The organism is Plantactinospora sp. GCM10030261, assembly GCF_042666615.1.
Taxonomy (GTDB): domain Bacteria; phylum Actinomycetota; class Actinomycetes; order Mycobacteriales; family Micromonosporaceae; genus KBS50.
Map to the genome: position 1 here is coordinate 1 of NZ_JBHTDD010000034.1, position 55,969 is coordinate 55,969.

54 protein-coding genes, 1 tRNA gene and 1 other RNA gene (1 of these 56 cut by a window edge) are annotated in these 55,969 nt (G+C 70.6%); 35 read left to right on the forward strand and 21 right to left on the reverse strand.

From position 1 onward, the window contains the following. Positions 1-202: 202 nt before the first annotated feature. The 7 genes from ACFQUZ_RS28150 (at position 203) to ACFQUZ_RS28180 (ending at position 5,431) form a co-directional block, all read left to right on the forward strand. Positions 203-718 (forward strand): PadR family transcriptional regulator, encoded by a 516-nt coding sequence (locus ACFQUZ_RS28150; RefSeq protein ID WP_377447566.1) that lies wholly within the window; start codon positions 203-205, stop codon positions 716-718. A 52-nt stretch (positions 719-770) separates the two neighbouring features. After that, complete coding sequence (gene prfB, locus ACFQUZ_RS28155) at positions 771-1,892, forward strand: peptide chain release factor 2 (RefSeq protein WP_377447568.1); 1,122 nt, start codon at positions 771-773, stop codon at positions 1,890-1,892. Between the two features lie 118 nt (positions 1,893-2,010). Further along, positions 2,011-2,691, forward strand: coding sequence for a cell division ATP-binding protein FtsE (gene ftsE / locus ACFQUZ_RS28160; RefSeq protein ID WP_377447570.1), 681 nt, complete (start codon positions 2,011-2,013; stop codon positions 2,689-2,691). Positions 2,692-2,751: 60 nt separating this feature from the next. Next, a complete protein-coding gene (gene ftsX / locus ACFQUZ_RS28165) occupies positions 2,752-3,627 on the forward strand; it encodes a permease-like cell division protein FtsX (protein ID WP_377447571.1) in 876 nt (291 codons plus the stop codon). 200 nt (positions 3,628-3,827) lie between these two features. Further along, positions 3,828-4,310 (forward strand): SsrA-binding protein SmpB, encoded by a 483-nt coding sequence (gene smpB / locus ACFQUZ_RS28170; RefSeq protein ID WP_377447574.1) that lies wholly within the window; start codon positions 3,828-3,830, stop codon positions 4,308-4,310. 117 nt (positions 4,311-4,427) lie between these two features. Further along, positions 4,428-4,803: a transfer-messenger RNA gene (gene ssrA / locus ACFQUZ_RS28175) on the forward strand. Positions 4,804-4,951: 148 nt separating this feature from the next. Beyond that, on the forward strand, positions 4,952-5,431 hold the full coding sequence (locus ACFQUZ_RS28180; protein ID WP_377447576.1) for a hypothetical protein: 480 nt from the start codon (positions 4,952-4,954) through the stop codon (positions 5,429-5,431). Between the two features lie 8 nt (positions 5,432-5,439). Here ACFQUZ_RS28180 and mdlC read toward each other — a convergent pair whose 3' ends face one another. Both mdlC and ACFQUZ_RS28190 read right to left on the reverse strand, forming a co-directional pair. Continuing rightward, the gene (gene mdlC, locus ACFQUZ_RS28185) at positions 5,440-7,035 is read right to left on the reverse strand and encodes a benzoylformate decarboxylase (RefSeq protein WP_377447578.1); all 1,596 of its coding nucleotides are present in this window, start codon (positions 7,033-7,035) and stop codon (positions 5,440-5,442) included. A 75-nt stretch (positions 7,036-7,110) separates the two neighbouring features. Beyond that, complete coding sequence (locus tag ACFQUZ_RS28190; RefSeq protein WP_377447580.1) at positions 7,111-7,914, reverse strand: S-methyl-5'-thioadenosine phosphorylase; 804 nt, start codon at positions 7,912-7,914, stop codon at positions 7,111-7,113. Positions 7,915-8,141: 227 nt separating this feature from the next. Here ACFQUZ_RS28190 and ACFQUZ_RS28195 point away from each other — a divergent pair, with 227 nt between their 5' ends. Then, positions 8,142-8,732, forward strand: coding sequence for a YqgE/AlgH family protein (locus ACFQUZ_RS28195; RefSeq protein WP_377447582.1), 591 nt, complete (start codon positions 8,142-8,144; stop codon positions 8,730-8,732). A 102-nt stretch (positions 8,733-8,834) separates the two neighbouring features. After that, positions 8,835-8,907: transfer RNA gene (locus ACFQUZ_RS28200), tRNA-Ala, on the forward strand. A 599-nt stretch (positions 8,908-9,506) separates the two neighbouring features. Here the strand turns inward: ACFQUZ_RS28200 and ACFQUZ_RS28205 are convergent. Beyond that, complete coding sequence (locus tag ACFQUZ_RS28205) at positions 9,507-9,815, reverse strand: lipopolysaccharide assembly LapA domain-containing protein (protein WP_377447584.1); 309 nt, start codon at positions 9,813-9,815, stop codon at positions 9,507-9,509. A 576-nt stretch (positions 9,816-10,391) separates the two neighbouring features. On the opposite strand from ACFQUZ_RS28205, the gene ACFQUZ_RS28210 reads away from it, so the two are divergent. The 13 genes from ACFQUZ_RS28210 (at position 10,392) to ACFQUZ_RS28270 (ending at position 24,741) form a co-directional block, all read left to right on the forward strand. Continuing rightward, positions 10,392-11,120 carry a GAF and ANTAR domain-containing protein gene (locus tag ACFQUZ_RS28210; RefSeq protein ID WP_377447586.1) on the forward strand — a complete coding sequence of 243 codons (729 nt, stop codon included), beginning with the start codon at positions 10,392-10,394 and terminating at the stop codon, positions 11,118-11,120. A gap of 81 nt (positions 11,121-11,201) precedes the next feature. After that, on the forward strand, positions 11,202-11,933 hold the full coding sequence (locus ACFQUZ_RS28215) for a GAF and ANTAR domain-containing protein (RefSeq protein WP_377447588.1): 732 nt from the start codon (positions 11,202-11,204) through the stop codon (positions 11,931-11,933). A gap of 218 nt (positions 11,934-12,151) precedes the next feature. Then, positions 12,152-12,874: a SigB/SigF/SigG family RNA polymerase sigma factor gene (locus ACFQUZ_RS28220; protein ID WP_377447590.1), complete on the forward strand. Its 723-nt coding sequence runs from the start codon at positions 12,152-12,154 to the stop codon at positions 12,872-12,874. 550 nt (positions 12,875-13,424) lie between these two features. Next, positions 13,425-14,462: a fatty acid desaturase family protein gene (locus ACFQUZ_RS28225; protein WP_377447592.1), complete on the forward strand. Its 1,038-nt coding sequence runs from the start codon at positions 13,425-13,427 to the stop codon at positions 14,460-14,462. A gap of 180 nt (positions 14,463-14,642) precedes the next feature. Next, positions 14,643-15,044: a lipopolysaccharide assembly protein LapA domain-containing protein gene (locus ACFQUZ_RS28230; RefSeq protein ID WP_377447594.1), complete on the forward strand. Its 402-nt coding sequence runs from the start codon at positions 14,643-14,645 to the stop codon at positions 15,042-15,044. Positions 15,045-15,112: 68 nt separating this feature from the next. Further along, positions 15,113-15,601: a DUF5994 family protein gene (locus ACFQUZ_RS28235; RefSeq protein WP_377447596.1), complete on the forward strand. Its 489-nt coding sequence runs from the start codon at positions 15,113-15,115 to the stop codon at positions 15,599-15,601. A gap of 129 nt (positions 15,602-15,730) precedes the next feature. After that, a complete protein-coding gene (locus tag ACFQUZ_RS28240; RefSeq protein ID WP_377447598.1) occupies positions 15,731-16,231 on the forward strand; it encodes an inorganic diphosphatase in 501 nt (166 codons plus the stop codon). A 35-nt stretch (positions 16,232-16,266) separates the two neighbouring features. Further along, complete coding sequence (locus ACFQUZ_RS28245; RefSeq protein WP_170863486.1) at positions 16,267-16,440, forward strand: hypothetical protein; 174 nt, start codon at positions 16,267-16,269, stop codon at positions 16,438-16,440. Beyond that, entirely contained in the window at positions 16,437-17,450 is a 1,014-nt protein-coding gene (locus ACFQUZ_RS28250; RefSeq protein ID WP_377447601.1) for a glycosyltransferase family 4 protein, read from the forward strand. The genes ACFQUZ_RS28245 and ACFQUZ_RS28250 overlap by 4 nt, the downstream gene beginning before the upstream one ends. Before the next feature lie 121 nt (positions 17,451-17,571). After that, entirely contained in the window at positions 17,572-18,708 is a 1,137-nt protein-coding gene (locus tag ACFQUZ_RS28255) for a glycosyltransferase (protein WP_377447603.1), read from the forward strand. After that, positions 18,705-19,757: a glycosyltransferase gene (locus tag ACFQUZ_RS28260; RefSeq protein ID WP_377447605.1), complete on the forward strand. Its 1,053-nt coding sequence runs from the start codon at positions 18,705-18,707 to the stop codon at positions 19,755-19,757. Before ACFQUZ_RS28255 ends, ACFQUZ_RS28260 begins: the two co-directional genes overlap by 4 nt. 269 nt (positions 19,758-20,026) lie before the next feature. Further along, positions 20,027-23,161, forward strand: a complete 3,135-nt coding sequence (locus ACFQUZ_RS28265) for an ice-binding family protein (protein ID WP_377447606.1) — start codon at positions 20,027-20,029, stop codon at positions 23,159-23,161. A gap of 797 nt (positions 23,162-23,958) precedes the next feature. Beyond that, a complete protein-coding gene (locus ACFQUZ_RS28270) occupies positions 23,959-24,741 on the forward strand; it encodes a ParA family protein (protein WP_377447608.1) in 783 nt (260 codons plus the stop codon). A gap of 43 nt (positions 24,742-24,784) precedes the next feature. On the opposite strand, the gene ACFQUZ_RS28275 is transcribed toward ACFQUZ_RS28270, so the two are convergent. From ACFQUZ_RS28275 to ACFQUZ_RS28345, 15 genes are all read right to left on the reverse strand, one after another. Continuing rightward, on the reverse strand, positions 24,785-26,062 hold the full coding sequence (locus ACFQUZ_RS28275) for a 7-cyano-7-deazaguanine synthase (protein ID WP_377447609.1): 1,278 nt from the start codon (positions 26,060-26,062) through the stop codon (positions 24,785-24,787). After that, a complete protein-coding gene (locus ACFQUZ_RS28280; protein WP_377447611.1) occupies positions 26,014-26,847 on the reverse strand; it encodes a hypothetical protein in 834 nt (277 codons plus the stop codon). Before ACFQUZ_RS28280 ends, ACFQUZ_RS28275 begins: the two co-directional genes overlap by 49 nt. 780 nt (positions 26,848-27,627) lie before the next feature. After that, positions 27,628-28,068: a VOC family protein gene (locus ACFQUZ_RS28285; protein WP_377447613.1), complete on the reverse strand. Its 441-nt coding sequence runs from the start codon at positions 28,066-28,068 to the stop codon at positions 27,628-27,630. Between the two features lie 211 nt (positions 28,069-28,279). Beyond that, positions 28,280-29,791: a glycosyltransferase family 39 protein gene (locus tag ACFQUZ_RS28290; RefSeq protein WP_377447615.1), complete on the reverse strand. Its 1,512-nt coding sequence runs from the start codon at positions 29,789-29,791 to the stop codon at positions 28,280-28,282. Then, entirely contained in the window at positions 29,788-30,861 is a 1,074-nt protein-coding gene (locus ACFQUZ_RS28295) for a CU044_5270 family protein (protein ID WP_377447617.1), read from the reverse strand. The genes ACFQUZ_RS28290 and ACFQUZ_RS28295 overlap by 4 nt, the downstream gene beginning before the upstream one ends. Positions 30,862-30,873: 12 nt before the next feature. Then, positions 30,874-31,476 carry an RNA polymerase sigma factor gene (locus ACFQUZ_RS28300; protein ID WP_377447619.1) on the reverse strand — a complete coding sequence of 201 codons (603 nt, stop codon included), beginning with the start codon at positions 31,474-31,476 and terminating at the stop codon, positions 30,874-30,876. Positions 31,477-31,657: 181 nt separating this feature from the next. Further along, the gene (locus ACFQUZ_RS28305) at positions 31,658-32,935 is read right to left on the reverse strand and encodes a M24 family metallopeptidase (RefSeq protein ID WP_377447621.1); all 1,278 of its coding nucleotides are present in this window, start codon (positions 32,933-32,935) and stop codon (positions 31,658-31,660) included. Next, positions 32,932-34,233, reverse strand: a complete 1,302-nt coding sequence (locus tag ACFQUZ_RS28310; RefSeq protein ID WP_377447623.1) for a pyridoxal-phosphate dependent enzyme — start codon at positions 34,231-34,233, stop codon at positions 32,932-32,934. The genes ACFQUZ_RS28305 and ACFQUZ_RS28310 overlap by 4 nt, the downstream gene beginning before the upstream one ends. Then, entirely contained in the window at positions 34,215-34,943 is a 729-nt protein-coding gene (locus tag ACFQUZ_RS28315) for a hypothetical protein (RefSeq protein WP_377447625.1), read from the reverse strand. The genes ACFQUZ_RS28310 and ACFQUZ_RS28315 overlap by 19 nt, the downstream gene beginning before the upstream one ends. Further along, on the reverse strand, positions 34,940-35,692 hold the full coding sequence (locus tag ACFQUZ_RS28320) for an ABC transporter ATP-binding protein (protein WP_377447627.1): 753 nt from the start codon (positions 35,690-35,692) through the stop codon (positions 34,940-34,942). Before ACFQUZ_RS28320 ends, ACFQUZ_RS28315 begins: the two co-directional genes overlap by 4 nt. Next, the gene (locus ACFQUZ_RS28325) at positions 35,682-36,437 is read right to left on the reverse strand and encodes an ABC transporter ATP-binding protein (protein ID WP_377447629.1); all 756 of its coding nucleotides are present in this window, start codon (positions 36,435-36,437) and stop codon (positions 35,682-35,684) included. Before ACFQUZ_RS28325 ends, ACFQUZ_RS28320 begins: the two co-directional genes overlap by 11 nt. Further along, positions 36,434-37,483 carry a branched-chain amino acid ABC transporter permease gene (locus ACFQUZ_RS28330; RefSeq protein WP_377447631.1) on the reverse strand — a complete coding sequence of 350 codons (1,050 nt, stop codon included), beginning with the start codon at positions 37,481-37,483 and terminating at the stop codon, positions 36,434-36,436. Before ACFQUZ_RS28330 ends, ACFQUZ_RS28325 begins: the two co-directional genes overlap by 4 nt. Then, the gene (locus ACFQUZ_RS28335) at positions 37,480-38,349 is read right to left on the reverse strand and encodes a branched-chain amino acid ABC transporter permease (RefSeq protein ID WP_377447633.1); all 870 of its coding nucleotides are present in this window, start codon (positions 38,347-38,349) and stop codon (positions 37,480-37,482) included. The genes ACFQUZ_RS28330 and ACFQUZ_RS28335 overlap by 4 nt, the downstream gene beginning before the upstream one ends. Positions 38,350-38,362: 13 nt before the next feature. Then, entirely contained in the window at positions 38,363-39,523 is a 1,161-nt protein-coding gene (locus ACFQUZ_RS28340; protein WP_377447635.1) for an ABC transporter substrate-binding protein, read from the reverse strand. Next, positions 39,520-40,332 carry an IclR family transcriptional regulator gene (locus tag ACFQUZ_RS28345; protein WP_377447637.1) on the reverse strand — a complete coding sequence of 271 codons (813 nt, stop codon included), beginning with the start codon at positions 40,330-40,332 and terminating at the stop codon, positions 39,520-39,522. Before ACFQUZ_RS28345 ends, ACFQUZ_RS28340 begins: the two co-directional genes overlap by 4 nt. A 156-nt stretch (positions 40,333-40,488) precedes the next feature. Between ACFQUZ_RS28345 and ACFQUZ_RS28350 the strand changes: the two genes are divergently transcribed. Genes ACFQUZ_RS28350 through ACFQUZ_RS28365 form a run of 4 tightly spaced genes read left to right on the forward strand, consistent with a single transcriptional unit; the run spans position 40,489 to position 44,123 of the window. Further along, positions 40,489-40,701, forward strand: coding sequence for a hypothetical protein (locus ACFQUZ_RS28350; protein ID WP_377447639.1), 213 nt, complete (start codon positions 40,489-40,491; stop codon positions 40,699-40,701). After that, entirely contained in the window at positions 40,701-42,245 is a 1,545-nt protein-coding gene (locus tag ACFQUZ_RS28355; RefSeq protein WP_377447641.1) for a multicopper oxidase family protein, read from the forward strand. The genes ACFQUZ_RS28350 and ACFQUZ_RS28355 overlap by 1 nt, the downstream gene beginning before the upstream one ends. Continuing rightward, a complete protein-coding gene (locus tag ACFQUZ_RS28360) occupies positions 42,238-43,413 on the forward strand; it encodes a sensor histidine kinase (RefSeq protein WP_377447643.1) in 1,176 nt (391 codons plus the stop codon). Before ACFQUZ_RS28355 ends, ACFQUZ_RS28360 begins: the two co-directional genes overlap by 8 nt. Next, entirely contained in the window at positions 43,413-44,123 is a 711-nt protein-coding gene (locus ACFQUZ_RS28365; RefSeq protein WP_377447645.1) for a response regulator, read from the forward strand. Before ACFQUZ_RS28360 ends, ACFQUZ_RS28365 begins: the two co-directional genes overlap by 1 nt. On the opposite strand, the gene ACFQUZ_RS28370 is transcribed toward ACFQUZ_RS28365, so the two are convergent. Further along, positions 44,098-45,240, reverse strand: coding sequence for a site-2 protease family protein (locus ACFQUZ_RS28370; protein WP_377447647.1), 1,143 nt, complete (start codon positions 45,238-45,240; stop codon positions 44,098-44,100). The two genes, ACFQUZ_RS28365 and ACFQUZ_RS28370, sit on opposite strands and share 26 nt — an antisense overlap. A 45-nt stretch (positions 45,241-45,285) precedes the next feature. Continuing rightward, entirely contained in the window at positions 45,286-46,173 is an 888-nt protein-coding gene (locus ACFQUZ_RS28375) for a LysR family transcriptional regulator (RefSeq protein ID WP_377447649.1), read from the reverse strand. Between the two features lie 69 nt (positions 46,174-46,242). Here ACFQUZ_RS28375 and ACFQUZ_RS28380 point away from each other — a divergent pair, with 69 nt between their 5' ends. From ACFQUZ_RS28380 to ACFQUZ_RS28405, 6 genes are all read left to right on the forward strand, one after another. Continuing rightward, positions 46,243-46,992: an SDR family NAD(P)-dependent oxidoreductase gene (locus ACFQUZ_RS28380; RefSeq protein ID WP_377447651.1), complete on the forward strand. Its 750-nt coding sequence runs from the start codon at positions 46,243-46,245 to the stop codon at positions 46,990-46,992. 56 nt (positions 46,993-47,048) lie between these two features. Continuing rightward, the gene (locus ACFQUZ_RS28385; RefSeq protein ID WP_377447653.1) at positions 47,049-48,014 is read left to right on the forward strand and encodes an aldo/keto reductase; all 966 of its coding nucleotides are present in this window, start codon (positions 47,049-47,051) and stop codon (positions 48,012-48,014) included. A 60-nt stretch (positions 48,015-48,074) separates the two neighbouring features. After that, positions 48,075-49,373, forward strand: coding sequence for a sensor histidine kinase (locus tag ACFQUZ_RS28390; RefSeq protein ID WP_377447655.1), 1,299 nt, complete (start codon positions 48,075-48,077; stop codon positions 49,371-49,373). A 120-nt stretch (positions 49,374-49,493) separates the two neighbouring features. Further along, positions 49,494-50,150 carry a response regulator gene (locus ACFQUZ_RS28395; RefSeq protein WP_377447657.1) on the forward strand — a complete coding sequence of 219 codons (657 nt, stop codon included), beginning with the start codon at positions 49,494-49,496 and terminating at the stop codon, positions 50,148-50,150. A gap of 74 nt (positions 50,151-50,224) precedes the next feature. Beyond that, positions 50,225-50,746 carry a SigE family RNA polymerase sigma factor gene (locus ACFQUZ_RS28400; RefSeq protein ID WP_377447659.1) on the forward strand — a complete coding sequence of 174 codons (522 nt, stop codon included), beginning with the start codon at positions 50,225-50,227 and terminating at the stop codon, positions 50,744-50,746. Next, complete coding sequence (locus ACFQUZ_RS28405; protein ID WP_377447661.1) at positions 50,739-52,079, forward strand: sialidase family protein; 1,341 nt, start codon at positions 50,739-50,741, stop codon at positions 52,077-52,079. Before ACFQUZ_RS28400 ends, ACFQUZ_RS28405 begins: the two co-directional genes overlap by 8 nt. On the opposite strand, the gene ACFQUZ_RS28410 is transcribed toward ACFQUZ_RS28405, so the two are convergent. Continuing rightward, positions 52,076-53,398, reverse strand: a complete 1,323-nt coding sequence (locus tag ACFQUZ_RS28410) for an MFS transporter (protein ID WP_377447688.1) — start codon at positions 53,396-53,398, stop codon at positions 52,076-52,078. The genes ACFQUZ_RS28405 and ACFQUZ_RS28410 overlap by 4 nt on opposite strands. Before the next feature lie 202 nt (positions 53,399-53,600). Between ACFQUZ_RS28410 and ACFQUZ_RS28415 the strand changes: the two genes are divergently transcribed. The 3 genes in view from ACFQUZ_RS28415 to ACFQUZ_RS28425 are tightly spaced (at most 55 nt apart) and all read left to right on the forward strand, a layout consistent with a single transcriptional unit that may run on beyond the window. Further along, positions 53,601-54,302, forward strand: a complete 702-nt coding sequence (locus tag ACFQUZ_RS28415; protein ID WP_377447663.1) for a TetR/AcrR family transcriptional regulator — start codon at positions 53,601-53,603, stop codon at positions 54,300-54,302. 55 nt (positions 54,303-54,357) lie between these two features. Beyond that, positions 54,358-55,719 (forward strand): flavin-containing monooxygenase, encoded by a 1,362-nt coding sequence (locus ACFQUZ_RS28420; RefSeq protein ID WP_377447665.1) that lies wholly within the window; start codon positions 54,358-54,360, stop codon positions 55,717-55,719. After that, a protein-coding gene (locus ACFQUZ_RS28425) for an SDR family NAD(P)-dependent oxidoreductase (RefSeq protein WP_377447667.1) crosses the window boundary here: on the forward strand, positions 55,716-55,969 show its start. It continues 637 nt past the right edge of the window; the window shows 254 of its 891 coding nt (coding positions 1-254); the start codon lies at positions 55,716-55,718; the stop codon falls past the right edge of the window. Before ACFQUZ_RS28420 ends, ACFQUZ_RS28425 begins: the two co-directional genes overlap by 4 nt.

Consider the following 55,969-nt stretch of genomic DNA (forward strand, 5'->3'; position numbering starts at 1 on the left):
GGTGCGGGGTATGGGTGGGTGGGGGTGTTTTGGGGGGATCGGGGGGTTCTGGGGTGGTTGGAGGGTGCGGTGAGGTGGGTGTCGAGAGATCGATCGTCCTCAACCGACTGTCGTCCAAAGACAGTGCACAATGGAAAGGGAAGATCGGACGGATCATGTCAAATCCTGGACGCCGAGTCGACAAAGTGGCAGCGTAGAGGCCATGGCGGAAACAGCTATCAACCCGACGGCGGCGGCCCTGCTGGGGCTCCTGCACGAGGGTCCCATGACGGGCGGCCAGTTGATGGCCGCCGCCGAGCGGCGTCTCGGCCCGTACTGGTCGATGACCCGCAGTCAGGTCTACCGCGAACTGCCCGTGCTGGCCGACCAGGGCCTGGTCCGGATGGGTAAGCCCGGCCCCCGGTCCAGCCAGCCGTACGCGATCACCGCCGCCGGCAAGCGCACCTTCTCCCGTTGGCTCACCGAGCACCCCGGCCGGGACGCGCTGCGCAACCCGGTCGCGCTGCGGGTGGCTTTCGGGCCGCTGCACACCACCGCCCAGCTCAAGGCGCTCTACTCGACCGCGAACGAGTACCACACCGAGGCGCTGGCCTTCGTGCGCGAGCAGGCCAAGGAGTCCAAGAAGGCCGGCGACAAGTATGGCGCGGCCGCCCTGGAGTTCGCCGTCGCGTACCACAAGGCGGCGCTGTCGTGGCTCAAGTCCGGGCCTACCAGCTAAGAGTGCCGGGCGGTGCCCGGTTCTCCCGGCCGGCGACGTATTCTCGATGGTTGTGACCGCTGCCGACTACGCCGACCAGCTCAAGGACCTCGACGCGACGATGCGCTCGATCGAGGCCGTCCTCGACGTCGACAAGCTACGCCGGGACAAGGCCCGGCTGGAGGAGGCGGCGTCCGCCCCGGACCTGTGGGACGACCAGGCCCGGGCCCAGCAGGTGACCTCCCAGCTCTCGTACGTAAACGGGGAGATCGACAAGCTGTCGACCCTGCGCTCGCGGCTGGACGACGCCCGGGTGTTGCTCGAACTCGCCGAGGCCGAGGACGACCCCGGCACCCTGGCCGAGGTGGAAACCGAGATAGCCGGGCTGACCAAGGCCATCGAGGAGATGGAGGTCCGCACCCTGCTCTCCGGCGAGTACGACTCGCGGGAGGCGTTGGTCGCCATCCGGGCCGGGGCGGGCGGGGTGGACGCGGCGGACTTCGCCGAGATGCTGCTGCGGATGTACCTGCGCTGGGCCGAACGGCACGGCTATCCCACCGAGGTCTACGAGACGTCGTACGCCGAGGAGGCCGGCCTCAAGTCCGCGACCTTCACGGTGAAGGTCCCGTACGCCTACGGCACGCTGAGTGTCGAGGCGGGTACCCACCGGCTGGTCCGGATCAGCCCGTTCGACAACCAGGGCCGCCGGCAGACCAGCTTCGCCGGGGTCGAGGTGCTGCCGGTGGTGGAGCAGACCGACCACATCGACATTCCCGAGAACGAGATGCGGATTGACGTCTACCGTTCGTCAGGGCCCGGTGGACAGAGCGTCAACACGACCGACTCTGCGGTACGGATCACACACGTGCCCACCGGCATCGTCGTGACCTGCCAGAACGAGAAGTCGCAACTGCAGAACAAGGCGTCGGCGCTGCGCGTGCTCCAGGCCCGGCTGCTGGAGCGCAAGCGCCAGGAGGAGCAGGCCAAGCTGCAGGGCCTCAAGGCGGACGCCGCCGGTTCCTGGGGTGACCAGATGCGGTCCTACGTGCTGCACCCGTACCAGATGGTGAAGGACCTACGGACGGAGCAGGAGACCGGGAACCCCACCTCGGTTTTCGACGGGGACCTGGACAGCTTCATCGAGGCCGGCATCCGCTGGCGGAAGCGGCAGCAGTTGGAGGTCGACGCGGGGTGATCACGGGGGAACTCCGGATGGTTCGATGGTGGCGACAAATTTCACCTAACTGACAACATCCGGCCGGGGGTGGGCACCGGACTTGGCGTATCAGTTACACGGCGTAGACTCACCACCCGTGATTCAGCTCGAGCAAGTGACCAAGACGTACCCGAAGGCGTCCCGGCCGTCGTTGGACAACGTGTCGGTGGGGATCGAGAAGGGTGAGTTCGTCTTCTTCATCGGCCCGTCCGGCTCCGGTAAGTCCACGATCATCAAGCTGCTGCTCCACGAAGTCACCCCGAACAAGGGCAAGGTCGTGGTCAACAGCCGGGACGTCACGTCCATGCGCTCGTGGAAGATCCCGAACTTCCGGCGGTCGATCGGTTGCGTCTTCCAGGACTTCCGGTTGCTTCCCAACCGCACCGCGTACGAGAACGTGGCGTTCGCGCTCGAGGTGATCGGCAAGACCAAGGCGGTGGCCCGCCGGGTCGTGCCCGAGGTGCTGGAGCTGGTCGGCCTGGGCGGCAAGGAGCACCGCTACCCGCACGAGCTCTCCGGCGGTGAGCAGCAGCGGGTGGCCGTCGCCCGGGCATTCGTGAATCGACCGCTGATCCTGCTGGCGGACGAGCCGACCGGAAACCTGGACCCCGACACGTCGATCGAGATCATGCGGCTGCTGGACCGGATCAACCGCACGGGCACGACGGTCGTCATGGTCACCCACGACTCCAACATCGTGAACCAGATGCGACGTCGGGTCATCGAGATCGAGAGCGGACGGATCGTCCGTGACCAGGCCCGTGGCGTCTACGGCTGACCCCTCGCCGCGCCCTGACCCGACCCCGAACCACCAGCGGAGATCCGGAAGGAACCCCCGATGCGCCTGAAGTACGTCCTGTCCGAGGTGCTCGTCGGACTATGGCGAAACGTCACAATGACGGTCGCGATGATCATTACCATGATGGTGTCGCTCGCCATGCTGGGTACCAGCGGCCTGATGTACCTCCAGGTCAACAACATGAAGGACTGGTACTACGAGAAGATCGAGGTGTCGATCTTCCTCAAGCAGGACGCCACCCCGGAGCAGAAGGACGAGCTCAAGACGCAGCTGGACAGCGACCCGCTGGTCCGGGAGGTCTACTTCGAGTCGCGTGATGAGGCGCTCACGAAGTTCAAGGAGATGTACCGGGACGCCCCCGACCTGGTGGGCGCGGTCACCGCGGCTCAGTTGCCCGAGTCGTACCGGGTCAAGCTCAACAACCCGGAGCAGTTCACCGCCATCTACGACAAGTACAAGAGCACCGCGGGCATCGACCAGATCATCGACCAGCGGAAACTGCTGGACAAGGTCTTCAACATCCTCGGCTCGGTGCAGAAGATGGCGCTCGGTGCGGCAGCCCTGATGGCGCTTGCCGCGTTACTGCTGGTGGCAAACACGATCCAGGTCGCCGCGTACAGCAAACGCCGTGAGGTCGCGGTCATGAAACTCGTCGGCGCCTCCAACTGGTTCATCCAGGCCCCGTTCGTGCTGGAGGCTGTCTTCGCCGGCCTGATCGGCTCGATTCTGGCGTTCGGCATGCTGGCGCTCGGTAAGGCGGTGCTGCTGGACGGCTCCTTGCGGGAACTGACAAACCTGCTCACTCCGATCGAGTGGAGCACCGTGTTGCTCATGTTCCCGTTCATGGCGGGAGTCGGGAGCCTGATCAGCGCCATCACCGCGTGGGTCACGTTGCGCTTCTACCTGCGGGTCTAGGCGGGTCGGGGTTTCCGCCGGGCCCGCCCACTCTGGGCGGTCAGGCTTGATCCCGTCGTGGGCGGGCCCGGCGGAAACCCGAACACTCGGTCCTCGGCCGGGTCGCGGCGGTGTGCCCGAAATCGCTCCGACTGACCCGGTCAGGCTGGGTAGCATTGCTCGGTCTCCAGCGGATCATGAGCGAGAGGGGAGTGGCGCGGATGCCACGGGAGAAGGGGCGCAAGGTCGTCGCCTCCAACCGCAAGGCGCGCCACGACTACGCGATCCTCGACACCTACGAGGCCGGCATGGCGCTCACCGGCACCGAGGTCAAGTCGCTGCGAGCCGGACGGGCGTCCCTGGTGGACGCGTTCGCCCAGGAGCGCGACGGTGAGTTGTTCCTGCACGGCATGCACATCCCCGAGTACACCCAGGGCACCTGGACCAACCACGAGCCCCGGCGCACCCGCAAGCTGCTGCTCAACCGCATCGAGATCGACCGTCTGATCGGCAAGCTGCGGGAGAGCGGGCTCACCCTGGTGCCGCTGTCGGTGTACTTCTCCGACGGCTGGGCAAAGGTCGAGGTCGGCCTCGCCAAGGGCAAGAAGTCGTACGACAAGCGCCAGGATCTGGCCAAGCGGGACGCGGATCGGGAGATCGCCCGGGTGGTGGGCCGGCGCGGCAAGGGCATGCGTCGGATGTGAGCCTCGTCCCGAAATGTCTGATTTGCTGGCGAGGCGGCGTGGTATCCGGGATGAAGTCGGGCCGGGCAGGCGTTAAGCTTGACGGGCCGGAGATCGTTCGGCACGCAACATCATCCAGGGGGTGACTGGTTTCGACTTCGTGCGTTGAGGCAGGGGAAGCGAGCCGAGGAAGCCGACGTCGTCTCGATAATCGGTCGTCGGAAACCTATAAGCGCCAAGGTTAATCGCGCTAACTACGCTCTCGCCGCCTGAGGCGAGTAGCTAGTTTGTCGGCCTGGGAGTGCCTTCGACCCAGTTAGCCGGCATCAGCTAGAAGGCTGGCCAATCGGACCCGGTCGCGGGGTCCGTGCGGCGAGATCAATCAGCGACTGGGCCCGTCACACCGACTCGCTCGCGTGATCGGAGGGGCCGAGTAGAGGCACAGCGAGCTGCGCTCGGAGAAGCCCTGACGAGGCGGCGAAGGACCCGGGTTCGATTCCCGGCACCTCCACCGCGCGGCGGCCCCACCCGGTTCGGGTGGGGCCGCCGTTGTCTGTGTGCCCGGTGGGTCAATCGGAGCAGATGAGGCAGCTCAGAGGGCTGGACGCGGGGCTGCGTCGAGCGCACCATCTCCTCACAGGTGCGGCGCGAGGAGGTGCGTCTTGACGACCATTCCGGTGCGCCCCCCGGCCTCCATGTCGCCCGGTTCGACGCGCGTGTCCCTGCGGGCCGCGCGCGCCCACCGGGCCACCCTGCTTACCGACATCCAGAACGTCGAACGCGCCCTCGCCGCCCCCGCCGGCCACCCGATGTGGCGGCAGCGGGTCAGCGTGCGGCTGGCCGGCCTCGGCCGGGCGTTCGGCGAACACATGGTGGTCACCGAGGGGCCGGACGGGCTGTACGCCGAGTTGTTGGATCACGCTCCGCGGCTGGCCCGCGCGGTGCACGTGCTGATCCGGGAGCACGCCGCCGTGCTGGCCTCGGTCGCGGCGTTGCGGCAACGGGTGGATCATCCCCAGACCACCGTCGACGAGATCCGGACCTGGGGTGGCGATCTGCTGCGGGAGTTGTCTCGGCACCGGCAGCGCGGAGCGGATCTCGTCTACCAGGCGTACCAGATCGACATCGGCGGCGAAACCTGACGGCTGCCTCAGAGGATGTCCGGCACCTCGCCGGTGACCGGCGCCGCCAGCACCGTCGGCCCGGTCCCGGCCAGTCCGGCGCGTACCGCAGCACCGACCGCCTCCGCCGTCTCGACGGTCGACGTGCGGCAGCCGTACCCCCGGGCGACGGTGAGCAGGTCGAGGCCGGGCAGATCCAGGCCGGGAACGTCGGGTGTTCTCTCGTGCCGGGCGAACGCCTTGAGGATCCCGTACTGCTGGTTGACCGGCACCAGGACGACCAGGGGAAGCCGCTGGCGAGCCGCCGTCCACAGCGCCTGGACGGAGTAGTGGAACGACCCGTCGCCGATCACGGCGAGCACCGGCCGATGCCGGCCGGTGTCCCGCTCGGCCAGTGCGACACCCACCGCCGCCGGCAGTCCGAACCCGAGGCCGCCACTGGCCATCGTGAAGTACGACCGGGGCCGGGTGACCGGCAACCGGCGGCGCAACGCCGCGAGGTTGGACGGCGTCTCCTGCACGAGTACGCCGTCGGCCGGCCAGTGCGCGGCGAGCGCGGCGAACAAGGCATCCGGGGTCGGCGGCTGGCCGAACTCCGGCGGCGGGAGGGGCTGCCGGGCGGGTGGCGGCAACCGGTCGGCGACCGGGAGCAACTCGGTGAGCGCGCGGCAGGCGAGCCGGCTGTGCGCCAGCAGGCTGTCCCCGACCGGTGCGCGGGCCACCTCCGCCGGGTCGTCGGTGATGTGCAGCAGCCGGGCTCCGACGGGCAGGTAGCTGCCCGGCACGTGCGGGTAGTAGCGGAACACCGGGGCGCCGACCACGAGGACGGTGTCGTGGCCGCGGAGCCGCTCCGCCAGCGGGGCGATGGCGAACGGCAGCACCCCTTGGAACTGTGGGTGGTCCTCGGGAAAGCCGGCCCGTTCCGACGACGGAGCCGACCAGACCGGGGCGCGCAGTCGTTCGGCGAGTGCCACCGCCTCGGCCCACCCTCCGTCGCGGTCGATGCCACCACCCACCACCAGCACCGGGTTGTCGCTGCCGGCCAGCACCTCGGCGATGTCGCGCAACTGCTCCGGATCGGGACCGAACCGGGTGCTGATCCGCCGTTCCGGTGGGCCCTCCTCCGCGGGCTGCCGCCAGTCGTCGAGCGGCAGGGACAGCAGCACCGGTCCGGACGGCGGCTGTATCGCGAGTGCGTACCCGCGCAGCAGCGCCGCCGGGACGTCCTGCGCACGCGGCGGCTCGTAGCTCCACTTCACGTACGGCTGGGCCAGCTCGGTGGCGCGGATGCTGGTCAACCGCGGCTCGGTGACAAGCATGCCGCGGGCCTGCTGGCCGGCGGTGACCAGCAGTGGGGTCTTGTTGTGCCAGGCGGTGGCCAGGTTGCCCATGCCGTTGCCCACGCCGGGAGCGGTGTGCAGGTTGACATGCGCGGCCCGGCCGGTTGCCTGGGCGTAGCCGTCGGCCATGGCCACCGCCGACGCCTCCTGCAGGGCCAGCACGTACCTGAAATCGGCCGGAAAGTCGGCCAGGAACGGCTCCTCGGTCGACCCGGGATTACCGAAGACCGTGGTCAGATCCAGCGCCCGCAACAGGTCGTAGGTCGCCTCGCGTACCGTCGTCATGGCTCGGGCACCTCCGCGTCCCGACCCTACCGACCATGGGCGCCGGATAATTGGTAACCCGGATCATCCCGACGATCACGGCAGGTCGAGCGGGAGGGTGATTCCGTCCAGGCTGTGCCGGCAGCGGCAGTCGTGCCCGGTCGGCAGTTGGGCGATCGCGCGCAACAGCAGATCACGCAGGGTCGAGATGTTCTCGGCGAAGACCTTGAAGACCTCGTCCTGGGTCACTCCCTGGCCCGATTCCACCCCCGCGTCGTAGTCGGTGACCAGGGCCACCGAGGTGTAGCAGAGGGCGAGTTCCCGGGCGAGCACGGCCTCCGGGTGGCCGGTCATGTTGATGATCGAACCGCCCGCCGAGGCGTACCACTGCGACTCGGCCCGGGTGGAGAAGCGCGGGCCCTCCACGACGACCATGGTCCCGCCGTCGTGCGCGCTGATTCCCTCCCGGCGAGCCGTGTCCAGGACCGTCGCCCGGCCCGTCGGACAGTACGGATCGGCGAACGGCACGTGCACCGCGCCACGGTCGAAGTAGGTCTGGATCCGGCCGCTCGTCCGGTCGATCATCTGGTCGGGCACCACGAACGCGCCGGGTCCGAATTCCGGGCGCAGCCCGCCGACCGCGCACGGGGCGAGGATCTGTCGAACCCCGATCGAGCGCAGCGCCCACATGTTGGCCCGGTACGGGATGAGGTGCGGCGGATGCCGGTGGTCGCGACCGTGCCGGGGAAGGAACGCGACCGACCGACCGTCCACCTCGGCCAGCATGATGGGATCCGACGGTTCGCCGTACGGTGTCTCCACCGGATGCGCGCGAACGTCGTCCATCAGGGCATACAGCCCCGACCCCCCGATGATCGCGAGTTCCGCGTGTGCCGCCACAGGCCCAGCCCTTCCAGTCGGGTTGCGGTCAATGTCCCCCCGCCCGGCCGTGCCGGGCCTCCAGACCTTAACCAGCCCGTGTGCCGCAGGCTATGGTGCGGTGCATGACGTTGACGGTGTGGGTGCCGACGGTCGCCGGTCCGGTCCCGGACGCCCTACCTGTGCCGCGGCGGCGCGCCCGGGGGACTCGGGCCGGCACCGGGGTGGACGGATAGCGGGTGGCTGGCATGCATTCAGAGGGGCAGGCGATCGGTGGGCGGTCCATGGAGTCGATGACCGGGCAACTGCTGGTCGCGACGCCGACACTCAAGGACCCCAACTTCGATCGCACCGTCGTGCTGCTCGTCGCCCACGAGCCTGGTGGTGCGTTGGGCGTGGTGCTCAACCGGGCCACGGAGGTGCCGGTGGCCGATGTTCTCGGCGACTGGGGACAACTCGCCGGCGAGCCGGCGGTGCTCTTCGAAGGCGGCCCGGTGCAGCCCGAGTCGGCGATCTGCCTGGCCCGGATGCGCACGGCGGGCCAGCGGGTGAAGGGCTTCAACCGGATCTCCGGGGCGGTCGGCACCGTCGACCTGTCGGTGGATCCGGAGCGACTCCGCCCGAGCATCACCGGGATCCGGGTGTTCGCCGGCTACTCCGGCTGGTCACCCGGCCAGGTGGAGGAGGAGATCGCCCGGGGCTCCTGGTTCGTGCTGGACGCGCTGCCGGGTGACCCGTTCGTGGACCGGCCGGACGATCTCTGGCCGATGGTGCTGCGCCGGCAGGGCGGCATCATGGCGGCGGTGGCGCACTTCCCGCCCGACGTCGCCCTCAACTGACCGGGGCGGGCCCGGCGCGCCGGCTCGGGGGTACCCGCTGGGAGCCGGGCTCGGGCGTGTGTATTATTTCGCGAGTGCCCGGGTGACCGGGCCGACCAGCAAGGGGCCGTGGCGCAGCTGGTAGCGCACCACACTGGCAGTGTGGGGGTCAGGGGTTCGAGTCCCCTCGGCTCCACCTAGCGTTTATGCAGGTCAATCGGCGTCAGTCATCGACTGGCGCCGATTGTTTGTGATCTTGTGGTCACAGCCGTGGTCACACCGCGCCCCACACTGCACTTCGACGATCGGTGTTGAGACTTCGTCCGAAACGGCCTCTGGCCAGGGATCTTTCGACTGCGTCGCCGGTCCGGGTGCTGCCGGGGCGGAATGTGGGGCGCAAACCAGTGTGGTACCCGGGTGCCGGCTCGTACCGTCAGATGCGGCACGGCCGTTGCTGGCGTCTCGTTCTTGTCGGTAAGCCACCGGCGCCGGGTGCATCGTGGGCTCGGATTCGGGGAGGATCTGCTGGACCTCTGGCATCGCCGCCGCGGCCCGGGACCCAACCGGCGGAACCGGCTTTCCCCGTGTGGATGTTGAGCATGAGATGTCGGATCCGGCCATGGTGTTCGAACAGGGTTAGGACGAGGCGAGGGAGTTCGGCGGCTGGTTCCCAGGACCAGCGGCCACCACCCGCCGTCCAGAACCGCCCGGTCGTGAGGGAGTGCGAGGACGAGCCGGGTGCGGAGGGCGCCGGTGCGGGGATCGTGGTGGCTGGTCGCGTGGTGATGGACACGCTCATTCGTCCCGATTCTCTGGGCGGGGCGACAGCGGGACGCTGGCGATGCCGGTTGTCGGGTCGGGTCCGGGCCGGCCGTTCGGCTGCGTGGCGGGACGGCGGTCGAGCATCCTGAGCTGCACGATTCGGGCGGTGCCGGGCAGGGCGACGAGCAGGACCCCGAAGACGGCGGCCAGCAGCAGTGCCACCCCCATCGGCAGGGTGCCGTGTGCGCCGAGGAACGACACCTCGGCACGTTGTCCGTTCTGGAGTATGAAGATCAGGAGCAGCAGGAGCACGAACGCGAACACCACGGCAGCGACCCACACGCCTCCGATCCGTGAGCGCTTCACCGACGGCCGCCTGGGCATCGCACGAGGAGCATCACTGCCGCCGCGGCTATCTGGCGGGAAGAATCGAACATGACTGTTCCGGGGTGCGGTCATCACGAACCGCCGCCTTTCGATGAAGGTCTGGCATGCCTGGACGCCGTCTTGCGCTGACATGCCTGGATGAGGGTGGGCCTGCGGCGGGCTGTCGCGGTCCGGCGTGCCGGTGCTAGGGAGATGCCTGGCCAGGAACGCGACGGAGATCCGGCGACCTGACCGGCGGATGTGGTGTGGCGGGTGGCCAACACGGTGACCTCGATCGGTGGGGTGCGTCCGCCAGCGGCGAACTGTCAGCCACCGGGGTCCCGAGCGACACCGCAAGCGTACGCCTCCGCGACCGGATCGGCAGCCGCTGGCGCCGGCGCGGTCGGTGGGCCGCCGGTCGCGCGGTGGCGTCATGCGGGAGTACGGTGTGACCGTCGCCCGAGACTTCGGCGCCGTACGGCAGCGCGTCCGTTCGACTGATCCGGGTCGGAGTCAGCAGTGGACAGGAACAACCCGGGGCGTGGCGATCCGATGACCGCCGATCGCCGGCGGCGGCTGTGGGCCGTTGTCGTCGATGCCGCCCGGGGTGGCGCCGTCGCGGTCGATCATGTCTGCGCGGCGGCGGTATCGGTCGCCGGTGTCGATTCGGGGGCTGTCGCGGTGAGCCTCGACGCCACGCCGCGCGAACTGGTGTGTGCCACGGACCGGACGGCGTTGGAGCTGGAAGACCTGACCCTGACCCTCGGTGAGGGGCCGTGCGTGGACGCGACCACCGGTGGACCTGTCCTGGTCGGCGATCTGACCGTGCCGGAGTGCCGGAACCGCTGGCCGGTGTTCGCGCCAGCCGCGGTGCTCGCCGGGACCGGCGCGGTGTTCGCGTTGCCGTTACGGGTGGGCGGGATCCGCCTCGGTGTCCTGGACCTCTACCGGGCCTGTGCCGGTGACCTCGGGGCGGAGCAACTGGCCGACGCGCTGGTCCTGGCGGACACGGCATGCGCGGTGCTGCTGGACGACGCGACGCGCCACGGGGCGGACCGGGACGATCAGTGGCCCGAGCGGACCGGCCTGCACCACCCCGAGGTGCACCAGGCAACCGGAATGATCACGGTCCAGTTGGGAGTTTCCGCGGCGGTGGCGCTCATCCGGTTGCGCGCTTACGCGTACGCCCAGGACCGGCGCCTGCGGGATGTGGCAGCGGACGTCGTCGCCCGGCGCCTGCGTCTCGGACCGGCCGGGACAGCTGATGACCGACATGGGTGAACAAGCGATCGGCGCCGGGTCGGCGCGTTACGGACCACCGTCGGGCGACCGGCGGTACCACTGATTGACGAGGTGACTGACATGGCCGAGACCCCGCTGGCCGACGTTTTCGTGGAGATGGCCGACACTCTCATCGACGACTTTGACGTGATCGAGTTCCTGCACGTGCTGACCGAGAGATGTGTCGAGCTGCTGGGTGTGTCGGCGGCCGGGCTGCTCCTGACCGATCAACGCGACACGCTGCAGGTAGTAGCCGCCTCCTCCGAACGCACCCGACTGCTGGAGCTGTTCCAGCTCCAGACCGACCAGGGGCCCTGCCTCGACTGCTTCCATACCGGGCAACCGGTGTCGGTCGCTGACCTGACCCTGACCACTGCCCGATGGCCGAGGTTCACCGCCGCCGCGGCCGAGGTCGGCTTCGCCGCGGTGCATGCCCTGCCCATGCGCCTGCGCTCCGAGGTGATCGGCGCGCTGAACCTCTTCGACGTCCAGCCAGGGGCCATCGATGAGGACAAGCTCCGCATCGGTCAGGCGCTCGCCGACGTGGCCACCATCGGACTGCTGCAACACCGCGCCATCCATCAGCGCGACATCCTCACCGAACAGCTGCAGACCGCCCTGAACAGCCGGGTCCTGATCGAGCAGGCCAAGGGGATCCTTGCCGAACGCCTACAGGTGGACGTGGGCCAAGCCTTCGCGATACTGCGCGACGGCGCCCGCAGCCGCAACCGGCGACTGTCCGAACTGTCCCAGGCGATCGTCGACGGCTCCGAGCAGTTCGCGTCGGTACCGGTCACCAACCCGCCCGGCTGACGACCAGCGCCACCGCCGAGTCGGTTCCCGAAGGCTTCAGGGGTGTCGGTCGGGGAGATGACGGCGTACGGTGGCGGTGTCGCCCGGGTCCCCGGTGGCCGCCAGTCTCGCCGCCACCAGCCCGTTAGGGGCGTAGAACAATGGTCACCACCATCGTGACACCCACGGCTGTTTTGTTTCCTCCGACGCTGAGCCCGGCCACGGGGGCCAGCGAACAAATGTTGCGTCTACGTGCAGCCCTGAACGTCGACGATCCCGAGCGTGCCCGGCTGCGAACCCGGATCATCGAGGCGAACCTGCCGATGGCCGGTCGACTGGCCCGCCGCTACGCCGGCCGCGGAGAGTCCTACGAGGACCTAGCTCAGGTTGGTGCGCTCGGCCTGATCAAAGCCGTCGATGGGTACGACACCAACCGGGGCGTGCCGTTCGCCAGCTACGCCATCCCGACCATCCTCGGCAGCATCCGACGGCACTTCCGCGATTCGGCCTGGGCGATCCGGGTGTCGCGAGCGGCGCAGGAACTGGGCGCCCGGGTGCCCGAGGCCCGGGGCAAGCTCGGGCAGCAGCACCGTCGCGAACCGACTGACGGAGAACTCGCCGATTACCTGGAGGTGACCGTCGCCCAGCTCATGGCCGCCGTCGCCGCCTCCGATGTCTACCGGCCGCAGTCGTTGAACGAGCCACGGCCCGGGGGCAACGGCATCGAGCGGCACGCGCACATCGGCACCGCCGATCCGGGATACGCGGCGGTGGACGACCACCTCACCCTCCGACTGCTCCTCGCGGCGCTTCCGCCACGCGAGCGTCGGATCCTGACCATGCGGTTCTACGGCGACCTGACCCAGGCGCAGATCGCCACCCGGGTCGGGCTGTCCCAGATGCACGTCTCCCGGCTGCTGAAACGCTCGCTGACCCAACTGAGAGCCGGGATGCTCCGCTGACCTGTAGTCAACCGGGACCAGCCCGTTTCGCAGTGGCCGGTAGCACGACTCTTCCGGACGGCCTTACCAGGGAGCATCCGATGAACATCGCCAGGCAGAAGACGTATTCTTCGCCAACGCGGCCAGCAGGTCAGGGCCGACCGGGTCGAGCGCGAGCTACCGGAGCGGGTGGACCCCGAAGAGCACGCTGGGCTGCTCGCCATCCTGCAGCTGGATCCGGCCGATCTCGCGAACGAGCCGTCCCCGTGAGGCGCGCTTCGCTCGGACCCTTCGCCAGGCCCACACCTCCTACCGCAGCGCCCCCGTGCTCCGGCGCTATTGAACCAATCCGCTGCGACGGGTTGGTCGAATGACGAAAATCGGAGGTGAAGAGGCGTCGGAGCCGGCCGCCTCGGGGTCGGCCACGGAGGAAGCGTGCGGCCCTGGTGCGGCGTGCCCGCCGGAGCCCGGTCCTGCGGCGGATGCCTCAACAGCTCCAGGCTCGTCTGACCGGATGGTCGAGCCGCCGGTGGGACAGGCAGACGGAGAAGGACCAGCGGGAGCAGCCATCATGAGCGATACCAGCCTCGGCACCGACGGTCAGCGGGGCAGCGACTACGCGAATTTGTCCCGGCTGGTCCGAGCGGCGGGTCTGCTCGGGCGACGGCGGGGCTACTACGCAGTGCGGATCGGCCTCGTCGTCGGTTCCTTCGCCGGATTGTGCGCCTTGTTCGTCCGATTGGGTGAATCGTGGTGGCAGCTCGGCATCGCGGTGGCTCTGGCGGTGGTCTTCGCGCAGGCCGGGTTCATCGGCCACGATGCGGGGCACCGGCAGATCGCCAGCTCGCGGCGCGGGAACGACCTGATCGGCATCGTGCACGGCAACCTCCTGACCGGGCTCAGCTACGGCTGGTGGGTGGACAAGCACAATCGGCACCACGCACACCCCAACACCGAGGGCAAGGACCCCGACATCACCGTGGCGCCCCTGGCCTTCACCGCCGACCAGGCCCACCATCAACGTGGACTCCGTGCGCTGCTCGTGCGCTACCAGGCATATCTGTTCTTCCCGTTGCTTCTGTTGGAAGGCCTGCACCTGCACCTCAACAGCGTGAAGGCGGTCCTCGGTCCGCGCCGCATCGCCCGCCGACCCGTCGAAGCCGGACTGCTGGCCCTGCACCTGGGCGGCTACCTGACTGCCGTGTTCCTGGTCCTGAACCCGGTACAGGCGGTCGCGTTCATCCTCGTCAACCAGGGCGTGCTCGGCCTCTATCTCGGCTGCTCCTTTGCCCCGAACCACAAGGGCATGCCCATCCTCGACGCCGACGACAACGTCGACTACCTCCGGCGGCAGGTTCTCACCTCCCGCAACGTCCGCGGCGGGCGGTTCATCGACATCATGCTCGGCGGTCTGAACTACCAGATCGAACACCACCTGTTCCCGAGCATGCCGTGCCCCAACCTGCGCCGCGCCCAACCCTTGATCAGGCGGTTCTGCGCCGAGCACGAGATCGACTACAGCGAAACCACGCTTGGCCGCTCCTGGGCCGAGGTACTGCGCCACCTGAACGAGATCGGATCTCCCGCACCTCCGGTCGCCACGCGTTGAGCTGCCGTGCGACCCGGGCGGGAGCTGAGGCGCCATCCTGAGCCTGTTTGTCCGGATCGCTAGATCCGACATCCCGGGCGTACCGATCAGCCACTCGGAGAGTATGCTGAGGATGTCGTCCTGGACCCCGGCGGCTCCGGTTCGCGTACTTCGCGCACCACCGTCGAGATGAGGTCCACAATGTCTAGGTTCACCGGCTCCGCCCGCTCCACCAACGTGCAGCCGGGCCCGCAGATCAACGACCGGCCCCGTCCTGTGCCGCGTGTCCGCGCCGGGGGTTCGCTTGTCGCGTTCGCAGCGTCCGCCGTGGTGCTGCTCCTGCTATTGATCTTCATCCTACAGAACGGTCAACGCACGGAGGTGCACTTCTTCGGCGCGCAGGGGCAACTGCCGATGGGAGTCGCGTTGCTGCTCGCTGCGGTGTTCGGTGTGCTGCTGGTGACCGTGCAAGCCACCGTGCGGCGCATCATCCAACTGCGGCTGTTGACCCGCAGGCACCGCATCACCTCCTACACCACCAACACCCGTCCGGACCCCGCCGACACCGACCCGGGCACCGACGTACCGGAGGGGCGGAACTGATGGTCCGCTCTGCCGAGGACCGCATGACGTGGGTCTGCACCGGTGAGCCGCCTACGGCACGCCTGCGGATGACCGACTCGCCGTCCAGCCGCGCGATGCTCGACGGCGGTTGGTGGCCCACCTCACGCGACCCGGTCGTCGAATTGTGCAGCCTGGTCACGGCGCTGACCGCACGGCGCGGTGGCGTGATCGAACGCATCATGCTGCAGCCGGCGGCCTGGGAAAGGCATCCGTGCCGCATCGGCGTCGGCGGTGCCGTGGTGCGAGTGGGCTGGTTCGCCACCCTCGGTGCCCAGTTGGTGATCATCACAGGCCGGCGGGATCTGCGGATCGACCTGGCCGTGATAGCACCCGAGACCACGTACGCCGCGGCGACGGCGGCCATGCTCGCGGCTTCCCGCCCCGCCAACACCACCCGCGCCGCCGACATCCTGTCCGTACCGCCCAGCCCTCGCTCACGACCGTTGGTCCCAGACGCCGACGATGTCGCCGTCTGGGAGACCGAAGGCGGCCATTTTCAACCCGATCGACACCCCACAGCGCCGGCCCGGGCCTGAACGCTCCAACCGGCCGGGTCGGCAGGCGCGGGGTCCGGGATCTCGGTTCGAGATCCCGGACCCCGAAGCCATCACCGACCAGACCGACAGCCGGCCGCCGACTGAAGGTCCGAGGAGCGGAGCAATCGCATGGAGTTCGACGTCACCATCGAGATTCCCAAGGGAACACGTAACAAATTCGAAATGGATCGCCGGACCGGCCGGATCCGACTGGACCGCACCCTGTTCACCGCTACCCAGTACCCGGCCGACTACGGCTTCATCGAACACACCCTCGGTGAAGACACCGACCCCCTTGACGCGCTGGTACTGGTACAGGAACCGACCTTTCCCGGCTGCCTCATCCGATGCCGGGCCATCGGCATGTTCCGCATGCGGGACGAGAAGGGGCCCGACCCGAAGGTGCTATGCGTGCCCACGGCTGACCCCCGCCTCGCGCACCTCGGCGACATCGCGGATCTGGAGCACTTCTACAAGCTGGAGATCCAACACTTCTTCGACGTGTACAAGGACCTCGAACCCGGCAAGAGCGTCGACACCGAACGCGGGATCTGGGCCGGCCGGACCGAAGCCGAGGCGGAGATCAAACACTCACAGGAACGCGCCCGCCAGTCCACCCCCTCCAGATGACCATGACCACGCCAGGCCGAGCCAGGGAGCATTCGATGAGCATCGCCAGGGACCGGATCGTCAATGTCCTTCGGGCCCGCGGCCAGCAGGTCAGGGCTGACTGGGTCGAGCGGGAACTGCCGGTGCGGGTGGACCTTCATGAGCACGTGGGGCTGCTCGCCACTCTGCGTCTTGATCCGGCCGAGCTTGCCGACGCATCGTCCCCGTGAGGGTTGCCCTGCTCGGTCCGGTCGCCTGGCGGACGCCCCCGCACCACTACGGCCCCTGGGAGCAGGTGACCGGCCTGCTCGCCGAAGGACTTGTCACCCGGGGCGTGGACGTGACCCTGTTCGCGACGCTGGACTCCGTCACCTCCGCCGCCCTTGACGGTGTGTGCCCCCGTGGGTACGCCGACGACGCGGCCATGGACGGCCGAGTGTGGGAGGCGATGCACGTCTCGCACGCGATGGCCCGCTCCGAGCAGTTCGACCTGGTGCACAGCCACCTCGACTGGCTGCCGCTGGCCTTCGCCGAACACTGCCGCGCTCCGCTGCTCACCACCGTGCACGGCTTCTCCGGTACGGGGATCCTCCCGGCGTACGCCCGGGCCCGCTCGTCCTACGTGTCGATCTCCGACGCCGACCGGAGCGCCGAACTCGACTACGTCGCGACGGTGCACCACGGCGTCGACCTCACCGGACTGCCGTTCACCCGCGACGCCGGCCCCGGACTGGTCGCCTTCGGCCGGATCCACCCCGACAAGGGCATCCACACGGCCATCGAGATCGCCCGTTGCGCCGGCCGCCCGCTGACCATCTGCGGCATCGTGCAGGACGAGCGTTACTTTGCCGAACAGGTGGCCCCGCACATCGACGGCGACCAGGTCGTCTTCCTCGGCTCGGTCGGCCCGAGACGGCGTGCGGAGGTGCTGGGCGCGAGCACCGCCCTGCTGCACCCGATCGCCTTCGACGAGCCGTTCGGACTGTCGGTCGTGGAGTCGATGGTCTGCGGCACGCCGGTCGTCGCGTACGCGCGAGGGTCGATGCCGGAGATCGTCGACGAGGGGGTGACGGGGTTCCTCGTGCACACCATCGAGCAGGCCGTCGACGCGGTCACCCGGGCCGGCGGGCTGGACCGGGCCGGCTGCCGGGCCCGGGCCCGGCAGCGCTTCGGCGTGGACCGGATGGTCACCGACTACCTGTCCGTCTACGACCACCTCACGCATCGACCGCACCGCTGAACCCGGCCACCGCCAACGAATCCGTTCCGCCGGCCACACACGCTGGCCGGCGGACGCCGTCACCGCGTGAGGCCGCCCCTGCAGTCAGGTGGCGGCCGACAAACCGGAAGGCCCGAAACCCATGCCCAGCTATGGATTTCTCAGCACGCACCCACCGACGCGGTGCGGACTGGCAACCTTCAACTCCGCCCTCGCCGCCCACCTGACCGCTGACGGCACGCGCGGCGGCATCGTCCGGGTCACCGACCGCAGCGACGACCTGCGGGCCGGATCCGGGGTCGTGCACACCTGGTCGACGCGTGCCCAGGTCGGATGGCGGGACGCCGCCGCCGTCCTGAACACCTTCGACGTGGCCGTCGTGCAACACGAGTACGGCATCTACCCCGGCGTCGACGGCGAGGACGTCCTGCCGCTGCTGCGCCGACTCACCGTGCCGAGCATCGTGGTGCTGCACACCGTGCTCCGCCGGCCCTCGGCCCGGCAGAGGTCGCTGCTGGAGCAGATCGTCACCGCCGCCGGAGCGGTCGTCACGATGACCGACACGGCTCGCAACCGACTGGTCGTCGGCTACACCGTACGCCCAGGCAAGGTCACGGTCATCCCGCACGGTGCCGCCGACCATGTCCGGGTCCCTGCCGACCGCCGTACCCGCCCGCACCTGCTTACCTGGGGACTGCTCGGCCCCGGCAAGGGCGTCGAGTGGGCATTGCGGGCCCTCGCGCGGTTGCAGGATCTCGGCCCGACACCCACCTACACCGTCGCGGGCCGGACCCATCCGAAGGTGGCCGCGCGTCAGGGGGAGGCGTACCGGGCGGGACTGCACCGGCTCGGCGCGCAGCTGGGCGTCGCCCATGCCGTGGACTACCAGGACGTCTACCACGACCAACCCACGCTCGCCGGTTTGATCCGCTCCGCCGACGTGGTCGTGCTGCCCTATGACTCCCGGGAACAGGTCACCTCCGGGGTGCTCATCGAGGCGGTGGCCGCCGGGGTACCCGTCGTGGCCACGGCGTTCCCGCACGCCGTCGAGCTGCTCACCGGCGGTCCCGGTCTGGTCGTACCCCATCAGGATCCGACGGCGCTGGCCGCCGCCATCCGGCGGATCCTCAACGAACCGGGCCTGGCGGCTCGGCTGGCCGGCCGCGCTCGGCCGCTCGCCGCGGACCTGCGTTGGCCGGCGGTGGCGGTCCGGTACGGCACCCTCGCCGAACGGCTCGTCGCCGGACACTCGCCCGTGGTCAGCGCGGCATCGGCGTGACCACGACCGCCAGCCGCCCCAGCACGCCGGACCGCGGTCCCCGGCCGACCGTACCCGCGCCGAGCTTCGCGCACCTGATCCGGCTGAGCGACGACACCGGTCTGTTCGAACACGCCCGGCACGCCATCGTCCGCCGCGAGCACGGCTACTGCACCGATGACGTCGCGCGCGGCCTGGTCGTCGCCAGCCGCGAGCCGGAGCCGACCGAGGAGGTGCTCCGGCTCGCGGAGCGCTACCTGGCCTTCCTGACCCACGCCCAGGACCGCGGCGGCGCCTTCCACAACCGGCTCGGTCATGACCGCCGTTGGACCGACGAGCCCGGGCTCGGCGACTGGTGGGGCCGGGCGCTGTGGGGGCTGGGTACCGCCGCCGCCCGCAGTCCCGCCTCTTGGATCCGGGAAGAGGCACTGGTGGCCTTCAGCCGCGGTGCCGCCCGGCGCTCCCCGGCGCCACACGCGATGGCCTTCGCCGGGCTCGGCGCCGTGGAGGTGCTGCGCCGCCACCCGACCCACACCGCTTCGGTCACGCTACTGGCGGATGCGGCCGCTGCGGTCGGCGGCCCCGGACTCGACCCGCGGTGGCCCTGGCCGCGGCAGGCGCTCACCTACGCCAGCGCGGCTCTCGCGGAGGTCGTCATCGCCGCCAGCCAGCTGCGATACGGCGGTCCACCCCTCAATGACGGTCTGCGAATGCTGGCGTGGTTGTGCGACATCCAGCTCCGCGACGGACACCTGTCGGTGGTACCCGCCAGCGGGTGGCAGCGCGGCACGGCACGGCTGCGCCACGACCAACAACCGATCGAGGTCGCCGCCTTCGCCGACGCCTGCGCCACCGCCGCCACGGTCACCGGCGCTCCTGGCTGGGAGGCCGGAGTACGGCAGGCGGTCGGCTGGTTCCTCGGCGACAACGACGTCGGCACGCGGATGTGGGATCCGGCGACCGGCGGCGGCTACGACGGGTTGACCCCGCACGGACCGAACCTCAACCAGGGCGCCGAATCCACCCTCGCCCTGATCTCCACCCTGCAGCACGCCCGGCGCTGGTCGTGACCGGCACCACGATCCGCCAACCGGATTACCCGTTCTAGGAGTACATCTCGCGATACTGCCACGTCCCGATTAATGCCCTTTGGGCTATTTGCCGCTTCGAAGCGATTTTGCGTGGATATACTCCGACCGACGCTTTGGGGCGCTGTCGCAAGCGTCAGTACAACTTTCGCATTCTGGAATCTGCCCGCTGGCGGGCTCTTGGTTGGTGGGGGCATCCCGTGTCGAGATCTGCTTGGCTCGCGTATCGCGTGCGCCGTCGGTCCACTGCGATGCTGATGGCGGGGGCCGTCGCCGCTACGACCATCCTTGTCGGCGTCGCGGGGGCGCCGGCCTGGGCCCAGTCTCCGGTGCCGTTGGGGACTGCCGAGACCTACGGGGTGTTGGCCGGTCAGGCCGTCACCGACGTTCCGCCCCCCGTCGGTCCTTCGGTCATCAACGGGGACCTGGGCGTCTGGCCGGGCACGTCGGTCACCGGGGCTCCCGTGGTAAACGGCGCCACGCACATCGGCGACGCAGAAGCGATGCAGGCCCAGTCCGATCTGACCACGGCGTACAACTTCGCCGCGGCCGAGCCCACGACCAGCACGGTGGGCGAACTCGGCGGGCAAACCCTGGTCGCCGGGGTGTACACGTCGCCTGCCACCATGTCTCTGACCGGCACCGTCACGTTGGACGGGCAGAACGATCCCAACTCGGTGTTCATCTTCCAAGCGGGGTCCGATCTGATCACCGCGGTTGACAGCCGGGTCAGTCTGGTCAACGGCGCTCAGGCGTGCAATGTGTTCTGGCAGGTCAGCAGCTCGGCGACCCTGAACACGCGGACCGTCTTCGTCGGAAGCATCCTGGCGCTGCAGTCGGCGACTCTGGGTGAGGGAGCTACCGTCGCTGGACGGGTGTTGGCCCGCAACGGTGCCGTCACATTGATTAGCAATACGATCACGCGACCGTTCTGCGCCGCGTCCATCGCGCCACCGACCATCTCGAAGGCTTTCGGGGATGCGACGATCCCGTTGGACGGGACGACGTCGCTGAGTTTCACTCTCACCAACCCCAACGTGGGTACGGCGTTGACCGGTGTCACCTTCAGCGATGCGCTACCCGCCGGGCTGGTGGTGGCTACTCCGAATGGTCTGACTGGTTCGTGCGGTGGTGGCACGATCGCCGCGACGGCCGGTGGTGGCAGCATCAGCTTGACTGGCGCGACGTTGCCGGCTGGTGGGAGTTGCACGTTCTCGGTGAACGTCACCGGCACGACCAGTGGCACGAAGGTCAACACGAGCGGTCCGGTGGACTCGAACGAGAGCGGCCCGGGTGCCGCCGCGTCGGCGAGCGTAACGGTCGGCGCGGAGGTCGTCGCGCCACCGACGATCGCCAAGGCTTTCGATGACGCGACCATTCCGGTTGGCGGGACGACCTCGCTGGGTTTCACTCTCACCAACCCGAACGTGGACACCCCGCTGACCGGGGTCGGTTTTTCTGACGCGTTGCCTGAAGGGCTGGTGGTGGCCACGCCGAATGGTCTGACTGGTTCGTGCGGTGGTGGCACGATCGCCGCGACGGCCGGTGGTGGCAGCATCAGCTTGACTGGTGCGACGTTGCCGGCTGGTGGGAGTTGCACGTTCTCGGTAACCGTCACCGCTACGACCAGCGGCACGAAGGTCAACACGAGCGGTCCGGTGGACTCGAACGAGAGCGGCCCGGGTGCCGTCGCGTCGGCGAGCGTCACGGTTGCCGTCGCCACACCACCGACGATCTCCAAAGCCTTCGGGGCCACGACCATCGCCGCCGACGAGACGACATCGCTGAGCTTCACCCTCAGCAACCCCAACCCGAGCACCCCGCTGACCGGGGTCGGTTTTTCTGACGCGTTGCCTGAAGGGCTGGTGGTGGCCACGCCGAATGGTCTGACTGGTTCGTGCGGTGGTGGCACGATCGCCGCGACGGCCGGTGGTGGCAGCATCAGCTTGACTGATGCGACGTTGCCGGCTGGTGGGAGTTGCACGTTCTCGGTGAACGTCACCGGCACGACCAGCGGTACGAAGGTCAACACGAGCAGCCCGGTGGACTCGAACGAGAGCGGCCCGGGTACGCCCGCCGCGGCGAGCATCACCGTCAGGGTTGCGGAAGCACCGACGATCGCCAAGGCCTTCGACGACGCGACCATTCCGCTCAACGGAACGACGACGCTGGAGTTCACCCTTACCAACCCCAACGCGAACACGACGCTGACCGGTGTCAGCTTCGTCGACAACCTTCCTGCGGGGTTGGTGGTCGCTACTCCCAATGGCGCGCAAACCGACTGCGCCTCCGGCACGATCGCCGCGACTGCCGGGAGCAGCAGCATCAGCCTGTTCGGCGCTAGCCTGCCGGCCAGCGCAAGCTGCACCGTCTCAGTCAATGTCACCGGCACAACCACCGGAACAAAGGTCAATACCACCGCTGCCGTCACCTCGGTCCAGAGCGGTCCGGGCTTGCCTGCCTCGGCAAGGGTCACGGTCGTCGCGGAGGTCGTCGCGGCGCCGACGATCTCGAAGGCTTTCGACGATTCCACCATTCCGGTTGGCGGGACGACCTCATTGGTTTTCACCCTCAGCAACCCCAACGCGAGTACGTCCTTGACGGGGGTCAGCTTCGTCGACAACCTTCCTGCGGGGCTGGTGGTAGCCACTCCCAACGGTTTGAGTGGCTCGTGCGGTGGTGGCACGATCACCGCGACCGCCGGTGGCAGCAGCATCCGGCTGGCCGGTGCGACATTGCCGGCTGGCGGGAGTTGCACCTTCTCGGTGAACGTCACCGGCACGACCAGCGGAACGAAGTCAAATACGAGCGGTCCGGTGGACTCGAACGAGAGCGGCCCAGGTGCTACTGCCTCGGCAAGGATCACAGTCGGCGCTGTCGCGGCACCGACGATCGCCAAGGCCTTCCGGGATGACATCATCCCCCTCAACGGGACGACGTCACTGCGCTTCACCCTCCGCAACCCCAACCCGGCTACGTCGCTGACCGGAGTCGGTTTCGTCGACGACCTTCCTTCAGGGCTGGTGGTCGCCACTCCCAACGCCGCGCAGACCAACTGCGCCTCCGCAACGGTTACCGCGACTTCCGGCGGCAGCAGCATCAGCCTGGCCGGAGCGACCCTGCCGGCCAACGGGAGTTGCACGGTGTCGGTGAACGTCACCGGAAAGACTGCGGGGAAGAAGGTCAATACGACGGCCGCCACCTCGATCGAAAGCGGTCCAGGCTCTCCCGCCTCGGCAAGCATTACGGTCCGTAAGGGCATCTTGCCCGTCACCGGAAGCCGAATTTCCAGCTACGCCGCGATCGCACTGACCATGCTCGGCCTGGGTGGAATGCTCGTCGTGATGAGTCACCGGCTGGCCCGGCGTAGGCGCCAAACCGCCTAGGCAGTGTCTCGAAGTCGGGTGCGGCGTGTCGGTGATCGATAGATAGCGAGGTCTCCGGTTGAGGGTTCACCAAGATGAACCTGAATACCGGAGACCTCGTGGCCGCCATAGCGCTGACGAGGCGGCACGACCTGACTGGTTCGGACCGCCGGCCGGGAGCGGGCAGCGGTGGCCGGACGGGGTGGCACGAAGCCTCCCACACTCAGTGTGGTCACATCGATGGTCACAGCTCAAGATCAAATAGCCGTCACTGCCCGATACGTAGTGACAGGGGGTGTGACTTCCCCTGGAGGGTTTTCCCTGTTCAAAGCACCTGTCGGCATCCCGGGGTACGGCGTGACAGAACTGTTGTCATACTGGCAGTGTGGGGGTCAGGGGTTCGAGTCCCCTCGGCTCCACCCTTGTTTCCGCAGGTCAATCGGCATCAGTCATCGACTGGTGCCGATTTTTGTGATCTCGGTGGTAACAGCCGTGGTCACACAGCGCCCCACACTGCACTTCGGTGACCGCTGTTGAGGCTTCGGAAGAAACCGTCTCTGACCAGAGAGGCAAAATCATCGCCAGCATGTCATCGACTAGGTAGAGCGGGATCATCCCGGGTGCGACCATGACTTGGGTCGGGGTGCGCTGGCATGCGGGCGCCAGCCACGAGCTGGCCATCGCCCGGCTCGGCCCCGGCCGCCGCACTGGATCTGATCCGCCGCTACGGTGCTACCCACACCAGCACCCACGGCGAGCACGCCATCCCCACTCATGCGGGACACCGTGGTTCCACGAAGGAATGGGGATCGGGCACCGTGGCCACCGCAGTCCGGCCGATCATGGACGGCGTAGGCGACATCGAAGAGGTCGAGCCCGTGACGGTCACGCAGGACCTCTGGCTACTGCCCGGTGACCTTGAGCTGAGCAGGTTCGAGGATCGGCTGTCGGACGCCTGGCCCCGTGGGTTCACCGGCAACGATCAGGCCGCGCTCCGGGTCACGACGGCCTTCCACCGGATCATCCAGCGAGCGGCCGAGCGCGTTGACGCCGAGATCGTCCTCATCGACGTTGGCCCGAATTTGGGTGCGATCAACCGCGCGGCCCTGCTCGCGGCCGATGCGGTGCTGATGCCGCTGGCCGCTGACCTCTTCTCGCTCCGGGGACTGCGGAACCTGGGGCCAACCCTGCGGGAGTGGCGGTCGACCTGGCGGGGGACCGTGCTGCCCAAGGTTCCCCCGACTATTTCCGCGCCGCAGGGGACGATGTCCCCGTTGGGATACGTGATCATGCAGCCGACGATGCGCCTCGACCGGCCGGTTCGAGCGTACCAGCGATGGTTGGACCGTATTCCCATCGTCTTCGCCACGGCGGTGCTGGATCAGGAGGATTTCACGATCGGGCAGAGGTACGAGATCGCGACCCTGCGGAACTATCAGAGCCTTATGCCACTGGCACATGATGCCCGCAAGCCGATGTTCGACCTCCGGTCGGCCGATGGCGCGTTGGGCAGCACCCAGATGCTCGTCCAGCGGTGCTACCAGGATTTCAAGGCATTGAGTGAGGAACTCCTGCGCCGGCTCAGTGCTGGTGTCGGGTAGGCCCGGCTCGTTGGTATGACAATTGGCCCGGCTCGCCGCCCCGTCAGGCGGCGGTGCCGGGCCGGCCGTGCTGGGCAATGAGATGTCGTAGTTCGTCCCGCCCACGCAGGATGGTTTCCAGGAGCGCGTGCGCGTCGGCCTGAGGTGGCAACGGCAGGTCGACGGCCAGGTCGCGGATGCCGAAGTCGTTCGCCAACCAGGTGCGCAGGGCGAGGAGGTCGGCCCGTTGGCCGCGCTTCACTCCAGGCGCCAGCACATCCGCCTTGTATGGGGTGTCGTCCCGGCCCACGCCGGTCAACAGCCCGGATCGCCGTAGCAGGCAGGGGTAACAGCGTCCGCAGTGATCAAGGTCGCCGCCCCCGTAGAGCCAGGGCGGACGGCCGCAACTCACGGTCCGCATGATCGTGGCGAGGGTCAGTCCGGCGTCCCGGGCCCGCCGGCACACCTCCCCCTTGGTGGCGGGGAGCAGGGGGTTGACCACCGTCACGGTCCCGCCGACGGCCCCGATCAGTTTGTTGATCAGGTGCAGGAAGTACGGGTGGACGGAGCGGGTCGAGGCGGCGGCCACCCGGGCGGCGGTCAGCGGCGGGTTGACCGCCAACTGACCGTTCTCCGGAATCGTCACCTGGGCGACGTTGTGCGATGAGGCCACGTAGATCGCGGTTGCCAGGTAGAGCAGCCCGCGGGAACGAGAGGTGGGTTCGGCCTTGCGCCCGCCGAGATTGGTCTGTTCCAACACCTGGAGATGCCTGAGGTCACGAACCGGCCGTAGACCGGCGCTGATCTCCTCCTGTTGATGGCGCCAACGGGAATGGCAGTAGGAGAGGAGCAGCAGCGGACCGCCGGGCAACCGGGAGCGTTCGGCGGCGTACGCAGTGGAGTCCAGACCGCCGGAGAAGAGCGTCACCTCCTGAGCCGGTGGGAGAACCAGGTCGCCCTGCACCCCTCGGTGACTGGTCGCGCCGCCTCGGAACCGCACGTCCCACCGGTCGGAGGTGAGTGTCTCCAGCATGGCGACGAGGATGGGTTCGGTGTGGTCCCGCCACCGGTCGGGCTCGACGAGTTGGACGGAGAGCGCGATGGTCCGGGTCCACCGGTCGCGGCAGGCGTCACGGCGGGACAGCTTGTCGGCGAGGTAGACGGCTCGGGCGATCTGGAGAAGGTCTTCGGCCCAGGAGGCCGGAAGGGACCCGGGGGCGAGGTTTCGCTCGATCGCGCTGTCGGCCGCCCGAAACATGTTGTTGGAGAGCACGCCGCTCGCTGTCGTTCCGGTCAGCCTGCTCCGGTCGGCGTATTCGTAGGCGTACTGGCCGGCGGACATGGCGCCTCCTCTTTTCGGATGCCGAGCGCGGAATCGACGACATCCGTCAGCAGCTCGCCGGCGATCGTGGCGAGCAGGCCCTTGCGCGGTTCTCGGCCGGTCGTCGCGCCGCACGGATCGGGTAGGACCTGGATGACTTGCTTGGCGACGGCACCGGCAACCAGGCCGGTGGGATCACCCGGAAGCGCGAGCGGAGCGGCGAGGGCCATTCCCTCGGCGATGACGGTGCGGATGAACTCTCCGACGTATTCGCCGAAGAACAGGCGGTACACGGTGCAGAAGAGCTCGCCCGAGATGCGTACGCCGCCGCTGCCCGTACGGAGAGCCGCGGTGACCGGGGATTCCTCAATAAGGAGTCCCTCGGCGGACCGGCGGGCAGCGCGTCGCGCGATGGCGTCACTAACCAGACCGCCGGTGCCGGCGACAGCGTTGACGAATTCGGCGACGAACCGGTCCTGGCGTTCCTGGGCGGTGGCTCCCGGCACGCCGACCAGCGGGGACCGGCCGTCGAGTAGTTCCCCGAGGGCCTGGACGAGGCGCTCGCCGGCGCGTACCGCACTTGGCCGAAGACCGGCGAGGTCGTCCGGATCGTCACGGAGCGCATCGGTGAGTGATTGACGGCATCGCTCGGCCGCCTGCTCGACCCAATCCTCCTGGGCCGGGGCGGTGACCTCGTCGCCGGTCGTCGACGCACCCGTCGACACGCGGTCCCAGCGAGCCAGTTGCCGTCGGGCTGATCCCCACGGGACACCGCCGAGCGTCGGTAGCCCTGTCGACGTGCCCATTTCCACCTCACAGGACGTAGGTGGTCATCGATCGGATCAGCAGTCTAGGTGAACCGTAGGTAACCGTCTATGTTCGGAGAGTTTTGGGTAGGTGGCGGTTACCGGGAGCCCTGCGTTGGCCAGTTCGGTGAGGGGTGTGGCGGCGTGCCGATGGTGGCGAGGAGGTCGGTCATGACCTCGTGCGCGGCGGGTCGGCCCGCTCGTAGACGACCGCGCCCGTCACACCGCGACCGCACAGTGAATTCGGGTACGGAGTCCTCCGCTGCCTCGCGCCCGTGGCGCCCCCGCGTTGTCCGAGCCCACCGGCCCGAGCGGGTCCATCTCGTCCCCGACCTCGTGGCCATTTCCATCGTCGTCGAGTGCGCCGACCACCTCGCCGATGCTCGGCCCGCTGGCCCTCGCCGAACTGGGTACGTAACCCCCGGTTCGGCATGGTCGAGCGGGCACTCCGTCGAGGGGATTGTCGGGTCGATGGTTGATCTAAATTAATGTGGCGGTCAGTCCGGATGGCTGATCCGGCTGGTCGGATCGCCGTGACCGCCGAGCGCAGTGGCTGCTTCGGTCGCCTCCTCGATCGCAGCGTCCAGCGCCGTCGTGATGGTGTGATCACGGTCACCGGTGCGTGCTGATAACTCATCGCGGTCCGGGTTGGCCGTAATGGGCCCCCGACACGCCGCGCGGTTGTTGGTGATCGTGTTGTCGATCGTGTCGTGGATAGTGTCAACTCGGCCTGTGAGCGGAGAGTTGGCGAGTCTCTGAGCGCGCGTTCGGGCAGCGGCCTCAGGACAGCTGTTGGGCGAGTCCGACGACGATCCCCTCGGGACCGCGGACGTAGCAGAGTCGGTAGACGCTCTGGTACTGCGCCACCTCACCGACGAGTTCGGCACCGTGGGCGCGTAAGCGGGCGACGACCTCCTCGATGTCGTCAACGGCGAACATGACACGGCGGATGCCCAGCGTGTTCGCCGGCGCGTCCGTCGGCTCCGCGCGGATCGCCGTGGGTGTGTGGAACATCGCCAGCTCGATCCGACCGTGGCCGTCCGGGGTCCGCAGCATCGCGACGTCCTGTCGGACGTCGTCGATCCCAATGACCCGCTCCACCCACCGTCCCTCGATCGGCCCCCTGCCCTCCAACTCCATGCCGAGTTCGACGAAGAACGAGATAACGGCGTCGAGGTCGTCGACGACGATGAGAACGTTGTCCATCCGTTGGATCGTCATGCTTGTCTCCTTCGTGTGGTACGGCCGCGGTGACCGCACCCACCCTCCAGACGGAGCCGCCGGACCCATTCTCGACATCCTCGCAGCCTTGTTTGCGGAAACCCCGTGACCCGGCGGTTCGGCGCCGGACCGGGCACGCACAGCTTCGCGGCCATCCGGGCGTACTGTTCGGCGCCGGACCGGGCGCACCGTTCCGCGGCCGCCCGGACGATCAGGCCGAGGCGTGGATGCGCTGGTAGAGGACCAGTGTGGAACTCGACATCCGCCAGGTCCGCACCGGTCGGAAAGCCTCCGTCAGGTACGGCCGCAGGTCCGGCCGCCGGGCCGCCGGGTCGGCCGGCTTGCCGTACACGAAGAGCCAGACCCGCCCCTGGTCGCGGAGCCGGCCGGCCGGGTCGGTGGCCTCGACCGGCCGGAGGTCGCCGACCTCCGCGGCGGAGCGATCGAGCAGTGGGTCGGCGGGCTGGTCCGGCTCGTGGCGCAGGTAGTAGTAGACACCGGGTCGGGTGTGCCGGGTCCTGGGTTCGAAGAGCAGCACATCGTCGGGTTCCTGGTGCTCGGCGATGACCTGGGCGGCCTGCCGGTAGTTGGCGCCGTTGTGCGAGTCGGCCGCCCGCAGCGCCCGCTGGTCCGGCAGCGCCGCCCAGCCGACGGCGACCAGGACGACCGCGACCCGCACCACGCCGGCCCAGCGGCCGGTGCCGACGACCCGACGGGTTCCGGGAAAGGCGGTTCCCGGCACCGACCGCTCCCGGACGCCGATCGCGACCTGGCGGACGCCGAGCGCGGCGAGCAGGGCCAGCGGCGGCGTGGCGATGAGCAGGTAGCGCGGCACCCAGATGGGCTGACCCAGCGCCGCGCCCGCCGCCACGAGGCTCACCGGCAGCACGGCCAACCCGGTCAGTTCGGCCACCCGGCCGCCCGTTCGCCAGGTGGCCAGGGTCGCGAGCCCCACGAGCAGCCAGGCCACGCCCACCGAGCCGGTGATCGCTCCCGGCGCGGTCACCAGGTCACCGACGGTCAGCGGCCCGTAGATCCAACCCAGCTGGTCATCCACCTGGTCGGCACCGGCGACCGCCAGCGGCGCGACCGTCAGCCCGCCGGCGGATGTCGCGGCCACCCAGGCGCCGGCCGTGCGCCGGTCACCGGTACGCAGGACATGCGACACGACGATGACGACGTGCGCGGCAAGCGTGGCGAGCGCTATCAGGTGCGCGGCACCGAGCAGCGCCACGCACACCGCGTAGCCGACGAAGCGGCCGGCGGTGGGCCGTGCGATTGCCCGGTACAGCAGCAGCACCGCGAGGACCGAGAGCATGGTCGCGATGGCGTAGACGCGCGCCTCCTGGGCGTACCGGGAACTGCTGGGGATCAGGACGAACAACAGGCCGGCCAGCAACCCGGTGGCCGGGGTGAGCAACCGCCGGCCCAGTCCGCCGACCAGACCGGCGGTAACCGCCATGGCCAGCCAGGAGGGCGCGCGTAACGCCCACTCGGAGACGCCGAACAGCGTCGTCCAGACGTGCATGAACAGGTAGTACGGGGCCACCGAGGCGTCGATGGTGTGGCTGAGCCGCCAGATCTGTCCGACGTCTCGGCTGGCCACGTCGACGGTGGCGATCTCGTCCCAGCTCAGCACCGGGTTGCCGAGCCGGACGGCGGAGACGGCGGCCATCAACAGCACCGGGACCAGCCAGGGCGCGTGCCGGGATACCCGGGTCATCGGTCGGCTACGGGGACGGTCGGGGGCACGGGCTGCTGATCCGTCCACTCCCGGGTCCAGGTCAGCAGGTGTACGGAAGGGATGGCCGTCTTGACCCGCGGGTGAGTCGTCCCGTCGGACACCTCCGGAATGGTCCGCTGCTTGGTGATCGAAAGCACCTCGTAGCCGTCCCGGTCAATGATCACTTCGATGATCCGGTTCCCGCCGGCGAAGCGGATGACCGTGCCGGTCCGGCCCAGCCCATCGGCGGCCGTGCCGTTGACGTCCACGTTGGGCAGGCCGGCCAGCAACCGGTAGCCGGCGGCCCGCTGGCCCGGCGTCGCCGGCGAGCGGGCCAGCAGACCGATGATGGCCTCGAAGGCGTAGCCGTCGAGCCCGTCCGGGTTCAGCGAGTTCAGGTCCGAACCCAACGACGTCGCCTTGCGGTCCAGTCGGGCCCGCAGCGCCGTCGGATCGGCGGGCAGCGCCCGCAGTTCAGCGAGGCTGATCTCCCGCTCGGCGCCGAAGCCCCAGGACTCCTGCCGCGCGAAGGTAGTCGCGCCCGCCGCCTTGCCGTCCCGGTATTCCAGTTCCCCGAACCAGGTGTCGTCGCTGGGTCTCGTCGCGTGCCATATGTCGACGAGCCGCCGGCTCGGAGCATCCTTCTGATCGAGGATCCATTGGACATGCCAGTAGCGGCCGCTGGTCGCCGGCTCCCGTTCCGCCGCTTCCGCGGCGGCCAGCAGGAACTGCCGCGCGGTCTGCGGTGCGGTGCTCGTGGCGCCCGGCTCGGCCACGGTGGGAGCGGTCGGGGTCGGCGACGGCGTACCGCCCCCGCCGACCACCAGCGCGACCCCCGCCGTGACGGCGACCACGCCGGTGCCGACGGCCGGCCAGCGCAGCATCGACCAGGCGCGCCGCCGGGCCGTCGCGGAGGCCGCCGGCGCGATGGCCGCTGGTGTGGAGCCTGCCGGCGCGACGGTCGTCTCGGCGATGGCGTGCCGCAGCCGCTGCCGGGCGGCCCGCTGAGGCTCGGCGCCCACCGGCGCGTCCTCGGTGAGGAGAGTACGGATCAGGTTCAGCTCGTCCATCCGAGGTGCTCCTTACGCTTCGTCGGGGAGAGTCGGATCGGCTCCCAACGCGGCCCGCACCTGCCGGCGGGCACGGTTGAGTCGCGAGTAGACGGTGCCGGGTGGGATGTCGAGCGCGACGGCGATCTCCGGCTGGCTCAGCCCGGCCAGGGCCACCAGCAGCAGCACGTCCCGGTCCCGGGTTTTCAGCGCCGCGAGGGCCGTGGCCAGCGCGTTCCGGGCGCCCGCCGCGGTGAGCCGGACGACGGCCCGTTCGCCGGGCTCGGGCTCGACGGGCTCGACCGGGAGCCGGCCCAGCGCCCGGTAGCGTCGCTCCTCGTCCCGGCGGTGCCGGCGGACGAGATTCGTGGCGATGCCGTACAGCCAGGCCCGCACGTGGGCGGCCGGGTCGGTCGCGTCGAACCGGTGTCGTTCCCGGTACGCGATGAGGAAGACCTCCGACGCCACATCGTCGGCGGCGCTCCCGCCGAGCCGGCTGTACGCGTACCGGTGGATCTCGGGGTGGTACTTGTCGAAGAGCGCCACGAAGCGGTCCGGGTCGGTCCTCGACTCGGCCAGTGTGGCGAGGTCGGTGGGGCGGGAACGGTCCTGGCCCACGTCGGGTGGCGCGGTCACGGGCGTCGTCCCATCTTCGGCGTCACTTCCGTCAGCGGGCTCACACCGGGGAATGCCCGATGTCCCCGATCCCCTTCACGAAAATCCGCGCGCCCCGACAGACGGGGACGCGCGGACGCGGACGGGCGGCGATCGGACCAGGTCGGTATCAGGTTAGGTCGAGCGGGCCAGGTCAGGCGGATCAGATCAGGTCGCGGGGCAGGTCCGTGAGGTAGCGTGCCCCGCCGGGCGTGACCACCACAGTGTCCTCGACGATCATCCCGTGGCTGCCGAGGACGTAGTACGGCGTCTCGACGCAGAAGACCATGTTCGCCTCCAGCGGCTCGTCGTCCCGGCCGGCCCCGCCGAACTCGCTCGACGAGGTCGAGGGTTGCAGGACCGGCATGTCGTACACATCCAGACCGATGCCGTGTCCCACATGGTGCCGCTGGTAGCCCGGCAGGCCAGCGTCGCGGACCGCCTCGACGGCGGTGGCGAAGACCTCCGATGGCCGCACCCCCGGCCGCAGTACGGCGATCGTCGCCTGCTGGCCGACCAGGAGGGCACGGTACGTGCTGACCATCTCCTCGGTGGGCTCGCCAACGACCATGGTGCGACCGATGTCGGCCTGGTACATCCGCACCGAGCAGCCGACGTCGAACTTCACCACGTCGCCGGAGCGGAGCCGGTAGTCGCTGGGGATGTTGTGGGTGTGACCGCTGCGCCGGCCGAAGTTCACCACCGCGAACGTGGTGAGGCCGCCCTGCTCGGCCACCTCGGTGTTGTAGCGGCGCCACACGTCGCGTTCGAGCACACCCGGCTCCAGCAGGCCGGCGGCGGTGTGCAGGGCCCGCCCGGCCACCCGGGTCGCCTCGGTGAGGCACTCCACCTCGACCGCGGTCTTGACCATCCGGATCTTCTTGAACAGGCCGGCACCGTCCACCAGCCGGGCGTCGGGCAACCGGTCGGCGATGGCCTGGCGTACCGAATAGCTGACGCCGCTCTCGTCCAGGGCGATGGTGGCCCGGGAGTGTCCACGCGCGGTGAGCGCCGCGACCAGCGCGTCGAGCGCGGTCGCCGGGGTTTCCTGGGCGAACCCGTGATGGTGGATGACCTGGTCGTCGGCGGTCAGCGCGGCCGGGTCGACACCGAGTGTTCGACCCACCACGTCGGCCGGTTTCCCGTAGAGCCAGATGTCGCCGCCCGCGACCGGCTCCTCGGCCCAGGCGTCGAGTTCCATGGCGGGGGCCACCACGGCCGGGCCGGCGTCGGCGGCCGGTGCCAGCGCCGCGAAGGCCAGCGTGCCGACGATCGTCCAGTGTGACATGCAGTAGTAGCCGGACAGGTAGGCGACATTCGCGGGCGACGTCGCGAGTAGCACGTCCACCCGCGCTTCGGCGGCGACCGCCTGTGCCCGCTCGCGGTTGACCAGGATCGGAGCGACCTGGCGGGTGTAGTCGAGGACGGGTGGCGTGGTCATGGGCCGGGTTCCCTTCGGCTGAGGTCGTCGATGATGTCGTGGGCGGGGACGCGGGACGGGTCGACAAGCGGCACGTTCGGGAGCAGCGGCCGTGCGGCGGCGGGATCCTTGAGCGCGGTCGAGGTGAGCAGGCAGACCACGCTCTCCCAGGCGCCGATCGCGCCGGCCCGGACGAGCGACTCGGCCGCGGCGATGCTGACCGCGGCCGCGGCCTCGACGAACAGGCCCTCGGTCGCGGCGAGGGCCCGCTGCGCCCGGAGCAGGGCTGACTCGTCGACGTTGACGGCCCGGCCGTGGGTGTCGCGAACGGCCCGGACCGACTGGCGGGTCGCGTACGCGCCGGCGATGGAGAAAGCCGCCGTCGGGCGCATGCCGACCGGGCCCAGCGAGGGTCCGTCCTCGGTGTCCCGGGCCAGCGCCCCGGTGAGCGCGGCGAACACCTCGGCACCGACGAGCCGGGGCGGACGGTCGATCAGTCCGGCCGTGTGCAGGTCCGCGAACCCGCGCCGCACCCCGGCCAGGCAGTCCCCGTACGCGACCGGGAGCACCAGTACGTCGGGCGCGGCTCGGCCCAACTGCTCGAAAACCTCGTACGCGATGGTCTTGTATCCGTCGACGCCGTGCGGCGGCGAGCCGACCGGGGGCGCGACCGCGTTGCTGCCCGGATACCAGCCGTGCCGCTCGACCCCCTCGGCCAGCAGCGTGTACCGGTCCTCGCTCGTCGGGACGGCGATGACGTCGGCGCCGTACGCCAGCATCAGCGTCTTCATGGTTTCGGGCACGCTGGCCAGGGTGAAAATGACGCACCGTAACCCGGCGCGGGCGGCGTACGCGGCCAGCGCGGCGCCGTGGTTACCCGTCGACGCGGCGGTGACCGTCGTGGCGCCCACCTCGGCCGCGGCGGCCACGGTGAGGGCGGCCAGCCGATCCTTGTGCGACCAGGTCGGGTTGGCCGACTCGTTCTTGACGTACAGCCGGGGATGGCCCAACCGGGAGCCGAGGCCGGGCACCGGCAGCAGCGGTGTGCCCCCCTCGCCCAGCGACACGGGTCGGTCCGGCGCGACGGGCAGGGCGTCACCCCAGCGCCACAACCCCGGTCGGTCGGCTCTCGCCCGGTGCAGCGCCTCGGTGACCTGGTCGGCCGGCAGGTCGCAGGCGTAGTTGACCGGCACGTTGTCCTTCGCGCACACCGGGCAGCCGCGAAAGAACGTGAGGTCGTCGGGAGACGTCCGGTGCCCGCAGCGGGGGCAGCGCAACCCGGCGAGGCGCGCGGTGCCGTTCATGCTGGTGCCGTCCATCGGCGCAGCCCCTCCCAGCCGTCGTGGGGAAAGTCGGCGGGGCCCGCCCCGACCAGCCGTGCCACGCCCCAGAAGGTCGCCTCGTTGCTGGCCACCACCGGGCATCCGAACCGCTGCCGCAGCAGTGTCGCGGCCTCCAGACCGCGGAACGCCGTACAACTGACGAAGATCCCGTCGGCGGGACCCAGGTCGGTGACGGTGCCGGCGATCTGCGCCGGGGTGGCCCGCGCGGTGTCCCGGGGGTCGGGCAGGCTCGGTCCGAGGGTGCCGGTCACCTCGATTCCGTGCGCCGCGAGGAAGTCCACGACCAGGGCGTCGAGCCACGGTTCGTACGGCGACACCAGCAGCACCCGGGCCAGCCCGAGCGAGCGGAGCGCGTCGACCGCGGCGGTGGCCGTGGTGGCGCAGGGCAGGCCGGTGGCCTCGGTGACCCGGGCGCTTATCGCGGCGTCGTAGCCGAGTCCGCGATACAGGCTGCCGGTGGTGCAGGCGAAGCCGACGGCCGTGCAGCCGGCGTGCCGGAGCAGCTCCGCCGTCCCCGGGGCGGCCTCGGCCAGGGCCACCAACTGGTCCGGTTCGTCGCGGGTCATCGCGATCCTGGCGAAGTGCGCGCTGACCGGTGGCGGCAGCGCCAGGCGACTGTCCCATTCCAGCACCGAGTTGGCGCTGGGCACCAGGAAGCCGAGTCGGTGTGACCATTCGTCGTTCATGTGGGCAACCCCAGATAGGCTCGTCGGACGTCGGGATCGTCGAGCATTTCCGGCCCGGTCCCGGTGCGGGCGACCCGGCCGAGTTCGACCACGAGGCCGCGGTCGGCGACGGTCAGCGCCTGGACGGCGTTCTGCTCGACCAGCAGCACACCCACGTCGTGTGCGGCCAGCGCGCGGAGGGCGTCGAAGACCCGGTGCTGCATCTTGGGTGACAGCCCCAGCGACGGTTCGTCGATGAGCACCACCGTGGGGTCGAGCATCAACGCCATCGCCATCTCCAGCAGTTGCTGCTCGCCGCCGGAGAGGTTGCCGGCCGCCTGGCCGCGTCGTTCCCCGAGGATCGGGAAGGTCTCGTACGCCCGATCCAGGCCGGCGTCGACGGCGGACCGGGGCAGGGTGTAGCCGCCCATCCGCAGGTTCTCCGCCACGCTCATCCGGGGGAAGTTGCACCGCCCCTGGGGGACCAGGACGACGCCGCGACCGAGCCGGGTCCTGGTGGATTCGCGGCCCACCTCGACACCGTTGAGCCGGATCGAGCCGCGCCGGGTGCCGACCATCCCGAACACCGTCTTGAGCAGTGTCGACTTGCCGGCGCCGTTGGCGCCGATGACACAGACGATCTCGCCGCGGGCCAGGTCGAGATCGATGCCACGGAGGATGTCGACGTCCTGGTAACCGGCGTGGACATCGCGCAGGGTCAGCACGGGATCCCGGTCGCTGTCCGGCCGCCGGCCGCTGTCAGCCGCCAAAGTACGCCTCCTGTACGTCGTCGCGGGCGATGACCTCGGCGGGTTTCCCCTGCGCCAGGGTGCGTCCCTGGTTGAGCACGACGACGCGATGGCAGAGGCCGACGACCAGTTCGATGTTGTGTTCGACAAGCAGCACGGTGGTGCCCTCCGCGTTGAGGTCCCTGATCCGGTCCCGGATCAGGTTTCCGATGCTCGGGTTGACCGCCGCGACCGGCTCGTCGAGCAGCAGCACGCGTGGCGGGGTTACGCACGCGGCGGCGAACTCGACAAGCTTGCGCTGCCCGTACGAGATCTCCCCGGCGGCCTGGTGCGCGACCGGGCCGAGCGCGAAGGTCTCGATTAGCTCGTCGATCCGGTCCCGCAGCGCCGGGGGTTCCCGGTCCGGCCGGACCAGGTCGGCGAGCCGCCGGGAACGCGGCCGGCGGCCGAGGGCGGCCACCCGCAGGTTGTGCCGGACGGTAAGCGTCTCGAAGGTTCGGACCTGCTGGAATGTCCGTACCAGGCCGTGGTGGGCGACCTGGTCGGGGCGCCGGCCGGTGATGTCCCGGCCGTCCAGGTGTACGGTGCCCGCGTCGAGTCGCTGGAGGCCGGTCACGCAGTCGATGGCGGTGGTCTTGCCGGACCCGTTGGGCCCGATCAGACCGACGATCTCGCCGGCGGCCACCGCGAAGGACACGTCGTCCAACGCCCGCACCCCGGCGTACGCCTTGCCGAGGCCGTGTACGGCCAGTTCGCCGCCGGTCATCGGGACACCTCCGAGGGTGGTCGCGGCGCGGGCGGCTTCGCCGGTGGTGGCGGCTTCGCCGGGTGTCCGAGCCGGCCGATTGTTCGGAACGCCCGTTCCAACCCGTCCGGGATGGTGATGACCACGCCGAGCAGGACGAGGCCGTAGATGACCAGCCGCCACTCCTCGGCCAGGTGCAGCAGTTGCGGCAGGACCGTGAAGAGCAGGGCCGCCGTCACCACCCCGCGCAGGCTGCCCCGGCCCCCGATGAAGACCATGATCAGCAGCGCGGTCATGTAGGACATGTCCAGGTTCTCGGGGCACACCACGGACTGGAAGTAGGCGTTGAACACCCCGACCATGGCCGACAGCGCGGCCGAGAGGCCGAATGCGGTGAGCCGGAAGGCGGTGGGGGAGAGCCCCCGGGCGGAGGCCAGCACCGGGTCGTCCCGAACCGCGGTGAGGGCGAGTCCGAGCCGGCTGCGGGCCACCCCGAAGGCGGCCGCGATGGTGAGGACGGCCAGGCCGAGCACGACGTAGTACTGCGCCGGGAGGGAGGCCAGCTCGACACCGAACAGGGTCAATGCCGGCACGCCGGTGGTGCACAGCGGGCCGCCGGTGAGGCCCACCCAGTTCTTGGCCAGCAGCATCGCGATGGTGGCGAAGCCGAGGGTGGCGATGGCGAAGGCGTGCAGCGACAGTCGGAACGCGGGGATGCCGATGGCCAGCGCCACGACGACGGCGGCCAGCGCGGATATCACAAGCGTGGCGCCGAACGACCAGCCGTACCGGGTGCTGAGGATGGCCGCGGCGTACGAGCCGAAGCCGAAGAACACCGGCTGGCACAGGCTCAACGCGCCGATCCGGCCGACCACGAGGTCGAAGGCGACCGCCAGCGCGACGAACATGAGCGCGGTGATCGCGGTGGACAGGTAGTAGGGCACCGGCAGGATCAGCGGGAAGACCAACGCGAAGGCCAGCCCGAGCAGCCAGATCGCCGGCTCCACCCGGGTCCGGCGGCCGGCCGGAGCGACGGTGGCGGTGGACGCCTGGTGGCCGCCGGTCACGCCCGCACCACCCGTCCGAACAGGCCGTGCGGGCGGACCAGCAACACGGCGATCATAATGCTGAAGACGATGACGTCGGCATACGCGCTGGAGATGTATCCGATGGCCAGCGCCTCGCTGATGCCGAGGACGAAGCCGCTGAGCACGGCGCCGGTGACGTTGCCGAAGCCGCCCATGATGACCGCCGCGAACGCCTTGATGGCGAGCAGGGTGCCCATCGTCGGCGAGGCGCTGTAGAGCGGGGTGATGGTGGCCGCCGCGACGCCGGCCATGGCGGCGGCGATGGCGACGGTCACCAGGCCGATCCGGGCGGCGGGCAGACCCACCACCACGGCCGCCTCCCGGTTCTGTGCCAGCGCCCGCATCGCCTGGCCGGTTCGCGTGCGGTGCAGGAACCAGACGAGGGCGGCGAAGGTGATTCCGGTGGCCCCGAGCACGACCAGCCGTTGCGTCGCGATGGTGACGCCGCCCAGGTCCACCGTGCGGACGCTCAGCTCACTGAAGACCGTCTTCGGCAGCGACCCCTCCACCACGATCGCCAGGTTGATGAGCACGATCGACACGGCGAGGGTGGCGACGAGTTGGACCTGCCAGCCGCGGTGCAGGATCCGGTGCACCACGGCCAGGTAGAAACCGATTCCGAAGATCACCATCCCGGCCACCGTGCCGAGCGCGGCGACCGGGTAGGGGAGCCCGAGATAGGTGGCACCGGCGTAGAGCAGGTAGGCGCCGACCATCACCAACTCGCCGTGCGCGAAGTTGACGATTTCCAGTACGCCGAAGATCAGCGCTAGGCCCGCCGCGACGAGCGCGTACTGGGAACCCAGGGTGAGGCCGTTGACGAGCTGTTCGAGGAGACCACTCACGCGCTCGCGCCGTTCACTTGCTGGTGTCGATGGTGTCGAGAACGTTGATCTTCCCGTTTTCGATCTTGAGAATGAACATGTTCGGGTGGGCCTGGTTGTTCTGGTCGAACGTGATCGGCCCGATGCCCGTGTCCAGGTCCACCTTCTTCAAGCCATCCAGGATGCCGGCCTTGTCGGGCCCGCCCTGCTTGACCGCCTCGGCGAGCGTGATCATGCCGTAGTAGGCGAGGGCGGCGTTGTACGGCGGCACCGGTTCGCCGTGCTTGGCCTGGTAGGCGTCGAGCAACTCGCGTTGTGACTCGGTCGCGGTCCAGTAGCTCGCCTCCTGGACGCCCTCGGCGAGGGCCGGGTCGCCGGTGAGCCGGATGCCCTCCGCGGTGGCGCAGCCGCCCCGCCCGTACATCGCGACAGTCATGCCCATCTCCTTCATCTGCCGGAGCATCTGGGCGCAGTCCTGCGCCTCGGCGAAGGTGATGAACGCGTCGGCCTGCGCCGCGCGCACCTTGGTGAGCTGCGCCCGGAAGTCGCTCCCGCCGAGGTCGTAGTACTCGGTGGCGACCAGTTCGACGCCCGCCTCCGGCAGCAGCTTCGTGTAGAGATCGGCGGCGCCGCGGCCGAAGTCGTTGTTCGCGGCGACGATCGCCGCCCGCTTCTTGCCGGCGTCCGCGATGTACTTCGTCCAGTACCGGCCCATGATCGAGTCGTCGATGTTCATCCGCCACATGTACGGGTTGCCGCCGACCCCCGACTGTTCGCTGATCTTCGCGTTGGTGGAGGCGAAGGTCAGCGCCGGGGTCTTGCTCCTGGCCAGGGTCGGCATGCCGCCGAGGGTGCCGGAGGAACACGGTGACCCCAGGATGGCGTCCACCCCGTCCACGTCCGCGAGCTTGCGGAAGGCGGACGCGCCACCCTGCGGCGAGCACTCGTCGTCCGCGGTCACCAGCTCGAAGCTGACCTCCGGCATCGTCTTGCTGAGATTCTCGATGGCCAGCTCGACGCCCTTCTTCGCGTCCTGGCCGTAGTACGCGGACTTGCCGCTGAAGGCGGCGGACAGGCCCACCTTCACCGTCTTGTCACCGTCGTCGGCGGCACCGACCTCGCCGCACGCGCCGACGCCGGCCGTGAGCACCAACGCCGCCGCGAGCGATGTCGTACGGGTTCCTCGATGTCTCATGGTGTCCTTCTCCCTTGCCCTGGTGTGGCCGTGCCTCGGTAACCCAGGTCGGCCGAGATGTCCGAGGCGGCGCCCCGTACCAGCCGCCGGTAGTGGTCGAGCCCGACCTCCCGCATCCGGAAGCTGCTCGTGGTGACGTTCACGCTGGCGATCACCCGGCCCTCGGCGTCGCGGATGGGGACCGCGACGGACGCGCTACCGGGAGTGACCTCACTGTCGCTGTAGGCGACGCCGGACTGGCGTACGGCCTCGAGTTCGGCCTGGAGGACCGCCGGGTCGCAGATGGTCTGGTCCGTGTACCGGACCAGCGGTTCGGCCAGCACCTCGTCGCGGAACCACGGGGGTTGGAAGGCGAGGATCGCCTTTCCGCCGGCGCCGGCGTGCAACCCGACGGTGTCGCCGAGCTGCACCACGGAGACGATGTGACGGGTCACGTTGACCACGTCGGTGCAGATGTACCGGTGATTGCGCAGGACTGTCAGCAACGCGGCGTCCTCGGCGCGGTGGGAGAGCGATTCCAGGTGTCGGTGGGCGACGGCACCAAGCGTGGTACGCCTGGCCGCCGCCCGGGCGATCCGGACCAGTTCCATGCCGAGCACGTAGGTGCCCCGGTCCGAGACCTGCTCGACCAGTCCACCCGCGGTAAGCGTCTGGAGCAGCCGGTGGGTGGCGCTCTTCCCCAGCCCGAGTTCGCGGGCCAACTCGGTGACGCCCCACTCGCCCTGGCGGCCGAACGCCTTGAGCATCTCCACGGCGTTGCTGACCGAGGTCAACGGGGGCGTCGCGCGATAGGGATTCGCGTCAGCCATGGCAGGACGGTAGGAGCCCGATCACCTCGGGACAAGGGTTGCGGAACTCCGTCCCGCTATGAGGAACAGCAGGTCAGACGGGGGACGGCCGACAGCTGGCCGGATGGCTCTGGGGAGCGATGCGGTGGCGGCGCCGCCGGCCATAGCGTCGACCGCATGACAAAGACGGGGGTACGTCGTCTCGCCGGGGCGCTGATCGCGCTCCTCGGTTTCTTCATCCTCTACGGCGGGCTGTTCGTGCCGATCGGCGTGATCGTGCGGGATCGCGAGATGATCCCGGCGCCCGAGTCCTGGGTGGCCTTCTGGATCATCGGAGTGGGTGTGTTGCTGGCGGTGTGGCCGTCCCGCCGCCGGGCCGGGGGGCGCTGATGCGGATCTCCCGCCGGGCACTGCTGCGCGGGGCTGCCGTCGCCGGTGCGGTGACCGTGCTGCCGGCGGGCGCCATGGCCGGGTACGTGTGGACGTCGGCGGGGCGCGGCAACGTCGGCGAGGTGTCGTTCGGTCGGCCGCTGGCCATCCCGCCGCTGGCCGGCGGGGTCCGGGACGTGCGCGGGCGGGTCCGGGTGGAGTTGCGACTCCAGGCCGGGCGGGCGGAGTTGCTGCCCGGCAAGCGGACGGAAACCTGGGGTGTCAACGGCAACTACCTCGGGCCGACCATCCGGGTGCGGCGCGGCGACACGCTCGCTCCGGTGGTGCGCAACACCCTGCCGGAGGCCACCACGCTGCACTGGCACGGCGCCGAACTGCCGGCGGTGTCCGACGGCGGTCCGCACCAGATGGTCCGCCCCGGCGAGGTGTGGGAGCCGACCTGGCGCATGGACCAGCCGGCGGCGACGTTGTGGTACCACCCGCATCCGCACGGGCGGACCAAGGAACACGTGTATCGGGGGATCGCCGGCCTGCTCCTGGTCGACGACGGCATGGCCGACGGACTGCTGCCGGCGGAGTACGGGGTGGACGACATCCCGCTGATCGTGCAGGACAAGAACTTCCGGTCCGACGGCGGACTCGACACCACCAATATCAACTGGGGCGGGTTCGCGGTCACCGGACTGCTCGGGTCGGAGATCCTGGTCAACGGCGTCTGGGGACCGGTCCTGGAGGTGCGGTCCGAGCGGGTGCGGCTGCGCCTGCTCAACGCCGCCAACGCCCGGATCTTCGACTTCGTCTTCGGTGACGGGCGGGAGTTCCACGTGGTGGCCGGCGACGCCGGACTGCTGGCCGCTCCCGTACCGGTGGATCATCTTCAGCTCAGCCCGGGGGAGCGGGCGGAGGTGGTGGTGGGGCTGCGGCCCGGCGAGCGGGTACGGCTGCGCAGCCGGCCGCCCGATCTCGGCGCCAACCCGCTCTTCGACCGGTTGTCCGGCGGGGACGACGAGTTCGACATCCTGGAGTTGCGCGCCGCCGCCGACCTGCGCCCGGCTCCGCCGCTGCCGGCCACCCTCCCCGCACCGGCTCGGCTGCCCCCGCCGGCCGGCGGCCGGACCGAGCGGAGGTTCACGCTCGGCGAGTTCCACATCAACGGCAAGGTGATGGACCCGGCCCGGATCGACGACGTGGTGTCGCTCGGCAGCACCGAGATCTGGCGGGTACGCAACGACAACACCGCACCGCACAACTTCCATGTGCACAACGCGGCATTCGAGGTGCTGGAGGTGTCCGGCCGGCCACCCGATCCGGCGTCGCGGGGGCGCAAGGACACCGTCTACGTCCCACCGGGGGTCGACGTCCGGTTGCTTGTCCGGTTCGGTCAGTACCCGTCGCCGACCTGGCCGTACATGTACCACTGCCATCTGCTGGCACACGAGGACGCCGGCATGATGGGTCAGTTCGTGGTGGTGGAACCGGGCACCGACCCGGCGACCGTCGCGCCGCCGCCCGTCGGGGACGACAATGGGCATCATCATGACTGAGCCCGCCGCCGACAGCGCCGGACCCGCAGCGGTCGGTCCGCGCCGGCTGATCCGGGACAGCACGCTGGCGGTGCTTGTCGCGGTGTCGGTGTGGACCGTCGCCGCGCTCGCGGACGAGCCGGGGTCCCGCCCGGTCGAGTCCGCCGGTTGGCTCCTGGGGCTGCTGCTGGGCGTCCTCCAGTTCGGCCGGCGTCGCCGCCCGCTCGCGGTGCTTGTCGCCTCGGCGGGCGCGGTCTTCGCGTACCACCTGCTCGGTTATCCGGCCATCGGCACGGTCTGGCCGTTGCTGCTGCCGTACCTGGGCGCGGCCGCCGGTGGACACCTGCGGCACGCGGTGGCGCTGGCGCTCGCGATGACCGCCGGCAGCGCGGGGTGGCGGATCCTCGACGAGGGTGAGTGGCCACTCGGGGTGCTGGTCGGGGAGGCGCAGAGCCTGGTGGTGGTCGGATTGGCGCTGGCCGTGGGGGAGGCCGTGTGGCAGCGCCACCGGTGGGCCGAGGAGGTGCGACGCCGGCTGGCCCTGGCCGACGCGCAGGCCCGGCGGGAGGCCGAACGGCGGCTCGCCGAGCAGCGGCTCGCGGTGGCCGCCGACCTGCACGACGTCGCGGCGCACAACCTGGTGGTGATCGGCCTCCAGTTGCGGCTCGCCGAGGAGACGGTGGACAGCGAGCCGGCGGCCTGCCGGGCCGCGGTCGCCGCCGCGCTGGCAGCCCACGACGAGGCGGTCCGCGAAACCACCCGGACCGTACGCCTGCTGCGCTCGGACGCGCCGCTGCGGCCGGTGCCGACGCTTGCCGACCTGGACCGGCTGCCGCAGGTGGCCCGGGGGGCCGGCGTCGAGCTGCGGGTCGAGCTGGACGAGGTGCGCGACGTGCCGGCGTCGGTGGCGCTGGCGACGTACCGGATCGCCCAGGAGGCGTTGACCAACACGATCAAGCACGCCGGCACGGACCGGGCCTCGTTGACGGTGCGGCGGGACGGCGACACGCTGCACCTTCGCTTTGCCGACGCGGGCACCGGCGGGGTATCGGCGGGCGGGGGACGCGGTGGCCACGGCATCGCCGGCATGCGGGAGCGGGTCCGCGGTCTCGGCGGCCGGCTGGAGGCGGGTCCGGTCGGTGGTGGCGGGTTCCGGGTGGACGCCTGGCTGCCGGTGGGGAACGGCTGATGCGGTCCGGGCCGCCCGCCGTCGGGCCGCAGGTTCCGGGCGGGCCGTCCGGCGCCGGCCGGGTACGGGTGTTGATCGCGGACGACCAGCCGCAGGTGCGATCCGGGATCCGGGCGCTGCTGGAACGCACCCCCGATCTCGACGTGGTGGGCGAGGCGGCGGACGGGGAGCAGGCGGTGCGGCTCGCCGCCGGGTTGCGGCCGGACGTCGTACTCATGGATGTGCGGATGCCCGACCTGGACGGCATCGCGGCCACCCGGGACATTCTGGCGGGGCCGGCACCGGTGCCGCGGGTGATCGTGCTGACCACGTTCGACCTGGACGAGTACGTCTTCGGGGCGTTGCGGGAGGGAGCCAGCGGCTTCCTGACCAAGAACGTGGCTCCGGACGACCTGCGTCGGGGGATCCGGCTGGTCGCCGGCGGGCAGGCGCTGCTCGATCCGGCGGTGACCCGGCGGGTGATCGAGCGCTTCGCGGTCCCGACCCGGCCGACCGCCCTGGACGCGTTGACACCGCGCGAATGGGAGGTGGCCCGGCTGGTGGCTCGCGGGCTGACCAACGACGAGATCAGCGCGGCGCTGTTCCTGAGCATCTGGACCGTGAAGACCCACGTGAGCCGGATCCTCGCCAAGCTGGGCGCCCGGGAACGGGCGCAGATCGTGATCGCGGTGTACGAGGCGGGCGTTACCGGCCGGACATCCGGTCGTTGAGCGCGCTGCGCTGCACGGCGCGGCTGATGTCGCTGGGCGAGACGATCCCGACCAGTTGACCGTCGGCCGCCACCACGAGTGCCCGCCCGTCGGTGCCCGCGCTGAGCCGGGGCAGCACCTCCAGCAGGGGCTCCTCGGGCCGGGCCAGCACCAGTTCCTCGCCGCGGCAGGACACCTCCCCCAGCGTGGTGCCGGCGCGTTCGTCGGCCGGCACCCGGCGTACCCGGTCGAGGGTGACCAGCCCGGTCGGTCGCCCGTCCACCACCAGCGGGAGCGCCGTGTGCCGGTAGGCCCAGAGGTAGTGGTCCACGAAGTCGCCGACGTTCACGTCGGGCGTCACCGTCTGCGGGTTCGGCGTCATCACCTCGTCGACGCGGACACCGTGCAACGCGACGCCGACCTGCGCCTGCCGTTCCTCCGCGACGGCGGCGCCGATGAGGAACCAGCCGATCAGCGCCAGCCAGAGCGCGCCGACGGTGGCGCCGGTGAAGAACTGCCACAGGCCGATGCCGATGAGCACCGCGCCGAGCACCCGGCCGGCCCGGGCCGAGGCGATGGCCGCCCAGGCACGGTCGCCGCGCCATTTCCACAGGGCGGCGCGCAGCAGCCGGCCGCCGTCCAGCGGGGCGGCCGGTAGCACGTTGAAGACCGCCAGCACCAGGTTGATCCCGGCCAGCCAGGCCAGCGAGCCGAACAACAGCCCGCGCTCGTCGCCGGACAGTGCGATCAGGCCGGCCACCGCTCCGAAGGCGAGCCCGATCACCAGGCTGACCAGCGGGCCGATCCCGGCGATGCGCAGCTCCGCGCCGGGTGTCCGGGCCTCGCCGCGGAGCTGGGCCACGCCGCCGAAGAGCCACAGGGTGATGCTGTCCACCTCGATGCCGTTGCGCTTCGCGACGATCGCGTGGGAGATCTCGTGGGCCAGCAGGCCCAGGAAGAAGACGACCGCCGCGGCGATTCCGGCAAGCACGTATGCCCAGCCGGGGCGGTCCGGGTAGACGCGCGGGAACTGGTTGCCGGCCAGGCCCCAGACGAGCAGCGCGAAGATGACCAGGACGCTCCAGTTGACGCCGACCGGCACGCCGGCGACCTTGCCCAGCCGGAAACTTGCCCGCATGGTCCATGCATACCCCCGTATCGGCCGGGCAACCAGGCGCGCGGGTCAGGAAGCCGAGGGTTGGCCGGTGGTAGCCACCGTGGCCGCGGTCCGGGTCCTGGCCACCGTGGCCGCGGCCCGGGCGAACGCGGCCACCGCCCGGGACCAGGAGCGTTCGGGCCAGGCCGCGACGACCGTGCTGGTGGGAGCGTCAGCGATGGGCACGGTCACCAGCCCAGCCGGGAGTCGCTCCCGGCTCGATGCCGGCAGCACGGCGACCAGCCGCCCGAGCGCGATGAGCTGCATGAGTTGGCCGCTGTCCCGGATCAGCGGGGCCGCCGGGTCCGCGACCGGCTGGCCCGGGAATCGGGGCTGCGGTTCACCGGCCAGTTCCGCCATGGTCACCGAGTCGCGTCCGGCGAAGCGGTGGTCCTCCGCGATCACCAGGACATGCCGCTCGACCAGCAGATCCTCGGTGTCGAAGCCGCCGAGGTCGTCGTAGGGTCGATGCAGCAGGCCCACGTCGGCCTGGCCCTGGCGCAGCAGCCCGGCCTGTTCGGCGATGCCGCAGATGTGTATCTCCATGGGCAGGGCGTCCGGTTCCGGCTCGTATTGGGCGAGGATCTCCGGCAGCAGCCCGGCGTCCCCGCCGGGCTTCATGACGAGGACGAGCCGCCGGTCCGGCTGTCCGGCGCGGCGGGCCCGCTGGCCGGCGGCGCTCACCGCGTCGAGCGCCTTGCGTGCCTCGTGCAGCATCACCTCGCCGGCCGGGGTCAGCGCCACCCGCCGGCTGGTCCGGTCCAGCAGCGGGACACCGATGCGCCGCTCGACCTGCCGGATGGCCCGGGACAGTGGCGGCTGCGCGATGCCCAACCGCTGGGCCGCCCGGCCGAAGTGCAGTTCTTCGGCGACCGCCACGAAGTAGGTGAGTTCCCGGGTCTCCAGGCGATCCATACCTTCAGGGTAACGATCGGGATCGGATCGGTGTTGGCCCTCCCGGGCCCGCGCTGGTGGGCTGGGCACATGACGCAGAACACCACAATCACGCTGGTCACCGGCGGCAACCGGGGCATCGGCCGGGAGACCGCTCGGCAGCTCGCCGGTCTCGGCCAGACCGTGCTCCTCGGGACCCGGGACGCCGGGCGCGGCGCGGCGGCGGCCGAGGAACTCCGGGCCGCCGGCGGGGACGTCCACGCGATCGAACTCGACGTCACGGACCCGGCCGGGGTGGCCGCCGCGGCGAAGCGGGTCGACGAGGAGTACGGCCGGCTCGACGTGCTGATCAACAACGCTGTCAACTTCGGCGGGTCGTGGGCGGACGCCGAGCGGTACACGCCGAGCACCGCCGACCTCGACGTGATCCGCGCGGTATTCGAGACGAACGTGTTCGGCGTGCTGACCGTGACAAACGCGTTCCTGCCGCTGATGCTGCGTTCGCCGGCCCCTCGGATCGTGAACGTTTCCAGCGGCGTCGGCTCGCTGGCGGTCATGTCCGACCCGGCCGGGCCCTACGCCGGGATGCCGCCGGCCGTGACCTATCCGCCGTCGAAGACGGCCCTGAACGCGATGACCGTGCAGTACGCCAAGCAGTTCCGGGATTCAGCCCTGCTGATCAACGCGGCGGATCCGGGCTACACGGCGACCAACGGCAACGACGATCCGAACGCGAGGCCCGTCGCCGAGGGCGCCGCCATCGTCGTACGGCTGGCGACGCTGCCGGCCGACGGGCCCAGCGGTGGGTTCTTCGATGATGCGGGACCGGTGCCCTGGTGAGGTGGTGTCCCGCGCCAGCCCGGCGGCACCGGTCGGGGCCGGGTAGCGTCGGGCACATGCGCTATGTCGCCGCGGACACCACCAAGCAGATCTCCCGTATCGGCCTCGGGACCTGGCAGTTCGGCTCGCGCGAATGGGGCTACGGCACCGAGTACGTCAAACGCGCCGAGCAGATCGTCCGCCGGGCTCTTGAGGTCGGGGTGACCCTCTTCGACACCGCGGAGCTGTACTCGTTCGGTAACAGCGAGCGGATCCTGGGTGCCGCCCTGGGCGACGACCGGGAGCGGGTGTTCCTGGCCACCAAGATTTTTCCGGTGCTGCCGACGGCACCGGTCGTGCAGCAGCGCGCGGTCGCCTCGGCCGGCCGGCTAGGGGTCCGGTCGCTCGATCTCTACCAGGTGCACCAGCCGAACCCGGTGGTGCGGGACCGGACCACGATGCGCGGGATGCGGGTGCTCCAGGACATCGGGCTGGTCAAGCAGGTGGGCGTCAGCAACTACAGCCTGAAGCGCTGGCGGATGGCCGAGGCGTGGCTGGGCCGGCCGGTGCTGTCGAACCAGGTCTCCTACAGCATCGCGCACCGTCGCGCCGAGGACGACCTGCTGCCGTACGCCGAGCAGCACGGCCGGCTGGTCATCGCGTACAGCCCGCTGTCGCAGGGGTTCGTCTCCGGCCGGTACGACGCCAAGCACCCGCCGTCGGGCGCGGTCCGGCGAGCCAATCCGCTGTTCCTGCCGGAGAACCTGGAACGCGGCGCCCACCTGCTGGCCACCCTGCGGGAGGTGGCGGACGCGCACCAGGTGACCCCGAGCCAGATCGCCCTGGCGTACGTGCTGCGCAACCCGAGCGTGGTGGCGATCCCCGGCGCGTCCTCGGTCGAGCAGGTGGAACGGAACGCGGAAGCCGCCGACCTCGACCTGACCGACGACGAGTACGCGGCACTGAACCGGGCCGCCCGGGAGTTCACCCCGGTCACCGGGCTGGCAGCCGTACCCGGGTTGATCCGCGCCCGGCGGCGGTAGCGGCTCACCCTCCCCCGGGCGAGGGAGTTGCCGGCGGCGGCCGGCGGGCACAATGGGCGGGTGTCGCCGCGTGCCGTGTTCGCCCCGCTGGTCAGCGGCAGCACCTACCGCCGGGCGGTCTTCCTGCTCCTGGGTGGGGTGCTGCTGCTGCCGTACCTGATGCTCGCGGCGGTCTTCTGGCAGATGCTGACCACCGCCGAGGTGCCGCTCGGCCCCGTGATCTCGCTGCTCGCGGTGGCCGCGGTGATCGCCGCTACGCCGGTCTTCCTGGCCGGCAGCCGAGCCCTGGAGATCGCGGCGGCCCGCTCGCTGCTGGATGTGGAGTTGCCCGATCCCGTCCCCGGACGCCCGATCGATCGGGAGACCCGGCTGCGCGGTGCCCTGTGGATCGCCACCCACCTCGGCGTCGGTGGGCTCGTCATGTTCGGGCTGATCAGCGTCTTCCCGATGGCGCTGGTCTTCGTCCTCCAACAGTTCGGGATCGGCGGCGAGGCACTGGACGGACGGCGGTTCGGCCCGTGGGACGCCGACGGCGGTTGGTTGGCGCTGTTCGGCGCGGTGGCGTTGCTGGTCATGGCGTACTCGGTCGCCGGACTGGGCGCGCTGGCCCGATCGATGGCGCCGGTGCTGCTCGGCCCCTCGGAGCGGGAGCGGATCGCCAGCCTGGAGGAGCGCGCGGAACGGCTCGCCGAACGCAACCGGCTGGCCCGCGAGCTGCACGACTCGATCGGGCACGCGTTGACCGTGGCGACGTTGCAGGCGGGGGCGGCCCGCGAGGTGCTGGACGCCGACCCGGCGTTCGCCCGGCGGGCGCTGGCCGCCATCGAGGAGACCGGCCGGCGCGCGATGGAGGAGTTGGACCACGTCCTCGGGGTGCTGCGGCAGGGCGAGGCACCCGGTCGGGAGCCGCAGCGTACGCTCGCCGACCTGGACCGGTTGGTCGCCGACACCCGGGCCGCCGGGCTGTCGGTGCGGGTACGGGTGGAGGGATCGGTGGACGGACTTCCCCCGGCGGTGTCCCGGGAGGGCTACCGGATCGTGCAGGAGGGGCTGACCAACGCGGTCCGGCACGGTGCCGGAGACGAGGTCAGCCTGCGGATCGGCGTACCGCCGAACGGGTTGGACATCGAGCTGGTCAACGCCGCGCCGGCGGACGCGGCCGGGGCCGGTCACGGCGGTCCGCCGGCTGGGCCGGTGCCCGCGGTCGCGGCCGGCCGCGGTTCTGGCGGGTCCGGACGTGGCCTTACCGGCATGCGGGAGCGGGTCGCCCTGCTCGGCGGCCGGATGACCGCCGGGCCGGACGCCGACGGTTGGCGGGTGTCGGTGCGCTTGCCGGTCACCGGGACTGGCACCGGGTGAGCGCGAGGAGTGAGCCGGGTTTGCGAGCCCCGCAGTCGCGAACGAAGGACGGTACCGGGTGAGCGCGAGGAGTGAGCCGGGTTTGCGAGCCCCGCAGTCGCGAACGAAGGACGGTACCGCGTGACGATCGGGGTGCTGATCGTCGACGACGACGAACTGATCCGGGTGGGGCTGCGCGCGGTTATCGACGCGCAACCCGACCTCGTGGTGCGTGGCGAGGCCACCGACGGCGCGGAGGTGCCGCCGCTTGTCGCCCGGCTGCGACCGGACGTGGTGCTGATGGACGTGCGGATGCCGGCCATTGACGGCATCCAGGCCACCCGCCGGCTGGTCGCCACATCGGCGCAGCCGCCCCGGATCCTGGTGATCACCACCTTCGAGAACGACGAGTACGTCTACGAGGCGTTGCGCGCCGGCGCTGCCGGGTTCCTGCTCAAGCGGGCCCGTCCGGCCGAGGTGGTGCAGGCCATCCGGACCGTGGCGGCCGGCGATTCGCTGCTGTTTCCCGAGGCGGTACGCCGGTTGGTGGCCGTTCACTCCGGCGGTGGTCGGGGCGGTGACCGCCTGCGCAGGGCCCGGCTGACCGAGCGGGAGGCCGAGGTGCTGCGGCTGATGACCACGGGGCTGTCCAACCAGGAGATCGCCGCGGAACTCGTGCTCGGGGTGGAGACGGTGAAGACCCACGTCGGCAACGTGCTGGCCAAGCTGGGCGCGCGGGACCGCACCCAGGCGGTCATCGCCGCGTACGAGTCGGGGTTCGTCACGCCCGCCGGCTGAGAACTGTCGAGATCGGGTGCAACCGCCGCCCGTCGGTGCTGGTCCTTCTCATGACCGCAGCGAGGGGAGCACGAATGGACGGGGCCGAGGCGGTGCGCGAGGCGTACCGGGCCTACTACCACCGCCTGGTGGGCCAGCTCTACGGCCTGACCGGTGACCTGCCGGAGGCCCAGGACGTGGTGCACGACGCGTACGCCCGGGCGCTCGCCCGACCGGACCGGTTCCTGACCATCCGGGATCCGGAGGCGTGGCTGCGCACGGTGGCGATGAACCGGGCCCGGACCCGGTTCCGTCGCCGCTGGGTGTTCGACCTGCTGGTCAAGGGCGGCCGGGTGGACCGGCCGGCCGAGACCGTGCCCGGGCTGGGGCCGGACCGGGTGGCGTTGGTGACGGCGTTGCGAAAACTGTCCCGCCCCACCCGGGAGGCGATCGTCCTGCACCACCTCGCGGACCTGCCGGTGGCGGAGGTCGCGACGGCGCTCGGCGTCCCCGTGGGCACGGTGAAGGCCCGACTGTCCCGCGGCCGCGCCACCCTCGCCCGAGAACTCGCGGACGGATCCACCGTCAACACGGAGGTGTCGATCAACCATGTCTGACCCGAACTTCCACGGCCTGCGCGACGAGGCCGCCCGCGCCGCGCACGCCGACTTCGACGTCGTACGACGGCGGGCGCGCCGGCTGCGCTCCCGGCGCCGGGCCGCGGCCGGTGGAACGGCGCTCGCCGTCGCCGTGCTGCTCGGTGTCACCGGGTACGCGGTCACCGGTGGCCCGCCGACGAATCCGCCGGCCGTCGGTGATCCCGTGCCGGCCTGGCCGACCGTCCCGGCGCCGGTGCCCTCGCCGGAGCGGACCAGCCCGGTGCCGACGATCAGCGGGGTCCCGATCGCGGTGCCGCCGAGGATCCGCTGGGCCGGGGCGGGCGACCCCCGACACCTGTACGCGGTGGTGGCCGCCTGCGACACCTGCCCGCAGAAGCTGATGGCGTCCGAGGATGGTGGCACCACCTGGGCCGAACGACCAGACTTCCCGGGCCGGACCTGGGCGCATCACGAGACCGATATATCGCTCAGCGTCTACGGAGCGAAGAACCTCGTTCTGAACGAGCCTCGCCGGCTGACTGTCGGCCCGGACGGCAAGGTGCAGCCACCTCCACCCCGTAAGATGCAGATCAGCACCGACGGCGGCGTCGGCTGGCGGAGCCTGACGGTCAACGAGCAACGCATGCCGTCTGTGCCGGCCGATGGAGCCGTCGTCCAGGATCGATTTGGCGACAATCCTGCCCACGGCCCGATCCGGGTGTTGGATCCGGCGAGCGGTACGGTGGGTCTGCTGGCCAACCAGCCACCACTGCGGCTGCTGGACCTGGCCGACGTGCCAGCCAGCGCTGGGATATGGGTACAGGGATTCGAGCCGAAGACCCGGAAACCGGCCGTGGCGGTGAGCCGCGACAGGGGAGTGACGTGGGCGGTGTCTGTCTTCGACGCCGAGCGCTCGGTGTCGTTGCCGACAGACGGCACAACGCCGGACATCATGGCCCGACCGAACGTCGCCACGACCGACGGCACGACGGCGTTCGCCATGTTCGTGGGCGTCCCGAGCGACGTCCGGGTCTACCGCAGCACTGACGGTGGGGTCGGGTGGCAGTCGGTCGCCGCTGGTGTCCTCGGTGACACGCCGCTGGCCGGTCCGGAGTCGTGGGTGACCGCCGACGGCAGCCACGTCGTGTCGATACAACCGAACGGCGCGTACACCTTCGCGGCCAGCCGCGACGGCGGCGGGTACGAGGCGATGACGCCGGACGGGCTGCCAGCCGTTGACCGCCGACCGATCGTCATCGACGCTGACCACTACCTTTACCGGAACACCGACCACCTGTACCGCTCCGGCGACGGCCGGAACTGGCAGGCCGTGGCGGTCCCGGTCGGTTAGGAAGGATCCTCAGGGGTGTCCAGCCGGGCGGCGCGGTCCAGCGTGTAGCGGCGTTGCAGCAGCACGGCGGCGAGCATCACGGCGGCCGGCAGCAGCCCGAAGCCGTACCGGATGGCGGCCAGCGCCGAGCCGGACTGGCCGACGGTCTCCCCGGCGGAGGAGGCGACGAATCCGCCGGCGGCCAGGCACACGGCGAACGCGTACGGGCCCAGGGCGGCGCCGGTGGCCTCGGTGGCGGTCCACACGCCGGTGTAGGTGCCGGCCCGGCCGCCACCGGCGGCCCGGATCACGTCGGGAACCATCGAGAACGGCAGCAACTGCATGCCGGCGAAGGACACGCCGAGCACGGCCACCGCGCCGACCAGCACCGGCAGCCCGGCCGGTCGCCCGACCGCGAGGACCAACGACCCGGCCGCGAACGCGCCCTGGGCGACCAGCAGGGCGCGTTGCTTGCCGATCCGGCGGGACACGGCGAGCCAGGCCGGGGTGACCAGCAGCGCCGGGGCGACGAACGCGGCCACCAGCGCGGTGGTCAGGGCCGGCCGGCCCAGCTCGTACTCGGCGTAGTACGGCACCCCGGCCAGCACCAGGTGGGTGGTGGTGGACATGGCCAGGTAGGCGGCGACCAGCCAGCGGAACTGCCGGTCGCGCAGCGCGGCGAGCAGCGCCGGCCAGCCGGCCGTCCCGTGCGGCGATCCGGCCGTCCCGTGCGCCGATCCGGCCGTCCCGTGCGGCGACTCCGTCCCGCCGGTGGCGACCCGGCGCAGCCGGTCGATCCCGGTCAGCCCGACCAGCATGGCGATCAGCATGCCGGCCCCGAGCAGCAGGCCCATCCGCTGGTAGCCGGCCCGGGTGGCGGCGTCGCCGCCGGCCAGCCAGGGGGCGAGCAGACCGGAGATCAGGATGCCGAGGGTCAGCACCATCATCCGGAACGCCATGAGCCGGGTCCGTTCGTGGTAGCCGATCCGCAGGTCGGCCGGGGTGGCCAGGTAGGGCACCTGGTAGGCGGCGAACAGCAGGTTGCCGGCGACGAACAGTGCCGCCACCCAGGCGGCGGCGGACGCGCCGGTGAGACCGCCGGGCACGGCGAACACGGCGGCGAAGGCCACCGGCAGCGCGCAGCCGATCAGCAGCAATCGGCGCCGGTCGCCGTGGCGGCGCTGGTCCAGATCGGCACGGTGGCCGATCCACGGATGCAGCAGCACGTCGGCGATCTTCGGCAGCAGCAACGCGAGGCCGGCGAGCCAGGGCGTGACCGCCAGGACGTCGGTGAGGAAGTAGAGCAGCAGCAGACCCGGGACGGTCACCCAGACGCCCATGCCGAGCGACCCGGTGGCGAAGCCGAGCAGCGGCCCCCGGGGCAGGCTGGCGGGGTCGGCGTCGCGGGTCGGGCTGGCGGGGTCGGCGTCGCGGGTCGGGCTGGCGGGGTCGGCGTCGCGCGGCTGCGGTCGGGTCATGAGATCTGCCTCCGGTGCCGAGCCAATCCAACAGATGCTGGATTGTAGGGGGAGAATGCCGGGCATGACCATGCCCCGACGCCGACCCGGCCGCCCCCGGCGGGACGAGGCCCGCCAGACGCGCGAGACGATCCTCGCGGCGGCCACCCCGCTCTTCGCCGAACGGGGGTTCGACGCCGTCGCCCTGCGCGAGGTCGCCGCGGTGGCCGGCGTGGACGTCGCCACCGTGGCCCACCACTGCGGTACGAAGGCCGAACTCTACGACTGCTGCTTCGCGCGGGTCTTCGCCGCCGAGCGGGAGGTGCTCGAGCGGGCCGCTGCCAGCGCGGCGGCGGCGGTGGGCGCGGGGCCCGAGCGGGCGCTCGCGGCCCTGCACGAACTGGTGGACGTCTTCGTGGACTTCCTGGAGGACCGGCCGGAGACCACCGGTCTGTGGCTGCGCCGCTGGCTGGAGCCGCACCGGCACGCCGAACTCGACGAGCGGTACGCCACGCCGCTCTACCGGCTGGTCGAAGAACTGTTGACGGCCGCGGCGGCGGCCGGGGTGCTGGTGGAGCCCGCGCCGCACATCACCGTACGCAGCCTGGTCTGGGCGGCACACGGCCACGTGGTGGCGCTGGCCGCCGGGGGAGCGGGTGCCTCCGGCGCTCGGACCGCTGGCGCCGCCGGATCCCCCGACCAGCGGGCCTCCGGTGCCCGGGAGCGGCGCGAGTTCCGCGCCTTCGTGCACCGGTTCCTCGACGCGATGTACCGGCCCGCGGGTTGACGCCGTCGTCCGAGCTGGGCATTATCCATCGCACGTTGGATAAATGGAGGCGGACGTGGAGACACCGAGGGTCGCGGTCATCGGAGCCGGTGCCGCCGGTCTGGCCACGCTCAAGGCCCTCGCCGACCGGCGTGTCCCGGCCGTCTGCTTCGACGCCGGTGGCCAGGTGGGCGGGCTGTGGGTGTACGGCTCGCCGGGTTCCGCCGCGTACCGCACCCTGCACCTGAACACCAGCACCGGTCGCACCCAGTTCGCCGACCTTCCGATGCCGGCGCACTGGCCGGCGTATCCCGACCACGCCCGGATCGCGGGATACCTACACGACTACGCGGAGCGGTTCGGCCTGCTCGACTCCGTCCGGCTCGGTCACCGGGTCGACCGGGTCGAGCGGCGGGCCGACGGGCGGTGGGACGTGCATGCCACCAGACCCGCCAGCGTCACCGGGCCGGCCGGACCGGTCAGCGTCACCGTCGACGCCGTCGTGGTGGCCAACGGGCACAACCGGGAGCCCAAGCTGCCCGACCCCGGTTACCCCGGCGAGTTCACCGGGGAGCAGCAACACAGCCACGCGTACCGGGGCCCGGACCAACTGGCCGGCCGGCGCGTCCTGGTGGTCGGCGGCGGCAACTCGGCGATGGACATCGCGGTCGACTCCGCGTACGCCGCGACGCGGACCCTGCTGTCGCTGCGCCGGGGCGTCTGGGTGGTGCCGAAGTATCTGCTCGGCCGCCCCTCGGACACGCTCAACGGCGCGTTGGCCCGCCGGCTGCCATGGCGGGCGCGGCAACGCATCAGCCAGACGATGCTCGCCGCCACGGTCGGTGACCCGACCCGGTACGGCCTGCCCAGACCGGGCCACGGCTTCCTCCAGGACCATCCGACGCTCTCCGACGGGCTGTTGTCCCGGCTCACCCACGGCGACATCGAGCCCCGCCCGGGCATCGCCCGGCTGCACCCGGACCGGGTGGAGTTCACCGACGGCCGCGCCGACGAGGTGGACCTCATCGTCTGGTGCACCGGATACCGGGTGGAGGTCCCCTTCCTGGACCGGGACCTGCTCGGCGCCGCACCCGACGCCCTGCCGCTGTATCGGCACGTGTTCCATCTCGATCACCCCACGCTGACGTTCGTCGGCCTCATGCAGTCAACGGGTGCCGCCTTTCCGCTGGTGGAGGCCCAGGCCCGGCTGGTGGCCGGACACCTCTCCGGGACGTACGCGCTGCCCGACCGGGACCGGCAGGTCGCCGCCTGCCGGGCCGAACTGCGGGCGGCCACCGATCGCTGGGGCAAGCGGCGGCCGGCGATGCGTGTCGATTTCGACGCCTACCTCGCCGAGCTGCGCCGGGAACTGGTGGTCGGCGCCCGGCGGGCCGATCGGGGTCGGCGTGTCGCCAGCCCATCCGGGTCGGTCCGGTGACCACGCGTCGCCGGCCGCCGGCGGCCGGAGGTGAGCTGCCCATTCCTCGCCGCCGGCTGCCGCTGGGGGGCCGGCGGTTGCCGCTGGCCAACCGGCGGGTGGTCGTCACCGGCGCCGCCGGCACCTTCGGCCGGCGGCTCTGTGCCGCCTTCGCCGGCGCCGGCGCGTCCGTCGTCGGGCTGGACCTGCGCGCCGAGCCGATTGACGGAATCGACGTCCTGGGTTGTGATCTCGCGGATCCGGCCGCCGT

Bases quoted from the DNA above. Each gene is read 5' to 3' on its own strand.
- ACFQUZ_RS28375 (WP_377447649.1), bottom strand. From the start codon at position 46,173: ATGGATCGCCTGGAGACCCGGGAACTCACCTACTTCGTGGCGGTCGCC.
- ACFQUZ_RS28310 (WP_377447623.1), bottom strand. From the start codon at position 34,233: ATGGACGGCACCAGCATGAACGGCACCGCGCGCCTCGCCGGGTTGCGC.
- ACFQUZ_RS28280 (WP_377447611.1), bottom strand. From the start codon at position 26,847: ATGGGCACGTCGACAGGGCTACCGACGCTCGGCGGTGTCCCGTGGGGA.
- ACFQUZ_RS28370 (WP_377447647.1), bottom strand. From the start codon at position 45,240: ATGCGGGCAAGTTTCCGGCTGGGCAAGGTCGCCGGCGTGCCGGTCGGC.
- ACFQUZ_RS28265 (WP_377447606.1), top strand. From the start codon at position 20,027: ATGCTGATGGCGGGGGCCGTCGCCGCTACGACCATCCTTGTCGGCGTC.
- ACFQUZ_RS28245 (WP_170863486.1), top strand. From the start codon at position 16,267: ATGAGCATCGCCAGGGACCGGATCGTCAATGTCCTTCGGGCCCGCGGC.
- ACFQUZ_RS28290 (WP_377447615.1), bottom strand. From the start codon at position 29,791: ATGACCCGGGTATCCCGGCACGCGCCCTGGCTGGTCCCGGTGCTGTTG.
- ACFQUZ_RS28380 (WP_377447651.1), top strand. From the start codon at position 46,243: ATGACGCAGAACACCACAATCACGCTGGTCACCGGCGGCAACCGGGGC.
- ACFQUZ_RS28325 (WP_377447629.1), bottom strand. From the start codon at position 36,437: ATGACCGGCGGCGAACTGGCCGTACACGGCCTCGGCAAGGCGTACGCC.
- ACFQUZ_RS28340 (WP_377447635.1), bottom strand. From the start codon at position 39,523: ATGAGACATCGAGGAACCCGTACGACATCGCTCGCGGCGGCGTTGGTG.
- ACFQUZ_RS28360 (WP_377447643.1), top strand. From the start codon at position 42,238: ATGACTGAGCCCGCCGCCGACAGCGCCGGACCCGCAGCGGTCGGTCCG.
- ACFQUZ_RS28415 (WP_377447663.1), top strand. From the start codon at position 53,601: ATGACCATGCCCCGACGCCGACCCGGCCGCCCCCGGCGGGACGAGGCC.
- ACFQUZ_RS28215 (WP_377447588.1), top strand. From the start codon at position 11,202: ATGGCCGAGACCCCGCTGGCCGACGTTTTCGTGGAGATGGCCGACACT.
- ACFQUZ_RS28255 (WP_377447603.1), top strand. From the start codon at position 17,572: ATGCCCAGCTATGGATTTCTCAGCACGCACCCACCGACGCGGTGCGGA.
- ACFQUZ_RS28350 (WP_377447639.1), top strand. From the start codon at position 40,489: ATGACAAAGACGGGGGTACGTCGTCTCGCCGGGGCGCTGATCGCGCTC.
- ACFQUZ_RS28385 (WP_377447653.1), top strand. From the start codon at position 47,049: ATGCGCTATGTCGCCGCGGACACCACCAAGCAGATCTCCCGTATCGGC.
- ACFQUZ_RS28285 (WP_377447613.1), bottom strand. From the start codon at position 28,068: ATGACGATCCAACGGATGGACAACGTTCTCATCGTCGTCGACGACCTC.
- ACFQUZ_RS28210 (WP_377447586.1), top strand. From the start codon at position 10,392: ATGACCGCCGATCGCCGGCGGCGGCTGTGGGCCGTTGTCGTCGATGCC.
- ACFQUZ_RS28230 (WP_377447594.1), top strand. From the start codon at position 14,643: ATGTCTAGGTTCACCGGCTCCGCCCGCTCCACCAACGTGCAGCCGGGC.
- ACFQUZ_RS28355 (WP_377447641.1), top strand. From the start codon at position 40,701: ATGCGGATCTCCCGCCGGGCACTGCTGCGCGGGGCTGCCGTCGCCGGT.
- ACFQUZ_RS28225 (WP_377447592.1), top strand. From the start codon at position 13,425: ATGAGCGATACCAGCCTCGGCACCGACGGTCAGCGGGGCAGCGACTAC.
- ACFQUZ_RS28365 (WP_377447645.1), top strand. From the start codon at position 43,413: ATGCGGTCCGGGCCGCCCGCCGTCGGGCCGCAGGTTCCGGGCGGGCCG.
- smpB (WP_377447574.1), top strand. From the start codon at position 3,828: ATGCCACGGGAGAAGGGGCGCAAGGTCGTCGCCTCCAACCGCAAGGCG.
- ACFQUZ_RS28405 (WP_377447661.1), top strand. From the start codon at position 50,739: ATGTCTGACCCGAACTTCCACGGCCTGCGCGACGAGGCCGCCCGCGCC.
- ACFQUZ_RS28345 (WP_377447637.1), bottom strand. From the start codon at position 40,332: ATGGCTGACGCGAATCCCTATCGCGCGACGCCCCCGTTGACCTCGGTC.
- ACFQUZ_RS28220 (WP_377447590.1), top strand. From the start codon at position 12,152: ATGTTGCGTCTACGTGCAGCCCTGAACGTCGACGATCCCGAGCGTGCC.
- ACFQUZ_RS28240 (WP_377447598.1), top strand. From the start codon at position 15,731: ATGGAGTTCGACGTCACCATCGAGATTCCCAAGGGAACACGTAACAAA.
- ACFQUZ_RS28275 (WP_377447609.1), bottom strand. From the start codon at position 26,062: ATGTCCGCCGGCCAGTACGCCTACGAATACGCCGACCGGAGCAGGCTG.
- ACFQUZ_RS28235 (WP_377447596.1), top strand. From the start codon at position 15,113: ATGACCGACTCGCCGTCCAGCCGCGCGATGCTCGACGGCGGTTGGTGG.
- ACFQUZ_RS28305 (WP_377447621.1), bottom strand. From the start codon at position 32,935: ATGACCACGCCACCCGTCCTCGACTACACCCGCCAGGTCGCTCCGATC.
- ACFQUZ_RS28410 (WP_377447688.1), bottom strand. From the start codon at position 53,398: ATGGGCGTCTGGGTGACCGTCCCGGGTCTGCTGCTGCTCTACTTCCTC.
- ACFQUZ_RS28400 (WP_377447659.1), top strand. From the start codon at position 50,225: ATGGACGGGGCCGAGGCGGTGCGCGAGGCGTACCGGGCCTACTACCAC.
- ACFQUZ_RS28315 (WP_377447625.1), bottom strand. From the start codon at position 34,943: ATGAACGACGAATGGTCACACCGACTCGGCTTCCTGGTGCCCAGCGCC.
- ACFQUZ_RS28150 (WP_377447566.1), top strand. From the start codon at position 203: ATGGCGGAAACAGCTATCAACCCGACGGCGGCGGCCCTGCTGGGGCTC.
- ACFQUZ_RS28295 (WP_377447617.1), bottom strand. From the start codon at position 30,861: ATGGACGAGCTGAACCTGATCCGTACTCTCCTCACCGAGGACGCGCCG.
- ACFQUZ_RS28195 (WP_377447582.1), top strand. From the start codon at position 8,142: ATGCATTCAGAGGGGCAGGCGATCGGTGGGCGGTCCATGGAGTCGATG.
- mdlC (WP_377447578.1), bottom strand. From the start codon at position 7,035: ATGACGACGGTACGCGAGGCGACCTACGACCTGTTGCGGGCGCTGGAT.
- ftsX (WP_377447571.1), top strand. From the start codon at position 2,752: ATGCGCCTGAAGTACGTCCTGTCCGAGGTGCTCGTCGGACTATGGCGA.